Source organism: Flavobacterium sp. (assembly GCF_044341185.1).
In the GTDB taxonomy this organism is placed as follows: domain Bacteria; phylum Bacteroidota; class Bacteroidia; order Flavobacteriales; family Flavobacteriaceae; genus Flavobacterium.
In genome coordinates this window covers 1-56,906 of record NZ_JBIISE010000008.1, presented here as the reverse complement: position 1 = coordinate 56,906, position 56,906 = coordinate 1, and the positions used below count along the sequence as shown (strand labels likewise).

Below are 56,906 nucleotides of genomic sequence, written 5' to 3'. Positions count from 1 at the left end.
GAGTCTGGAAGTAAAGACTTAATATTAAAAAACAGTGTATGATTGTACTCCTCAACTTTTGATCGTTTCAGAATATTTAAAATATCACCTAAAATAAAATCATCAATTTTAAATTTTATACCAATTTCCTTAATTAAGGTAATGTCCGACAAGCCGTGCAAATTAATCCAATTGTTTTTTGTCGCATCTAAATGCTTATCCAATTGAGATAATTTTATATCCTCAAATTCAGATAATTCCTCAGAATTATATACAAATAATTGCATTTCAGGTGCAATATTTTCGTGTTTACCCGTATACTCAATTAGAGTTGGTATAACTTTTCGACCTTTTTTGTATAATAGTTTTCGCACTTTATATTAAATAAGTATTTTTACCTTTTACAAATATAACTAATTCTTATGCAAACCATAATTATAAATATAAAACAATTACTCCAAGTTAGAGAAACTTCTATTAAAAAAGTTTCAGGTTCGGAAATGGCGCATTTACCTATTTTAGAGAATGCCTTTTTAGTTTTGGAAAATGATCTTATTTCCGATTTTGGTTTAATGGAAAATTGTCCAAATTTAGAAAAAGCAACAGTAATTGATGCTACTGGAAAAATTGTGATGCCAAGTTTTTGCGACAGTCATACCCATATTGTATATGCTGGAAATAGAAGTGGCGAGTTTGTAGATAGAATAAATGGTTTATCGTATGAGGAAATTGCTAATCGCGGTGGCGGAATTTTAAATTCGGCAAAGAAATTAAATGAAACGTCCGAAGACGAAATATATAATCAATCGAAAAAACGTTTAGAAGAAGTCATTTCTCAAGGGACAGGAGCGGTTGAAATTAAATCGGGTTACGGTTTAACTGTAGAAGGCGAATTGAAAATGCTTCGAGTGATAAAAAAATTAAAAGAAAACTATCCTATTGCGATAAAATCAACTTTCCTTGGTGCACACGCTTTTCCAACGGAATACAAAGAAAATCATCAAGCGTATATCGATTTGATTATCAATGAAATGTTACCCAAAATCGCAGCAGAACATTTAGCCGATTATATAGATGCCTTTTTGGAAACGGGTTATTTTAGTGTTTCAGAAACCATCCAAATTATGGAAGCAGGTAAAAAATATGGCCTAAAACCAAAAATTCACGTAAATCAGTTTACAGCAATTAACGGAATAAAAGCGTGTGTAGAAAATGGAGCTTTAAGTGTTGACCATTTGGAAATTGTAACTGATGAAGACATCGCAGCATTAAAAAATTCTGATTGTATGCCAGTGGCGTTACCAAGTTGTTCGTATTTTATTTCGATTCCGTACACGCCAGCTCGACAAATGTTGAATGCTGGTTTACCTTTAGCATTAGCCTCTGACTTTAACCCAGGAACTACGCCTTCAGGAAATATGCATTTTGTGGTTGCAACGGCTTGTATCAAAATGAAAATGACACCAGAAGAAGCGATAAATGCCGCCACAATTAACGGCGCTTATGCAATGGATTTAAGCGATTCTCACGGAAGTATTACAAAAGGCAAAAAAGCCAATTTGATTATTACCAAGCCGTTACATAGTTTTTATGAAATTCCGTATTGTTTTGCTACGAATTTGATTGATAGTGTTTGGTTGGATGGGAAGAAATTTTAAAACTTAGTAACTAAGAAACTAAGCTACTTAGTAACTGAGATTTTAAAACCCAGCTTCCACAAAAATCTCCATAACTTCCTTTGAAATCGGATGTTCAAACTGAATATATTCGGCGTGAAGATGCAATCTATTGGCTTTCGTACCATATAAATCATCACCTGTTATTGGTGTGTGTAATCCTAAACTATGAGAAGCGTGCACTCGTAATTGGTGCGTTCTTCCGGTAATGGGATAAAAATGAACTTTCGTTTTACCATTTTTAACTTCAATAGTTTTCCACTTGGTTTGTGCCGATTTTCCATGTTCATAACAAACCAATTGCCTTGGTCTATCCTCTAAATCTACTCGCAAAGGCAAATCTATATATCCGTGAGATTGTTCCAATAAACCATCCAATAAAGCGACATAGCGTTTCTTAATGGTTCGATTGATAAACTGACTTTGCAATTGTACGGCTGCAGCTTCATTTTTTGCGATAAGCATAATTCCAGAAGTGGACATATCCAACCGATGCACTATTAAAGGACCTGTGGCTTCCGGATATTTCTCCTTAATTCGTGAATAAACAGAATCTGAAATGGTTTTTCCAGGAACGGAAAAAAACTCGGTAGGTTTATTTATGGCAAGCATAACCTCATCTTCATATATAATTTCAATGTCTTTTCCTGCTGCGTGATTCATAATAAATGGATTTTCTTCCATTTCTAAACCTTTAAGCATATGTCCCATCAAAATGGGTTCGCATTTACTTTTACAAGATGGGTAAAATTGCTTGTGTTGGCGTACTTCGGAATTTGGCGATTGTCCCCACCAAAATTCGGCCATACAAATAGGTTTTAACTGATGTTGGAAAGCATAATGCAATAACTTTGGTGCAGCACATTCTCCAGCACCAGCAGGCGGATTATTATTAAAAATTTCAGCTAAACTTTTCTTCTCTTGGTACTGATTGTAAAAAGAATATTCTGAAAATATTTTTTGTTGTAATTGTGACGATTTGGCTTTTCGATCTTCTTTTAGTCGATGTATTTCATTAGTAAAAACTGCTACTTTTTCTTCTAAAGATTGCAACGTCAATTTCCAATATTTTGTCATTTTTTTTAACAAAATGCTTTCTTGCTTACTAGCTTCGGATAATTCTAAATTAAGAAGTTCTAATTCTTCTTTACTTAAGGTAGTCTCTAGTCGATTTCTCTTTTCGTCGCGAAGAATTTTCTGCTCTTTTATTCTTGTTTTTTGTTGCTGTAATTCGGTTTCTGCTTGAATTTTAGCTTGGTTAAACGACGCTAAAGTCTGTAAGTAATTGACATCATTTTCTAAATTTTCAAGTGTTCGATTTAAAGCATTTAGTACTTCTTCTTCTTTACGAAAAAAGCTATCTTCTGTTAACATATCAAAAACCGTAGGAACAAAATACTGATGATGATTTTCATTCGCTAATTTTCCTGAAAACGCCCATAAATAGCCTAATTCACCTTTCTCATTTTGGCAAACCAAAACACCAAACATTTTTCCAATAACCAAACCTTTCTGAGTAGCATCTAATCCAAAATTATGATCAAAATTAGTTTGAGTTGCTAAATAATCTTGCAAAGAGGCAGCCGCAATTTCACTCAATTTATGTGGTTGATAATAAAATGGAAATGTAAACTTTTCAGGTAACGTAATTCCTGAAATATCGGTTTTAAAAAGTTGAAAAAATTGGTTTTGCATTTCGCAAAGATAACATTTAAAAATTCCAAAAGTGAAATATCAAAATCCAAAAAATTACGTACATATCAATTAAATTTTAATAAACTCAAAAAAAAAGCGCAAACATTTTTTTTTACTACTTGCTTATTTTATTTTTGCAGTTATATATAAAAACCAAAACGAGAAATGGGAAGAGCGTTTGAATTCAGAAAAGGAAGAAAAATGAAGCGTTGGTCGGCAATGGCTAAAGCATTTACCAGAATAGGTAAAGATATTGTAATGGCGGTTAAAGAAGGAGGTCCAAACCCAGATGCCAACTCACGATTAAGAGCTATCATACAAAACTCTAAGGCGGTAAATATGCCTAAAGAGAACGTAGAACGTGCCATTAAAAAAGCTACAGATAAAGACACTGCAAACTATAAAGAAATTTTATTTGAAGGCTATGCGCCACACGGAATTGCCATTTTAATTGAAACCGCCTCTGATAATAACAATAGAACCGTAGCGAATATTAGAAGTTATTTTAATAAATGTAACGGAACAATGGGAACACAAGGTTCGGTTGAATTTATGTTTGACCATACTTGTAATTTCAGAATTCCTGCTGCCGGACAAGATATAGACGAATTAGAATTAGAAATGATTGATTTTGGTGTAGAAGAAATTTTCGCTGATGATGAAGATGGCATTTTAATGTATGCACCTTTTGAAAGTTTCGGAGCCATTCAGAAAGAATTAGAATCTAGAGGTTTAGAAATTTTATCTTCTGGATTTGATAGAATTCCTCAAGTAACCAAAGAATTAACACCAGAGCAAGTAGCTGATGTAGAAAAATTATTAGAAAAAATTGAAGAAGACGATGATGTAATGAACGTGTTTCACACTATGTTAGAAAATTAGTATTCAATTTAAAGTTAGCATTACAAAACTTCAGAGTAATCTGGAGTTTTTTGTTTAAAAAAACAACTCGAAATGAACATAAAACTTATCGCCATAGGCAAAACAGATAATAAAAATCTAAACGCTTTAATTGAAGAATATACCAAGCGATTGGGATTTTATATTAAGTTCGATTTAGAAGTAATACCGGATATAAAAAACGTAAAAAACTTATCGGAATCGGAACAAAAAATAAAAGAAGGACAACTCATTTTAGGAAAATTAGCACCAACTGACCAATTAATTTTATTAGACGAAAACGGAAAGGAATATACTAGTGTTGGATTTTCTGATTTTTTACAAAAGAAAATGAACTCTGGAATTAAAACGTTGGTGTTTGTAATTGGAGGACCTTACGGATTTTCAGAAGAAGTGTATCAAAAAGCACAAGGAAAAGTCGCTTTATCTCAAATGACTTTTTCACATCAAATGGTACGTTTATTTGTAATTGAACAAATTTACAGAGGGTTTACTATCTTGAATAACGAACCGTATCACCATCAATAAATTTTTGATTTACGAATTTAGATTTACGAATTCTTACAATCTAAAATCGTAAATACAGGTTCACGCATTCCACTGCTTCTTTTACATCGTGAACTCTTAAAATATTTGCGCCTTTTTGTAAACAGAATGCGTGTAAAAAAGTCGTTCCGTTTAACGCTTCTTCTGGCGAAGTTTCCAAAGCTTTATAAATCATTGATTTTCTTGAAATTCCTGCTAAAATAGGTAAATCGTGAAATTGTAATAGTTCTAAATTCTGAAGTAACTCGTAATTATGTTCTAAGGTTTTCGCAAATCCAAAGCCAGGATCGATGATGATGTCGTTTAAACCAAAACGTCTCGCTTTCGCAATTCGTTCCGAAAAATAATAATTCATTTCTTTAAGTAAATCGTCATAATTCGCTAAGCTTTGCATAGTTTGTGGCGTGCCTTTCATATGCATCATAATATACGGAACTTGTAATTTAGCTACCGTTTCTAACATTTTTTCATCTAACAGACCAGCAGAAATATCATTAATTAGAGCCGCTCCATTTTCGATGGCTTGTTTGGCTACTTCGCTTCTAAAAGTATCAATAGAAAGTAAAATATCGGGAAAATTCTCAACTAATAACTTTACAATTGGTATCACGCGATTTAATTCTTCTGTTTCGGATACAAATTCGGCTGAAGGTTTACTCGAATAGCCACCTAAATCAATAAAAGTAGCGCCATCAACTAACATTTTTTCTACCTGAAAAAGAATTTCATTAGAATTTGTAAGTTTTCCACCATCAAAAAATGAATCTGGTGTCACATTAACAATACCCATTACTTTGGGTGTTGATAAGTTGATGAGCGTTCCTTTACAGTTTATTGTTGACATAGTATTTTTTACTTATATTTGAACTTTGATACAAATATAAAATAATAATGAGCAATACCTCACAAGAATACGACAAAGTTATAGCTGTTTGCAGAGAATTATTTACAAAAAAAGCCCACGATTATGGTACGGCTTGGCGGGTTTTACGTTTGCCTTCATTAACCGATCAAATATTTATTAAAGCACAACGCATAAGAAGTTTACAAGAAAACGACGTAAGAAAAGTAGATGAAGATGAAACGTCAGAATTTATTGGGATTATCAATTATTGCGTAATGGCTTTAATTCAAATGGATAAAGGAATTGCTTCTCAACCGGATTTATCAGCTGATGAAGCAATAAAATTATTCAATCACAAAATTGAAATCACGAAAGAATTAATGGAAGATAAAAATCACGATTATGGGGAAGCTTGGCGCGATATGCGTGTGAGCTCACTAACAGATTTGATTATTCAAAAGTTATTACGCGTGAAACAAATTGAAGACAACCAAGGAAAAACATTAGTTTCTGAAGGTATTGATGCCAATTATCAAGATATGATAAACTATTCGGTTTTTGCTTTGATTTTGATGGAAAAATTTTAATAACATCTTATTAACACAAATTATCAAAAAGCCTGTTTATATTTGTTAAAACACATTAAAATGAACAAAAAAAATATATCTTGGACGTTAAGAATAGTTATTGCTTTACTTTTTATAGTTTCAGCAATTGCGAAAATATCTAAAGGATGGATTTCTGATTTTCCATTTATCGATTTTTCTCCCTATTTTGCTATTTCTACTTTTGAAGTCAAACAACTTTTAACTTTAGGATTTTCAGATACACTTGCGCCCTATTTTTCAAGAATTTTAATTGGAATCGAGTTTGCTCTAGGCTTTTTATTACTTAGCAATAATTTCTTAAAACGCATTACTATTCCCGCTACAGTTGGCTTGTTGAGTGTTTTTATCATTCATTTGAGTTATGTTACTTTTTTAAGTGGAGGAAATTCAGGAAATTGTGGTTGTTTTGGCGAATTAATTCCAATGACTCCTATTGAAGCCATTATTAAAAATATCATCGCAGTTGGATTATTAATTTGGTTATGGAAAATTTCAGAAAACGATAAAAAATCAAATATTTGGATGTTAACCAGTATCACTTTAGCTTGTATATTAGGTTTGTTTATGTTGGCACCAATGAAAGCGAGTTCAACATCACTATCAAATAGCACTGACAATATCAATATTTCAACTGATTCGATATCAAAATTAACGGATTCGGTAAAAATCGAGGAAATTAAAACCATCGATTCATCGAAAATTAAAGTTGAAGAAGCGGTTGAAGAAGTAAAAAAAGAAGTAGGACCAAAACAAGCGATTTCAGGTTATGCTGACTTATATTCAGATATAGACAAAGGTCAAAAAATATTGTGTTTTTTCGTTCCAGGTTGCGAACATTGTAGAGATGCTGCAAAAGATATAAACGCTTTACAAAAAAAACATAAAGATTTCCCTGAAGTTCAAATTGTATTTATGGACGAAGAAGCGGAAAAAATTCCAGATTTCTTTAAATACGCTGGAAAACAATTCCCACATAAAGTAATTGATATCATTCCGTTTTGGACAAAATTAGGCACAGGAAAAGACACCCCTGGTGTAGTATATTTACACAACGGAAACGTAATTAAATTTTTTGATGGTATTTCCGAAAAAGCATTTAACAGTAAAGCATTAGAGAAAGTTATATACAAAAAATAAAATTCCAAATAACAAATTCCAAATAACAAATTCCAAATAACAAATTCGAATTTAAATAAAAATATTTTTATGAAAAAAATCTTAGCTACATTAGCATTAGGACTTGGGTTAACATCTTGCCAAGCACAAACTGAATTTTCTAAAGAAAGTTTAACTGCAAAATTAATCAATTCTGAAAATCAAGAGATTTCTTTTGATGAAATTTTAAAGCAAAACCACGGCAAAACTGTGGTAATTGAAGTTTGGGCATCGTGGTGTTCGGACTGTATAAAAAGTATGCCTCAGGTTAAAGAATTAAAAGAAAAATTTCCAGAAGTTGCTTTTGTAAATTTATCTTGTGATAAAACCTTTGATGCATGGAAAAGTGGCATTGAAAAACACGAGGTAACGGGCGAAAATTATTTGATTACAGACGGAATGAAAGGCGAATTTGGAACTTCAATAAAATTGGATTGGATTCCACGTTTTATGGTAATTAACAAAGAAGGAAAAATAGTTTTGTTTCGCGCCATCGAAAAAGACTTCGATAAAATCATTGAAAGTATAGAAACATCTAAATAAAATAAAATATCATAACCAAAATAAGCATTTTTTATTCTTTCAACACAGATTGGAGAAATTTTAATAATTTTAATAATTTTTCCAATCTGTGTTCAAAAAAAATGTTATAACTAAATTAAAAAATGAGAAAAAACATCGTAGCCGGTAACTGGAAAATGAATAAAACCTTACCGCAAGCCATTGAATTAATCAATGAAATTAAAAACAATAAGCCAAACAATTCAGCTGAAGTTATTTTAGCTACTCCTTTTCCTTATTTAGCAAAAGCTATTGAATTAGTAGCGGGTTCAGATATTAAAATCGCGGCGCAAAATATGCACCAAGCGGAAGGTGGTGCGTTTACAGGTGAAGTTTCTGCATCAATGTTAACCAGTATTGGCGTTAACACTGTAATTTTAGGACACAGTGAAAGAAGAGCTTATTTTCACGAAAATGATGCCTTATTAGCTAACAAAGTAGCTACCGCATTGGCTCACGATATGACTGTTATTTTTTGCTTTGGCGAAGAATTAAAAGACAGACAAAGCGACAATCATTTTAACGTTGTGGAATACCAATTACGTGATGGTTTGTTTCATATTTCAAAAGAAAACTGGAAAAATATTGTATTGGCTTACGAACCTGTTTGGGCAATTGGAACTGGCGAAACGGCCTCTCCAGAACAAGCGCAAGAAATGCATTTATTTATTAGAAATTTAGTAGATAAAGTTTTCGGAAGAGACATTTCAGAAAATGTTTCCATCCTTTACGGTGGAAGTGTAAAACCAGACAACGCCAAAGAAATTTTTTCTAAACCAGATGTTGACGGCGGATTAATCGGTGGAGCGGCATTAAACGCTAACGATTTTTTCGGAATTATTTCTGGAATATAATTTTTGTTTCAAGTTTAAGGTTTCGAGTTAATTAAAACAACCTGAAACTTTAAACTTTAAACTTTAAACTCAAAAATGGAATACCTCTTAATCCCAATTGTAGCATTGCTTGCTTCTGCCCTAACCTTTTTCTCTGGTTTTGGATTAGGAACATTGTTATTACCTGCTTTTGCCTTATTTTTTCCTATAGATGTGGCGATTGCTTTAACTGCCATAGTTCATTTTTTGAACAATGCATTTAAATTTGTTTTGGTTAAAAAACATATTGATTGGAAAATTGCAATACAATTTGGAATTCCCGCATTGATTTTTTCTTTTCTTGGTGCACTGCTTTTAGATAAGATTACTTATGCTACTATTATAGCTGAATATACAATTAATAATACCGTTTTTCAAATTACAATAATGAAAAGCATTGTGGCTATTTTACTAATTTTCTTCGCTTTATTTGAGTTATTTCCGAAATTAAAAAACTTACAATTTCCAGAAAAATATTTGCCTCTTGGTGGTATATTAAGTGGCTTTTTTGGCGGACTTTCAGGGCATCAAGGCGCATTACGAAGTGCGTTTTTAACGAAAGTTGGTTTGTCTAAAGAAGCGTTTATTGCCACTGGTGTACTTATCGCTTGTATGATAGACATAAGTAGAATGTCGGTGTATTTTACCAACATTTCAAAAGTGAAGGACAATTTAAATATCAATTTAGTAATTATTGCAACCCTTGCTGCGTTTATAGGTGTGTATTATGGAAACAAATTGGTAAAAAAAATAACCATAAACACCGTTCAGAAAATCGTGGCATTTATGATTATTGTATTTGCGATTGCTTTGGGGTTTGGGATTGTTTAGATGGGTACACGGATTCAACGGATGAAAGGGATTTTCACAGATTAAATTCAAAACCTTGTCAATCTGAACTTGTTTCAGATTCTATTTCTATACTCTATTTTCTATACTCTATCTTCTGTTTTCCCTTTTCACATATTTATGTAAAAAATCTCCTTTTGGTTTTCCTAAATCGAAAGAACTGAATTTGGTTAAAAAACGGGTTTCTGTTCTCGCTTCGTCTCTGTCCCAATTTTCATATTCTATACGATAAATGGCGGAATACATTTCGGCTCTTCCCACACCGTGAAAACAATGAATTAATACTGGATAATTTGCTTTATTGTCCATTACATTAAAAAAAGCGTCTAAATTTTCAGGTTTTGGCACTTGATCTGAGCCAATATTGAAATAATTCAATCCTTCAATTTTAGCAGCTGCTTCTTTTTCTGCAATAAGTTCTACCGGAATTTCTGGATTATTTACATCATCACCGGTTCCTGGAAAACGCAAATCGATAATGCTTTTAATATTATACTCTTTTACAAAATCGGCAATATCTTCTGGTGGAATGACGCCACTTTTATATACTTTACCTTCGGAAATTACTTTTAAATTATGGTTTATTTTATAATCATAAAAATAGCTCTTTGCCCAAAAAAGTGCCGCAATTACTATAACTGAAACTAATATTTTCTTTTTCATTTTACTACTCTAAAATTACTTTTTATTTTTGACTTAATTACTCAACTTTTTATCAATAATTCTATTAAAATAATCTTGAATAAAAGCTTTACAAGCCATTTCAATATCATTCATTTCTTTGTTTCTTTTTCCAATTAAATTGTGCAATTGTTCTTTATCCTCTTTACTGTAAAAACCAACGGCAACTTTACCGTCAAAAGCACAAACATAATTTCCTTTAGCAAAGTTATACATTCCTGTATTATAATTAATTACAAAAGGTTGAATTCCTTGTTTTTTATCCAGTAAACTTCTTCCCCAACTTCTAAATGGTTTATTATACCCAATAATATCCATAACTGTAGGAAAAATATCAATATGTTGAGCCAACTCATTACTTTCACCTTTTAGTTTATATTTAGGTGAATAAAAAAGTATAGGAACCGCTAATCTATTCATTATTTTATGATAGTATTCTTCATTATAATTCACTAAATTACAATGATCTGCGGTGATAATAAATATAGTATTTTCAAACCAAGGTTGTTTTTTAGCGGATTCAAAAAACTTTTTAAAAGCATAATCTGTATACCCTACAGGCTGATGCATAGGGTTGGTTCCTTTTGGTAGTTTATTTTTAAACTCTGTAGGCACCACGTATGGTTCGTGCGAAGTTACCGTAAAAATGGTACTAAAAAATGGTGCTTTCTTTTGACTTATTGTTTTATTCATAAATTGCATAAAAGGCACATCCCAAATTCCCCACGAACCATCAAAATCGGCATCATTTCCGTATTCTGTCATACCATAATAATGGTCAAAACCTAAAATATTTCCAAATCCTAAAAATCCCATTGAACCATTTGGTGCACCGTGAAAAAATGAAGTATCATACCCTTTACTTTTTAAACAAGAAACCATAGAGCCAATTTTTTGTTTGGCATACGGAGAAGACGTAAAGGCATCTTTAAATGAAGGAATTCCTGATAATATAGACGACATTCCGTGTATGGATTTATACCCATTTGCATACGCATTGGTGAAAATTAAACTTTCGGTAGCCAAGGAATCAATAAAAGGCGTATAACTCACATAATCCTTAATTTTTGTGTTTTTATTAAATGCACCAATATATTCTCTACCCATACTTTCGGTGATAATCAATACAATATTTGGTGAAGTTGGAGTATTAGAATCATACAACTTTATAGGTTGAAAATTTGCATTAACAACGTCTTCTGGTATGTTAAAATCGGTTTTTTTAAAAGTCTGTACACCCAATGTTCTTAAAAACGAAAAAGTAGAATTTAAAACCAAATCGGCTTGTTGTGATTTTTTTACAAATCTGTTGGCGTCTACTAAATTAATTGGTCGAGTACTTTTCTTGAAATCGCCACGAATCCCACCAATACATAAAGTGGCTATTACTAAAACACCAAAAATAGATTTTGCAACATATTTTATCTTAGCATTTTCTACTAAATTGTGTTTCACTTTTACTTTTTGATACAATAAAACCCATAAAGCAGATACTACTATAAACAACAAAAACACATGCCAATAGGTAATTAAAAATCGAAATAACATACCGCCTTTTGATTCTTCATTTTTTACCAAATCCCAAGCGGCAAGTGTTAATCGAGAAAAATTGTATTTGTAATAGATTAAATCAACAAAATTAAAGGCGTAAAAAAATAAATTTGATATGAAATACAAATAAAATAATCCTTTTTGATACTTCGGTTTTGTATTTATAAAAAATGGTAAAGTAGACAATAAAATAAATAGCCCATTTACATATAAAATGGCCGTGGTATCAAAAACCAAACCATGGTACGAAATCTGTAAAAACTCAGTTACTGAATTTACATCCAAAATATCGTTATTATATGTAAAGAATAAAATTCGAGCTATAAAATAAAACAAATACGCCAATGCTATTCTGTAAAACAACACGCTGTATTCGTTTAATCTGAAAAATGATTTCATTTAATTATAATTTAATTGATGCAAAATTAACAATAATCAAAGTTTTTCAGTGAAATATTTTTATAAAGTTCTATTTTTTTATAAATTGCAGTTTAAAATAACTTTTATATGAAAAATGTAACACGACTTTTTGATTTTCCTTATTTTCAATTAGAAAATTACAACTTACCAGATGCTTTGGTAACTAAAAATGGTACTGATTGGATTAAAACTTCTACACAAGAATACATCAATAAAGCCAATGCTTTATCCAGAGCCTTATTACATTTAGGGGTTGAAAAAAATGATAAAATTGCTATCATTTCATCAAACAATAGAACAGAATGGCATATTTCAGATATTGGAATTTTGCAAACTGGAGCACAAAATGTTCCTATTTATCCAACCATATCTTCTGAAGATTACGAATATATTTTAAATCATTCTGAAGCAAAATACTGTTTCGTATCTGACCAAGAAGTATATGAAAAATTAAAAGCGGTACACGCTAATATTCCATTATTAAAAGATATTTATTCGTTTAACGAAATTTCTGGTTGTAAAAAATGGAGTGATTTATTAGAAACCGGTAAAGATGACGCCAATCAAAATGAGGTAGAAGCTCGTAAAGATGCGGTTTTACCTTCCGATTTAGCAACTATAATTTATACTTCAGGAACTACAGGTCGACCAAAAGGGGTAATGCTTACACATGATAACATTGTTTCTGATGTGTTAAATTCAGATAAAAGAATGCCGTTACGAAAAGGAAGTACGCGTGCGTTGAGTTTCTTGCCTATTTGCCATATTTTCGAAAGAATGCTAACGTATTTGTATCAATATGGTGGAATATCCATTTATTTTGCGGAAAGCATTGAAAAAATATCTGACAATTTAAAAGAAGTACATCCGCACGTAATGTCAGTTGTACCAAGACTTTTAGAAAAAGTGTACGATAAAATTTACGCAAAAGGAGCCGATTTAACAGGAATTAAAAAACGATTATTCTTTTGGGCATTAGATTTAGGTATGGCTTACAAACCTTATAATGAAAATGGTGCCTTTTATAACTTCAAATTGGCCATTGCCAGAAAATTAATTTTCTCTAAATGGCAAGAAGGTTTGGGTGGCGAATTGGAAATGTTAGTTTCTGGTAGTGCGGCTTTACAAACACGTTTAACCAAAGTATTTACAGCCGCTGGAATTCCAGTAATGGAAGGATACGGATTAACGGAAACGTCTCCAGTAATTTCTGTAAACGATATGCGAAATGGCGGTTTCAGAATTGGAACTGTTGGTAGAGTAATTGAAAACGTTGAAGTTAAAATAGCTGAAGACGGTGAAATTCTTTGTAAAGGACCAAACGTAATGATTGGGTATTATAAAGACGAAGCACAAACTGCTGAAGTAATTAAAAACGGCTATTTCCACACAGGAGATATTGGTGAAATTGATGCCGATGGCTTCTTAAAAATCACCGATCGTAAAAAAGAAATGTTTAAAACTTCTGGTGGTAAGTATGTTGCGCCACAAGTATTAGAAAATTCATTCAAACAATCTCGTTTTATCGAGCAAATTATGGTTATTGGCGATGGCGAAAAAATGCCAGCTGCTTTCATTCAACCGGCATTTGATTTCGTAAAAGAATGGGCAATCAGACATAATATAGATTTAGGAAATTCTAATGAAGACCTTTGTAACAATCCAAAAGTTATTGCACGAATTCAAGAAGATATTGATGAAGCCAACAAAAAATTTGGGAATTGGGAACAAGTAAAACGTTTTGAATTAACACCAGATTTGTGGTCAATTGATGCTGGGCATTTAACGCCAACTATGAAATTGAAACGTAAAATAATCAAAGAGAAATACCAAACCCTTTACGATAAAATTTATCAATCATAAATATGAAAAAATATATTTTTATATCGTTAGTCTTCGCTTTTTTTTCTTGTAAAAAGAGCGAAGATTTTTCGTTACAGCGCTACCATACTTATGACTCAAAAGAAGATCAATACACCGGCGGTATTAAAATGATTCCAATAAAAACACCAAAAGGCACTTTTAAGGTTTGGACAAAACGATTTGGTAACAACCCGAAAATAAAGGTATTGCTTTTACACGGCGGACCTGGCTTAACGCACGAATTATACGAATCATTTGAAAGCTATTTTCCAAAAGAAGGCATTGAATTTATTTATTATGACCAATTGGGTTCGTATTATTCCGACCAACCAAAAGACAAATCGCTTTGGACGAATGAACGCTTTGTAGAAGAAGTAGAACAAGTACGGATAGCACTTGGTTTAAACAGAGATAATTTTTACGTTTTAGGACAATCGTGGGGTGGGATTTTAGCGATGGATTATGCGTTAAAATATCAGAAAAATTTAAAAGGATTGATTATTTCTAATATGGTTTCGAGTATTCCGTTGTATAATAAATATGCACAAGAAGTGTTGGGTCCGCAGATGAAAAAGGAAGTGTACCAAGAAATTATGGAATTAGAAAAAAACAACGATTTTACCAATCCAAGATATACCGAATTGCTTTTTGAACATTATTACACACAACACATTTTAAGAAAACCGCAAAGTGAATGGCCTGAATCTATTACAAGAAGTTTTAAGCACATTAATTCTGAAGTATATATTTCTATGCAAGGGTATAGTGAATTTGGCATAACCGGTGACGCTTATATTAAAAACTGGGATGTTTCCAAACGATTAAAAGAATTGACCGTTCCAACCTTAACCATAGGCGCAAAATACGACACTATGGATCCTGAACATATGAAATGGATGGCGACACAAGTACAAAACGGACGCTTTTTATTTTGTAAAAACGGAAGCCACTTATCACAATACGACGACCAAAAAACCTATTTTACAGGTGTGATACAGTTTTTAAAGGATGTGGATGAGAAGAAATTTTAACTGTAACAGAAAATAATAAGTTCTAAAGTTCGCAACCACACCAAGCGTCGGAACTTGAGCAATAACCTCAACAAAATGCATATAATATTTTATTTAGCGATTTCAAGTATCCTTTTAATGAGTTGTAAAGATGTAAAACTTACTGCAACAGATATTAAATATACTGACCTACCGAAGGAAGTCAAAACTCATATTTTCAAAAATGAATTTTATGATTTGAATAAACCTGTGAGATTCAAAGTAGAAAATCACAAAACATTTTTACCTTGGGTAAAAAAAACAAAACTTATTAGATTAGAAGATAACAAATCTTATGAGATTGATTTTGAGAAAGAATTTAGCATATCTACATTAATAATTTTTGAAGATTATCTTTATACAACAAACAACTATAACATTTATATAAAAGATAGTTTGAAATATACATTTTCTAAATATAAACTTAATTAAAAAAGGCTACTGATAAGAGCTGTTTGGCAAGATTAAATATTTTGTATAAAAGCAATCTAACTTGAAATAAATTCAGATACTGAAACAAGTTCAGTATGACAAAACGAATAAAATAATTATTCTGTAGAAGGCACCTTTTACCCTAAACCCTAAACCTTATACCCAAAACCCTAATGCTCTTCGTCTTTTCCTAAAACTTTGGTGTCTACAGGAATGGCAGGTTGAAACATAAGTGTTTGTTTGTAGTACAAATAAAAACCTTTATTGGTTCGGAATTCGAAGTCTTTATATTTGAAGTTTTGGTCTTCACTTTCTCTTTTAAAAACGATAGATTCTTTAGAATCTGGCAAGAAAACTTCCGCAATTAAGCTGTCTTCTTCCACAAAGAAAAAGGCGTTTTTTCTTCTGGCTAATGAATCTCTTTCAATAGAAGTTAAGCGGTAGCCTTCTTCAAAAACACGTACACATTTTTTGTACATATTTGACCATTTATAGCCGGCTTTTAAATCGCAACCATTTTCGTTTTTATCATCATTTACCTGATTTTTTACGATAGAATCCATTTCTGTGGTATCTTTTGGTGGATTCTTTAGAATATAATCACAAGAAAATAGCGATGTCAGTACTAAAATATATACAAGTTTTTTCATTTTTAATTTAGCGTTTCTTGATAAATTAAGGTTTCTACGGTTTCAAATTCGGTAGGTTTATCTGCATTATGAAAGTATTTAATCAGCACTTCGCCCCAAACTTTACCATCAGAAAAATTAGCAATAATCCATCTATGATTTAAAATTTTTATGTTGTTTATCAAAAACGGATTGTCGCCAATTTGATCGTATGAAACGTATTTATTTCCTTTTTTATCGGCATTAAAAGCAGTTAAATCTTCTTTTACTTTCGTTTGTAACGCTTTTATATCGTACTCAAAATAATACTCTTGCGCATTTTCATTCGTAGCCAAGGAAAACGTATCATTGTCGCGTAATTTCGCAATGGTATCTTGTGCTTTTTTTAATTCCTTTTTACTAATTGTAGATACTTCTTCGCTTCTTTTCAAGATATTTGAAGAATTTACAAATTGAAAAATATTAATTAATACTGAAAATACGATTCCGTAAAGCAATAAACTTCTTTTCATTTTTATATTTATTTTATTTCTATTTCTAAATTATCATAAGCCAAAAATACGTTTTCTGGCAATTGTTTTTGTACCTCTTCGTGCAATCCTAAAATATGACTAATGTGTGTTAAATACGCTTTTTTAGGTTGCACCAAATTTATAAAATGTATCGCTTCTTCAATGTTAAAATGCGTAGCATGTGGCTCAAATCGTAAGGCATTGATAACCAACACCTCAACGTTTTTAAGTTTTTCTAATTCAGAATCTTCGATGGTTTTTACGTCCGTTAAATATACAACATCTTTTATTCTGTATCCAAAAACTTGTAAATTTCCGTGCCTCGCATTGATTGGAATTACAGTCTGATTTTTAATCGTAATATTCTGATTATTTACTACTTCAATGGGCGACACAGAAGGCGCACCTGGATATTTATTTTCTTTTTCAAAAATATAATCAAATCGCCTAGCTAAATTTTGCAACACGCGCGTATGTCCGTAAACCGGAATGTCGCCTTGTTTAAAATAAAACGGACGAATATCATCCAAACCAGCTGTATGGTCTGCGTGTTCGTGCGTAAAAAGCAAGGCATCAATATGCGAACAAGTACTGGTAAGCATTTGTTGTCGAAAATCGGGACCGCAATCAATTACTATAGAAAAATCTTCGTCGTGTATCCAAACAGAAACGCGCAAACGTTTGTCTTTTGCATCATCACTTAAACACACAAAATGCGTACTTCCAATTACTGGAATGCCTTGAGATGTACCCGTTCCTAAGAAGTATAATTTCATATTTATGTGATTGACACGCTAAAAAAGTTACCCGCTACTTTTAGTAGAAAAGTGCTACTATATTGTAATGGTAGTAATTTCTTTTTTACAAAAATAACAAAATACTCTTGTTAAAACCTATAATTTATTAACTTTGCATAGTAATTTAATTTGCCAAAAAAACACATTTGAATAAATGACGACTGAAATCACATTAAGAGGAGACAAAGCAATTGAACAAATTCCTTCTACAAAGGATAAAGCACTCCGTATTAATTTAAACGAAAATATTTACGGAACCTTTGCTGAAATTGGTGCCGGACAAGAAACGGTGAGACATTTTTTCAGAGCTGGAGCTTCTTCTGGTACGATTGCCAAAGCGATGTCTGCCTACGATAAAGATTTTAGTGATGCCATTTACGGAATTGAGGAAGATGGAAGATATGTGACGGAAAGCCGATTAAGAAAAATGCTTACACACGAAACGAAACTTATTGAAGATCGTTTAAAAAGAGACAAGCACCCAAATAAAATGTTTTTTAGTTATGCGAATACCGTAGCCACTATTGATTTTGCAAAACAATTTAAAGGACACGGTTGGGTTGGAATTAAATTTCAAGTAGAACCTGACCAAGCATATAATGAAATTTTAATTCACATTCGTTTTAAAGAAAATGATGCGCGTTTGCAACAAGAAACGTTAGGTATCTTAGGTGTAAACTTAATTTATGGCGCGTTTTACAAACACAATGATGCTAAAAAATTATTGCGTTATTTATACGACCATTTAGAAAAAGACCAACTTGAAATTGATACTATAAATTTCTCAGGTCCAAGTTTTGCAGATGTAGACAACAGATTAATGAGTTTGCAATTGGTAAAATATGGCTTTACAGATGCCGTAATGTTTAATCCGGAAGGAAAGAATATTTTGCCAGCAGCAGTTTTATATAAAAAGAATATTTTAGCGTTACGTGGTAGTTTCCGACCTGTAACCAAAGTAAATATGGATATGTATAAACAGTCTTATGAGATGTTTATACAAGAAAATAAAGTAAGTAAGGAAAATACGTTTGTAGTTTTCGAAATCACGCTTTCTAACCTAAAAGCAGAAGGGGAAATTGACGAAAGAGATTTCTTAGACAGAGCAGAACTTTTATGTGCTTTAGGTCAAACCGTAATGATTTCTAACTTTCAAGAATATTATAAAGTATTAGAATATTTTTCATCTTTTACAAAATCACGTACTGCGTTAGCGATGGGTGTGAGTAATTTGGTAGAAATTTTTGATGAGAAATACTACCGTCATATGTCGGGTGGAATTTTAGAAGCCTTTGGAAAATTATTTTACAGAGATTTAAAAGTATATTTATATCCGATGAAAGATCCAGAAACGGGTGAAATTATTACTTCAGAAAACTTAAAAGTGCATCCTAGAATGAAAGAATTGTATAAGTTCTTTAAATACAACGGAAAAGTTACGGATATAGAAACTTACGATGCCAAAACTTTAGATATTTTCTCAAGAAAAATATTAAAAATGATTGCTAAAGGCGAATCTGGCTGGGAAGATATGTTACCAGATGGCACTGCGGAAATCATTAAAAAAGACCATTTATTTGGCTATCAAAAAGAAAAAGAATTAGCTAAGATATAAAGTAAAAAAAAATCCCAAACTCATAAGAATTTGGGATTTTTTTTATAATTTTTTCACTACAAAAGTGACAATTCCCCAAATGATAAAATCATTTTCTTGAGTGATTTCAATTGGTTCAAAGAGTTTGTTTTCTGGGAGTAAGAGTAAACTATTTTCTTGTACTTTAATTCGTTTCACGGTAAATTCTCCATCGATAAAACAAACGGCAATTTTTCCGTCTTGAGGTTCGATACTTTTATCGATTACTAAAATATCACCATCATCAATTCCGGCACCCGTCATAGAATTTCCATTCGCTTTAGCATAAAAAGTAGCCAACGCATTTTTAACCACTATTTGATCAATACTTACACGTGTGCCATCAAAATCTGCTGCTGGAGAAGGAAACCCTGCTTTAATTCCGCTGGAAATATAAGGCATTTCTAAATTGCTTTCCGTATTTGGAATAAAAAACGATAATTTATTTTGTGCTAACATTTTATATCTAATAATTCTGTTATATCTGTAGTGTATTTTTTGGATAAAAAATTTTGTTTCATTTTCCAAGTGCGTTGCAAATCTTGATTCCCGAGTCGGATTTTTCGTTCGCCGGTTTTCAATCGGATGTCATCCATTACTTTCATTAATTTTTCGTGTTTCGGATTTTCTTCTACAAATAAATTAAACTGTTTTTGGTGTTGCGGAATAATATCAGAAATAATAATTCCCGCTTTTGTATAAGTTTCGCCAGGCTGAAACAATTTTTCTAACATTTTAATAGCCGTTGTACTTATTGTTAAACTTGATTGTGTTGCAAAAGGCATCGTTTCGTAAAGGGTAAAATTATAACGTTCATTACCTACTTTATACTTGTCTTTTCTGAGATACAGCACCATTCCATAACAACACGATTTTTGCATACGTAATTTTTCGGAAGCTACTGTTGCAAAAGTAGAAACGCGTTCTTTCAATTCATTTAAATTGGTAATTGATTTTTCAAAAGTTCGCGTAACCGCTATGTTTTTTTTAGCTTCTGGTTGTTGATCCAATTCTAATACGGATTGCCCTAAAAGTTCCGCACGAAGACGTTTTCCTACCACACCCATAGTTCTTTTGATAAAATCTTCATTATGAGGTGCTGTAAAGTCATAAGCCGTAACCATTCCAAAGGCCTTCATTTTTTTAGACAACCGGAAACCTATACCCCAAATATCTTCAACTTTTGTCCATTTTAAAGCTTTGATTCGTTTTTCTTCGGAATCAATAACATAAACACCGCCCGTTCTATCTTGAAACTTTTTAGCAATTCTGTTGGCCACTTTACTCAGAGCTTTCGTTTCGGCAAAACCTACACAAACTGGAATGCCAATCCATTTTTGCACCCGTTGTTTCATTTGCAAACCACAAGTTTCAAAATTAGTTGTATTGGTATTTTTAAAATTAAGAAAAGCTTCGTCGATACTATAATTTTCAATATCTGGTGTAAAATCTGCAAGCACATCCATTACACGTTTACTTAAATCGCCATACAGCGCATAATTGGATGAAAAAACAGCAATTTGATGTTGTTTGATCTCGTTTCTAATTTTAAATTCGGGTACACCCATAGGAATGCCAAGCGCTTTTGCTTCATCACTTCTGGAAATCACACAACCATCGTTATTAGATAAAACGACAACCGGTTTTTTCTTGAATTGAGGTTGAAAAACACGCTCACAAGACACATAAAAATTATTACAATCGACCAATGCAAACATACTGTAAAGGTACAATTTTGACTTGGAAAATAGATTGAAAATTTATTAACAATCGAAATATTTTAAAACAAAAAACCCCAAATTCCTTAATAAATTTGGGGTTTTTATTATCTAAAATTTATTCAATTACACGTGTAATGCTCTGTTTGCAGTTGCTGCTAAAGCGGCTTCTTTGATGGCTTCTGCGAAAGTTGGGTGTGCATGAGACATTCTTGAAATATCTTCTGCAGATGCTCTAAATTCCATTGCGGTAACGGCTTCTGCAATTAAATCCGCACAACGAGCACCAATCATATGAACCCCTAACACCTCATCTGTTTTGGCATCGGCTAAGATTTTTACAAATCCGTCAGTGTCGCCACCAGCTCTTGCTCTTCCTAGTGCTTTGAATGGGAAACTTCCTGCTTTAAACTCAATGCCTTCTGCTTTTAATTGCTCTTCTGTTTTTCCTACAGCTGCAACTTCTGGCCAAGTATATACTACGCCAGGAATTAAATTATAATCGATATGTGGTTTTTGTCCGGCTAAAATTTCTGCTACCATTACGCCTTCTTCTTCCGCTTTGTGTGCTAACATTGCACCACGAACTACATCGCCAATTGCGTAAATATTTGCTGCTGAAGTTTGTAAATGATTGTTTACTTCAATTTGTCCTCTATCTGTAACTTTTACTCCTGCTTTTTCTGCATGTAAACCATCCGTATAAGGACGACGACCTACAGAAACTAAAGAATAATCACCTTCTAATGTAACGATTTCTCCTTTTGCATTTTCAGCTTTTACAGTAACTACATCCCCTGCTCTATCTACAGATTGTACTTTATGTGAGGTATAAAATTTCATACCTTGTTTTTTCAAGACTTTTGTTAATTCTTTAGATAAAGAAGCATCCATTCCTGGAATAATTCTATCCATAAATTCTACTACAGAAACTTGAGCACCTAAACGAAGATATACTTGTCCTAATTCGATACCGATAACACCTCCACCAATAATAACTAAATGTTTTGGAACTTCTTTTAATTTTAAAGCTTCCGTTGAAGTAATAATTCTGTCTTTATCTAATTTGATAAAAGGCAATGAGGAAGGTTTAGAACCAGTAGCAATAATGATATTTTTAGATTCAATGATTTCTGAAGTACCATCTGCTTTAGTTACCTTAACAGAAGTCGCAGTTTCAAAAGAACCCAATCCTTCAAAAACAGTAACTTTATTTTTATCCATTAAGTATTTTACACCACCAGAAGTTTGGTCTACAACCGCTTGTTTTCTGGCAATCATTTTTTCTAAATTAACTTTTACTTCACCAGAAACTTCAATTCCGTGGTCTGCAAAATGTTGTAATTCTTCGTAATGATGTGATGATGCTAATAATGCTTTTGATGGAATACATCCTACATTCAAACACGTTCCACCAAGTGTAGCGTATTTTTCAATAATTGCTGTTTTAAATCCTAATTGGGCGCAACGAATAGCTGCTACATATCCTCCAGGTCCAGAACCAATAATGGTTACATCAAATTGACTCATAAATATATTTTATAAAATGTTATAGTATGTTTTTAAAGTACAAAAGTAAAGTTTTTATATAAATATGTATCGCTATTTAGCGAAAAAACTTTACTATTTTTAATTCAACACAAATGAAGTAGAATTTTTTACTTCTCCTATCATAAAAGTACTGTGCGTACTACCAATATGTTGTAAAGTGGTTAACTTAGTAACCATAAATTCTCGATATTCTTCCATATCTTTTACGCAAATTTTTAAAATGTAATCGTAATCGCCACTTACGTGAAAACATTCTAAAACTTCGGTTAACGTTACTACTTCTTTTTCAAATTCGGAAATTAAGTCTCTTGAATGTTTAATTAATTTAACATGACAAAACACTACAAAACCTTTATTAATTTTTGTTTTATCTAAAATAGTAACATACTTACGTATAATCCCTTCTCGTTCTAATTTTTTTATCCGTTCATAAACAGCAGTTACGGATAAATTTAATTTACTTGATAGTTCTTTTGTTGTTTTTTTTGAATCGATTTGCATCAATTCTAATAGCTTTTTATCGATTGCATCCATAGGTATCGTAATTTATTTGGTAAATATACGTAAAAAAGTAATAATATAGATAAATAAACCATTAATTAATATATTATTAGATAAATAAACTAAATATTACAGGTATTATTGAAATATTAATTTATTATTTTCAATTTTGATAGATAAAAACAAACAACTATGAGCACATTTAATCCAGCCGATAACATACAAGATTTACAGTATTTTGGCGAATTTGGAGGAGTAAATCCTTCTATTTCAGATTCATCTACCTATACATTTCTTTCTGCTAAAACGATGTTTGATACTTTTGAAGGTAACGCAGAAGGGTGTTATTTATATTCCAGACATTCTTCACCTAGTAATTTGTATTTAGATAAAGCGTTAGCAGCAATGGAAGGCACTGAAACTGCCAATGTATCTGCTTCTGGTATGGGCGCCATTACACCAACAATTTTACAACTCTGCGGACAAGGCGACCACGTGGTTTCAAGTAGAACTATATACGGCGGAACGTACGCCTTTTTGAAAAATTTCGCACCGAGATTTGGTGTAAAAACTACTTTTGTTGACATTACTAAATTAGACCTTGTAGAAGCTGCCATAACGCCATCCACTAAAGTTTTATATTGCGAAACAGTGAGTAATCCCTTGTTAGAAGTAGCAGACATTGCTTCTTTAGCTAAGATTGCGAAAAAGCACAACCTAAAATTGGTAGTTGACAATACGTTTTCGCCTTTATCGGTATCGCCAGCAAAATTAGGTGCTGATATTGTAATTCATTCTTTAACAAAATACATCAACGGAAGTTCAGATACAGTAGGTGGTGTAACGTGTGCTAGTCAAGAATTTATTAACGATTTAAAAAACGTAAATTCTGGTGCGAGTATGTTGTTAGGCCCTACAATGGATAGTTTGCGTTCGGCATCAGTAATGAAAAACTTAAGAACGCTTCACATCCGAATGAAGCAACACAGTCATAATGCGATGTATTTGGCACATAAATTTGAAGCAGACGGCATAAAAACCGTTTATCCAGGATTGGCAAGTCATCCAAGTCATACTATATATAAAAATATGATTAACCCAGAATATGGATTTGGAGGTATGATGACCATTGATGTAGGAAGTTTAGAAAAAGCCAATGCCTTAATGGAATTAATGCAAGAAAGAAATTTAGGTTATTTGGCTGTGAGTTTAGGATTTTACAAAACCCTTTTTAGCGCACCAGGCACATCCACTTCTTCTGAAATACCATTAGATGAACAAGCAGAAATGGGTTTAACAGATGGATTAATTCGTTTTTCTATAGGTTTAGATAACGATATTGATAGAACGTATCAAAGTATGCAAGCTTGCATGAAAGAATTACAAATTTTGTAAAAAATATTTTTATTTAAAATACGTCCCGAATACTTCGAGACGTATTTTTTTGTAACAAATGCTTATCTTAGCCAACTAATTAAAAACTAAATTCAGAATAATGAAAAACTATATTTTAAGTTTTCTTTTAGTTGGATGTGTGTCTTTTGCACAAAAACTAGCTATTGAAGAAACCGTAACAGGAGCAAGAAAATATGCTCCCACTTCATTGGTAGGACAACAATGGAGAAAAGATTCAAAATCCATTACCTATTTAAGTACAGATTTTACAAATTTATTGGAAAAAAGCGCTACAAATGGCTGGAAAGAAACTGTTTTAGCTACAAAATCAGAATTTGAAGCGGCTTTAAAAGTAGCATTTACTGAAGAAGAATTTGCTTTACGCACTTTTCCTTTTTCTATTAAATGGCAAACCAACGCTACTTTTGAAACAGAAATTGCTTCAAAAACAAATCAATATAAAATAGTTTATGATGTAACTACAAAAAAAATCACATCAAAAATTGGGTATTCTATTGAAGGAAGTCAAGCTTGTTTCTCGGCTAATAATGCTGTGGCTTGGTTAAAAGACAATAACATTAGAATTACATCAAACAATACAACCATTGAAGTTACAAACGATGAAAATCCAGCTATCGTAAACGGTTCAGATTATGTACATCGTCAAGAATTTGGTATTGATAGAGGAATGTGGTGGAATGCTACAGGGACGCAATTGGCCTATTATAGAAAAGATGAAACTATGGTGGGTAATTATCCGATTATCAACTGGAACGAACGTGAAGCGGTTAACAAAGACCTAAAATACCCAATGGCTGGTATGACCAGTGAGCAGGTTACTTTAATACTATACGATGTAGCTTCAGGAAAAAAAATAACAATTCAAACTGGTGAACCAAAAGACCAATATTTAACGATGGTGTCTTGGGAACCTTCAGGAAAATATATTTTTGTTGGAATCTTAAATCGTGACCAAAATCATTTAAAATTCAATAAATATGATGCCATAACAGGTGCTTTTGTAAAAACGTTATTTGAGGAAAAAGCTACTACATGGGTTGAACCACAACACGCTTTGACATTCGTTCCAAACAATCCGAATCAATTCATTTATCAATCAGATTTTAATGGATACAATCAAATGTATTTGTACACTACCGATGGGAAATTACTTAAAAACCTAGGTTTTAAAGACGTTGTGGTAACCAATTTATTAGGTTTTGATGGTACCAACACAAAAATTAATTACATCGGAACGGCAAATAATGGATTAGACAGACAACTTTATCAGGTTGACATTAAATCCGGAAAAACAATTCAGTTAACCACAATTTCTGGAACACATAATGCTTCTGTTTCTTCTGATGGTACGATGGTATTAGACCAATACAGTAATGCAACCACACCAAATGAAATTTCGATTTTAAATATCAAAACAAAAATAGCAACTACTACTTTGGTTAAAGCCGATAATCCGTTTACAGGAAAAATCGATATGCCTAGAATTGAAATGGTTACACTAACGGCTGCAGATGGTATAACACCATTGAACGGAAGAATAATTTATCCAGTCAATTTTGATGCGACTAAAAAATACCCGGTAATGGTATATGTTTATGGTGGTTCGCACGCACAATTGGTAACTAACAAATGGTTAGGAGGCGCTGGTTATTTTGATATGTATATGGCACAACAAGGGTATGTAGTGTTTACGTTAGATAATAGAGGAAGTGATGCACGGGGAAAAAAATTCTGTGAAGTAACACACCGAAATTTAGGCGTAAACGAAATGGCAGACCAAATGAAAGGTGTGGATTTCTTAAAATCAAAATCATTTGTAGATACTAATAAAATTGGAGTTTTCGGATGGAGTTTTGGTGGTTTTATGACGACTTCCCTTCTTACTTCGCAACCAGATACTTTTAAAGTAGGTGTAGCTGGCGGACCTGTAATTGATTGGAAATACTATGAAATTATGTATGGAGAGCGTTATATGGATACCCCACAAGACAATCCAGAAGGCTATGCAAAAACATCATTGTTAGATAAAGTTAAGAATTTAAAAGGACGTCTTTTGTTAATTCATGGTGCACAAGATCCAGTTGTTGTACAACAACATAGTATGAATTTCATTGAATCGTCAATTAAAGCAGGAAAACAAGTGGATTATTTTTTATACCCAAATCATGAACATAATGTGAGTGGTAGAGATAGAATTCATATGTATGCCAAAATAGCGGATTACTTTGATGTGCATTTGAAAAAGTAATACGTCAATTCAACAATATGTCGATTAGTTAATAAAATTAAAAATCCGTCCCGAAGTAATCGAGACGGATTTTTTTTGTAAATTTGAATACAATATATATAACATAAATTATGATAAGATCTATTTATCTGTTAAGTATCCTTTATGCATTTTCTGGATTTTCGCAAAACTCGGAAACCACAATTTATGAAATAATAGATAAAATTTCAGAAAAAAGAATTCAAAAAGACGTGGTTAAATTGGCCAATTTTGGAACAAGAAACACTTTTAGTGACACGGTTTCAAATACCCGAGGAATTGGTGCAGCTAGGCGTTGGATAAAATCTGAATTCGATTTAATTTCTAAAGACTGTAAAAACTGCTTAGACGTTTTTTATCAAAAAGATTTTGTTACTACAAACGATGGAGAACGTGTACCAAAAGATACATGGATAGTAAATGTTGCGGCGGTACAAAAAGGAACCAAATATCCAAATAGGTATATTATTATGACAGGCGACATTGATAGTAGAAATTCTGATACTATGGATTTTACTACAGATGCACCTGGAGCAAATGACAATGCATCTGGAATGGCAGGAACGATAGAGGCGGCTAGAGTTTTATCACAATATAAATTTGAAAATAGCATTGTTTATTTAGGCCTTTCAGGAGAAGAACAAGGCTTGTTTGGAGGAAAAGGATTTGCAGAATATGCCAAGAAAAACAATTGGGAAATTATTGGTGTGCTAAATAACGATATGATTGGTAATATTGAAGGAATAGATGGTGTGATTGACAATAGAACGTTTCGAATTTTCTCTGAACCTACTTCTACTACAGATACTGAAAAAGAAGTGAACAACCGAAGATTTTATGGCGGTGAAGTAGATGGCATATCGCGTCAATTAGCCCGATACATTCACAAACAAACACTTGCTTTTCTTCCAGAAATGAATCCTATGTTGATTTATCGTTTAGATAGATTTGGTCGTGGTGGCCATCACAGACCTTTCAATGATTTAGGATTTGCAGGAGTGCGAATTATGGAAGCGCACGAAAACTACAATAGACAACATCAAAACTTAAGAACCGAAAATGGGATTAAATATGGTGATGTTATAGAAGGCGTTAATTTTGAATATGTAAAAAAACTAACTGCTGTAAATTCAGTAGCATTAGCAACTTTGGCTAGTGCTCCTCCTGAACCTAAAAACGTGCTTATTGGCGGAGCAGTTGAAGCCAGTGTAAAATTGAAATGGGATAAAATTGAAAATAACGATCAAATCTTAGGATATAAAATATATTGGAGATTAACTACCGATTTTCAATGGAACTACTCCAGATTTGTTGGAAATGTTGACACGTATACGTTACAGAACTTTGTAATTGACAACCATTATTTTGGTGTGGCAACTGTTTATAAAAACGGATTTGAAAGCATGGTGGTGTTTCCTAAAGATATTATTAGAACTTCTTTTAAAAGAAAGTAATTTGTCAATTTGTCCAAAAAATAAAAATCCGTCTCAAAGTTATCGAGACGGATTTTTGTATTTATATTATGAAATTTAAGACAACTTACTAATAAACTTTGAATAGGGATCTTTAAACTGAAAGCCATCTTCGGTTCTTTCCTTTGAAAGTTTTTTATATTCAACTAAAGCCCAAAGTATAAATTCTTTAAGGAAATACTTATCTGAAATTGGAATTTCTGGTTGGTATTTTTGAATTAATTTTTCTAAAGGCTGTACCTCATCTAGGATGTTTTTATAGACTTCATCGGAGCAATCATCCGTCAATTCAAAACCAGATTCATTGAAAAACCATTCCGTAATTTCGGTATAAGGTGTAGTTACATCTTGTTTCTCCAGTTTTTCAATTTTAGGAAAATAACCTGGGAAAAAAGTATGGATCGCATTGGCAATTAAATATTGCGCTACTACTCCAGCACCTTCTTGTTCGCCTTCGTAAACCAATTCTACTTTTCCAGTAATGGCTGGGATAATTCCTAAGAAATCAGACAAACGAACCGTTGTTTTTTCTTCTCCATTCATTAAGGCTCTGCGTTCGGCGGTACTAATCAAATTTTCATAAGCGGTAATGCTCATACGCGCTGAAACCCCACTTTTCGCATCAATATATTCGGATTCTCTTGCTTCAAAACCTACTTGCTCCAATAAATCTTTTGCTAAATTTGGAACGTGTACTAAAGACGTTTGATTTTCATCTAACTTTGCTTCTTGTGTAGTTATAATTTTAGCAATTTCAATAGTTTCTGGATAATGCGTTAAAATTTGAGATCCAATTCTGTCTTTTAATGGGGTTACTATACTTCCACGATTGGTATAATCTTCTGGATTTGCAGTAAAAATAAATTGCAAATCTAAAGGCATTCTTAATTTAAATCCACGGATTTGAATGTCGCCTTCTTGTAAAATATTGAATAACGCTACTTGAATACGCGCTTGTAAATCAGGTAATTCGTTAATAACAAAAATACATCTATTCGCACGAGGAATCATTCCAAAATGAATTACACGTTCGTCTGCATAGGATAATTTTAAATTGGCCGCTTTTATTGGATCTACATCACCAATTAAATCCGCCACAGTTACATCAGGAGTCGCTAATTTTTCGAAAAAGCGTTCGCTTCTGTGTAACCAAGAAATAGGGGTATCGTTTCCTTTTTCAGCAATTACATCTATTGCAAAACGAGAAATTGGGTGTAACGGATCGTCATTAATTTCAGAACCAGTAACAAACGGAATGTATTCGTCTAAAAGTTCGACCATTTTTCGAGCCAAACGAGTTTTTGCTTGTCCGCGTAATCCCAATAAATTAATATTATGACGTGATAAAATAGCACGCTCCAATTCTGGAATTACAGAATTTTCAAAACCATGAACTCCAGTAAATGTTGGTTGTTTGGCTAATAGCTTATTTCTTAAATTGGTACGCAACTCCTCTTTTATATTTTTAGATTGATATCCTGATTGTATCAATTCCCCTAATGTTTTTATGTGTATCATAGTAGTATTTTTTACCGCTAATTAGCAGGTGCTGTTTTTATGTAAGTTCTTTAATTTGATATTACTTATTTCAGTTTCTTTTTTCTGTTAGCTTCATAATCTTGAAAAATCATTTCTCCTAAACCACTTAAACCAGTGTAGAACGCTTTTCCTTGATTGGCTTCAGTGAATTTATCTACAAATTTTTGCAAATAGGGATCGTTGGCAATCATAAAAGTAGTAATTGGAATATGTAATTTTCTGGCTTGAGCGGCTTGCGTGTAGCATTTTTCAACAATATACTCATCTAAACCATTACTATTCATGTAATACGAGCCATCTTTTTCTCGAACACAGCTAGGTTTTCCATCAGTAATCATAAATATTTGTTTGTTGGTATTGCGTTTTCTTCGCAGCATATCCATTGCTAATTGCAAACCTGCAACGGTGTTGGTGTGATAGGGTCCTACTTTTAAAAAAGGTAATTCTTTTATAGAAATAGGCCAAGCATCGTTACCAAAAACTAAAATATCAATGGTGTCTTTCGGATAACGAGTAGTGATAAGTTCCGCTAGTGCCATTGCTACTTTTTTGGCAGGAGTAATTCGGTCTTCGCCATACAAAATCATACTGTGCGAAATGTCTATCATTAAAACGGTACTCATTTGCGATTTATAGTGCGTATCTTCAATTACCAAATCATTTTCAGTAAGTTGAAAGTCGCCTATTCCATTATTAATTTGTGCGTTTTTTAGACTTTCCGTTAATGAAATTCTATCTAAAGCATCCCCAAAATTATAACTTCTAAGTTCGCCCGTAAGTTCATCGCCACCGCCAAGTTGTTTCGATTTGTGATTGCCACTACCCGATTTATTTAAATTCCCAAATATTTGATCCAAAGCGGCTTGACGAATAAGACGTTCCGTTTTTGAAGTAATAGTAACCTCTCCTGTTCCATCGTCTGTTATTTCTTCACGGATGAATCCTTTTTTCTTTAAATCTTCAATAAAATCTTCAATAGAATAGTCTGGAGTGGTCAATTTATATTCGGCATCAAGTTCACGAAGCCAATCTATAGCTTCGTCAAAATCGCCAGATGTATGAACAATTAACTCTTTAAAAACACCAAAAAGTATTTCAAACGGTGTCTTAAATGGCTTTTCATACGATTTAAAATAAAACCCTTTTTTCATGTCTTAAAATTACAAGGATACTTTTAAATGACAAGAAAACGAATGCTAATTTTTAGTTAAAACTAATAAAACTTACCGTCCACATAAAACCAATTGTTTTGGAAAAATATAAACGTTGATTTTTCGTGATGAATTTGAGGTGTTTTGTTTTCATCTAAAAAGTAGGCTTTAAATTCTACTGTATTTTCAGTACTGTTTAGAATTTCTAATTTTTGCCAAGTATTTTGTTGTGCCCAAGCTAAAATATCTGATTTATTCGTATATTTTTTTTGAGAAATATGTGTGGTATTGTATAAATATTCGGCATTATGAATACAAAATGCTGTAAATCTGGATCGCATTAACTTTTCAGCATTGGGAACAATTAAGTGGTCCTGAATATAAGGCAAACAACATTCTTGGATGTTAATTTGGCTGCCACAAGGGCAAAGTTTAGGGTCTTCCATTTTGGATTTTAAGTACTAAATGTTTCAGTAAAACCTGATATTTACTTAATTCAATTAAATGGTCATCTGACACCACTTCATCTATTAAATTCTCCACTTCCTCACTCACTTCAAGCAATAAAAGTTGGGCGGTATCCCAATCTTTATTCGCTAAAAAATCAATAATTGTTTGAACTTTTGGCTTTAAATTAACTAGTTGTTGAGAATGCATTATTGGTTTTTAAGCGATTGCTTGTATTGTTCTAATATAGATGCTTTTTTAGCTGCAGACGTTTGTTTTGTTTTTTGTATTTTCTTTAAATGATTGTCCAATTGCTTTTTGTGCTTGTCTTTATTTATGGCGTTATTTCTTCCCATGTTGCAAAATTTTCTTCAAATTTACGAAACTTTCATTGGTATTGCTCAATTCGCATAGCATTTTCCTCTTTATTTCTTCGAAATCATCAAAAATTAAGTATTTCGCCCAAGAAGAATCATTTAATACAATTTTGATTTCTTTAATCCTTTTCGCTGTATCCGATGCGTTTCTTAGTAATTGATGGGCATAATCCGGATGGTCTTTATGATTAAAATGGACGTCGTTTTTTTCTACATTTATTTCAATAAAAAACAATTTTTCAGTTTCATTATTTGGATAAAAATCAGTCCATCTAGCAAATCCAACAATTTCTATTTGATTTTTATAGTCCGAATTAGTTATCAATCGCCAACGGCAATTGGCGGCTCTTCCCCAATGATTGGATTTTCGATAAACACCTATTTCTGTAAAATAATAAGCACTACCAGAAGCACTTTTATAACCCAATTTCAAATCTGCCACAGCAGTATCTTCTACTTGTTTAAACATGCAAAACGTATGTTTGTGAAAATTAGTACGATTGTACATTAAAATTCTCCTAATTTTAGTTCCCAGACTGTTTTTTTGTTAGAACCAAACGACTTTTGAACTGGAAAAAAGTATACTTTTTGAGTAAAATTATACGTTTTAGTTACTGATTTGCTTGTAACTAACAATTGATATTTAACATTGAAACTATTTTCGTTTACAGCAATGTTTTGAATGTCATTAACACTAACTACTAACTTATACTCTTTACAAAATCGCAAGGCTTGCACAAGTGTTATTTTCTGATTTGAACCTGTAATAAAATCTTCAACTAAAACGTTATCTGATAAAAATAGTTGCGTAATAGTTGTGTCTAATTCCTTATGTAAATCGATAGCGTCCGATTGACTATACATCGCTAAATAAGTATAAAAATCTGTTATTAGCTGCTCGCTTTGACTCGCGTAAGCTAAAATAACTTTAGTATTAAAATTAACAGCAATTGAATTGGAATTGATTGTTTTTTTGGAAACCTCTTGAGTTAATGAAACCGCCTCTTTCTGAGATTGATTTCTATCGGAACTTTGTCCAAATAAAAATATTGGAAAAATTAATAAACTATAATAAATAATTTGTTTCATTTTATTCTGTTGTTAATCTTAAAAAAGATATTTTATTGTCATTTTCTTGTTTCAACTCTACAATTTTTAATTTTTTCAATGACGCAGTAGGTAAAATTACTTTTTGAGAAAATTCTTGTTTATTAAAATATTCAGCTCCTAAATTATTTTGTAACATCACCATTACTTCTAAATTATCAGATAATATTTTGTTTAGTTGTTCTTTTCTTGTTTGCCAATCTTTAATGTCGCTTTTCATAAAAGCTTTTAGCATCATAGCGTAATCATTTGGGTTTAGTTCTACTTTAGCTATTGGTTCATTCGGCAAAATAGTAATTACTTTTGGCTTGTAAAATGGACTTTTTAGGACTACTTTAGTAGCTTTATCTATATTAAAAGTTGAAGAATTTATGTCAATTTGTTTTTCAACTGTATCCTCAACAAAATAAGCTTTTACTTCTTCTTTTGCAATAGAATCTTTTGTGAAACTATTTTGAAATTCTAATTTTTGTTCCTCTTTTGATAAGAATTTCCAGATAAAGAAACCAGCAATTAAAACACCAAAAACCAATACCAAAATTCCAATTTTATTGCTAAATCCTAATTTAAAATTATTATTATTTTCTTTGATATTACCATTAAACACAAATTCATCCCAACCCGATTTTCCAACATACACACTTAAAATATCTAACATATCCTTTCGTGGTAGTTTTTGGTTTGTTTCAGGTTTCAAATGAGTATATATCCACTTTTCGCTAATCGATTGTTTTGTTATAAATTGAATATCGTCAATTAAATTTAAAATATCTTGAGCACTAAAACTTTTCCAACTTCCATTAAAATAGGGATAGCTATTTTGGTATTGCTCCAAAACGCTTTTTTTAAGTTGATAAAAAAATTCTAAATCGGTCATAAATTGCTTTTCAAAAGTAGTATTCTATTATTTTTTTACTACTGTAAAACTGCTGTAAATGTACTGAAAATACTTTACATTACTAAAACAGTGGTTTTGCAATGAAAAAATTTTGGTGTTGTTATACGTTTGCCTTGTTAAACTTTAAATAAAAATAACATGAAAAATTTAAACAACGCATTCGTAACAATTTTATTAGTAGTAAGTGCAACTTTATTTGCTCAACATTCTGGAAATGTAAATCAGGATGAACTATCAAAAAAAGAAATGAGTGGCAACTTCAATTATCAAAATCCAAATGCGTATCACAATCGGGATGTGCCTACTATTCAGACATCGTATAGTAATGACAACGAAATGGTAATTACCATAAAAGGTATTTACAATGAAAAAGCAAGTAGTCAGAAAGCTGTTTTTAGTGTGTTACAAGTTGGCAAAACCGCTGAAGAAGTTACCGATTTAATGGATGAAAGATTGGAGTCTGTGATGCAGCAATTAAAAACATTCAATGCCGAAATTGAAGTCATTACAGATATGATTTCCTTTGTACCAATGTATGATTATGAAGTAACAAAAAAACTTTTTAATCCAAAAACGTATAACGAAAAACCTAGTGGATTTGAATTGAAAAAAAACCTAATCATTAAGTTTAAGAACACCAACGATTTAAACAAGATTATGAATGTTTGTGCCAAACAAGAAATTTACGATTTAGCAAAAGTAGATTATGTTACCAGTAATTTAGATCATATTAGAGATGTATTACAGCTAAAAGCATCAGAGGAATACAAACAAATGTTGACCAATTATTCTGCCATAATGAATACCGATTTGTTTAAAAAAGAAAAAACATTAGTAGAAGGGTACACTACGTTATATCCTATGGAAAGTTATAAAGCATATACAGCTTATAGCCAAGCCGCAACCAACTTTTCCCCTGATAGTCAAGTTAACAACATTAGAAAAAATACGACACAATTTTACGATGCTTCTTTAGCAAAATCGCACACCTTTGTAGTAAATGCGGATATTACAGAGCCTACCATTCAGATATTTTATGATTTAACTATTAGAATTAAATTACGTGAAGACCAACTTCCAAAAAATACAATTATAAGAAATAATAGATATTATATAATTACTGCAACGGGTGATATTAAGCCACTCGTTTTATAATATTTTTTATCCATATATCAATCCTCAATTTTATTTATATTAAAGTTGAGGATTTTATGTTTATTCTATGATTTTATATATACTAAAAAAATACTATATTTGCGTTTAATAAAAATTAAAACTGAATTTTCAGCCTAACCAATTAGAGCAAAAACAATGAAACAAGTAGTACTATTATTTTCGGCATTAATATTAATTTCTTGCAATAAATTTAAAGTTGAAGGAATAGCAAAAGGAGTAAAAGACGGCACTAAAGTATTTTTAGAAGGCTCTGGCGAAATGGGTCCTATTGCAATGGATACTGTAGAAATTAAAGAGGGTAAATTTGAATTTGAAGGAAAAAGCGAGCTTCCAGAAATTGGAATTATTAGTATTGATGGTGTTATTGATCCACAATATCAATCAAAAAAAGCTCTTCCTTTTATTATAGAAAGTGGTACGATAGAAATTGCTTTTGATATCAAAGACATTCAGAAATCTAGAATTTCAGGAACTACTGACAATGATTTGTTCCAAAAATATACAGATGAATCGGTTATTATTAACAAACCGATTATGGATTTTCAGAAAAACAACAATGACGCTATGAAAAAAGCTATGGAAACTAATGATGTAGCGGTTCAAACGAAATTAAATCAAGAATACGGCAAATTAGCACAGTCTATTTCTGCTAAGTTGGATGCCAAATCTAAAGATTTTATGAAAAACAATCCGAGTTCAATACTTTCAATGTTGTTTTTAGAAAATTACGTTAGCAGAGGAATGATGCAAGGAAAAGATGCCAAAGATGCTTTTGATAAATTAGACAAAAAATTACACGAAACTAAAAGCGGTAAGAACGTAAAAAAAGCATTAGACGCACAATTAAAAGCTGCTGCTCCAGAAAAAAAAAAGTAACTAGAGCACCTGAATTTTCAGCAAAAACGCCAGATGGCAAAACCGTTACCTTAAAAGAATCGTTAGGAAAAGTTACTGTTATTGATTTTTGGGCTTCGTGGTGTGGACCTTGTAGAGCAGAAAATCCAAATGTAGTTGCTATTTATAATGAATTACACAATAAAGGATTAAATATTATTGGAGTTTCTTTAGATGAAGACGCTTCAAAATGGAAAGCTGCTATTGCAAAAGATAAATTAACGTGGACTCAGGTATCTAATTTAAAAGGTTGGGAAGATCCTATTGCAATGGCATATGAAGTTGATGGCATTCCAGCCACATTTATTTTAGATGCAAAAGGAAATATTATAGCTAAAAACCTAAGAGGCGAAGAATTAAAAACTAAAATAAAAGAAACTTTAGGTATAAAATAATAAATAATTTTCCCATTTTATTTGAAAGAATTAAATGGGATTTTTTTATGTTTTTAGTTTTCAGAAGGTTATAAAATAATTTACATATTACCCAAAAATAAGTTTGCAACAATAAAAAACAATTATATATTTGCAATCGAAATGGCCTGGGGAGATACTCAAGCGGCCAACGAGGGCAGACTGTAAATCTGCTGTGAAAACTTCGCAGGTTCGAATCCTGCTCTCCCCACAAAAGCACTTCTAACGAGGTGCTTTTTTTTTGTAGTTATTGGTATTATCTTTAAAAACTACTTTATACACTTTCGATACACTATCTATACACTAACTACGGATTATCTATACACCATCTACGAAGTAACTCTGTTTTTAAAGTACAAAAAAACTGATAAACTTTATATCAAGAATTTTTAAGAATTATTTTTATATTTGTTTAAGAAAGCAACTAAAATATGAAATGGAACGCCAAAATAATAAGCCACAAAGGAACGCCAAGAATTGCTATTTTTTTTGAAAAAGATGCCACATTAATAAGCCGAATAAAAACGTTTGAAAATGCGCTATGGAGTGCCTCTAAACGCTACTGGCATTTACCTGACACGGAGCAAAACCGATTGCATTTTAAACTTCCCTTAGCACCTACTTTACTACCTAACTCAGAAGGAATAGCAAGTATGGAAACTTTTAAACGCTATCTATTATCAAAAAGATATAGCCCAAATACTATAAAAACATATAGCGAAGCATTAAAATCATTTTTAACCTTTTGCAACACAAAAGCTATTAAAGAAATTAGCAATGAAGATGTTATTGCTTATAACAATGATTACATTTTAAAAAACAAATTTTCTTCTTCTTACCAAAATCAAATTGTAAACGCTATTAAGCTTTTCTTCAAAATTGTAAAAGAAACCGCAATTGAAATTGATAAAATACATCGCCCGAAAAGAGAAAAAGTATTGCCTAATGTTTTGAGTAAAGAAGAAATAAAAGCTATTTTAGAAGCACCTAAGAACCTAAAACATAAAGCAATGCTGTCAATGATTTATAGCTGTGGCTTAAGAAGAAGTGAATTATTGAATTTAAAACCAAATGATATTGATTCAAAAAGAAACGTTGTGATAATAAGACAATCAAAAGGTAAAAAAGATAGGATTACACCATTATCTCCAAAAATATTAGCATTATTGAGAGCATACTATAAAGAATACAGTCCAAAAGTTTATCTTTTTGAAGGACAAGAAAAAAATACACAATATTCTGCTAGAAGTTTAGAGGAAGTATTAAAAAAAAGTATTACATTAGCTAAAATAAACAAACCTGTTACATTGCATTGGCTGCGTCATAGCTATGCAACACACTTGTTAGAAAGTGGAACAGATTTAAGATATATACAAGAATTATTAGGACATAATAGCAGTAAAACGACTGAAATTTATACTCATGTGAGTACTAAAAACATTCAGCAAATTAAAAGTCCTTTTGATGATTTATAAAAAAATAATACGCAACAATAGTTGAGCAAAGCCATACAAAAATAGATAGATTAGCTCAACTATTAAACAAAAAACTGAGTATATAAACAAGTTAGGTGCAAGTTTTAAAAATAAAAACCCACCGCACTGGTTTACCGTTAATCTTTGTCCTCATCTTCAAAGTCGTTTACTTTCGGTTTGTTATTCCAATTTGCGATTTTACCGTTTTCATCAATATTTAAGATAATATAATCCCCATAGGAATCTCTTTCTACATCTAAAATATTTGGCACATAGCCATCTTTAGTTAGTAAAATATTGCCTTCTGCATCCGCTAAATGGTAAATTCCATCATCACAAATTTTGTAATGAACATTAGCAACTACTCCTTTTGTCCAATTGGTAATTACACCGCTTTCAATATCAATTATCGGCTTCCATCTTTCGCCATCTCTGCAAGGTATTAAATCACCCTGTTCATCTTCTGTTCCATTTACGGTTGCATCTTCCCAATAACGCACCCCTGCATCTACTAATAATGTTGTAATTTCTACTTCTTTTGTTGTTTTAATTTTCGCTTTCATTTTTATTTGTTTTTAGTTAATAATTCCTACGCTTTTTTATTTTTAAAACCAAACACCTAACAGCACATTGGCGGCATTAAAACGACCGCCAATCTGCAAAACGTTATAAAACCTAAAAAAAGCTGTTTATGGCTACTCGCCATTCTTAGATTATAAAAAGCCAGAAGTTCGTTCTGGCTTTTCTATTTTATATCTATTTTTTTTTTATTCTAAAACAAAGGAAACTGAAACGTTGGATACAATTTCAATTTCGCCAATAGCAAGTGTTTCTCTTGGTTGAGTGGCTTCGCTATCAGCCATAAACCCTTTAGCTAGAAAAACGGGTTGCGGATAATTCGTTTGCGAATTATCGGAAATTGTAATGGCTTTTCCAACTTTCTGTCCTGGTAATACTGAAACGTAATCTTCTGCTTTTTTCTTAGCATTTAAAATGGCTTTTTTTCTTGCTTCGGATTCAAACAATTCCATTTTTGAAGATTTAAATTCTACGCCATTTATTACATTTATACCTGTTTCCATAACATCCATCATAAACGAATTGTATTTAGAAATGTCTTTTAAGGTAACCGAAATAGTTTGATTGGCTTGGTACGAATGTTTCTTTTTTTCGTAATCGTAGTTTTTATACAAACTCAATTGCGTGGTTTGATAATCTGTAACCGGAATTCCATTTTTTTTGATGTGAGCAATAACTTTATCAATCGTTACATCATTTAATTGTTTGACTTCTTTTGGGTCTTTTCCGTTGTTCTGTACACCTAATTGAATAATGGCTATGTCTGGAGCAACTAAAATTTTTCCTTCACCAGAAATGGAAATTTGTGGGGTAAATTTGGTTTGTTCTTGACTCATTCCAACCATAGAGATGAATCCTGTAAGTAGTAAAATAACTTTTTTCATAATTGATAAATTTAGGATAGTATCTTGAAATCAAATAGTATGCCAATTATATTTTTTTGTTTTTTACTAAATACATTAAAACCGCAATTGGAATTAACAAAATACCAATAAAAATTAATCGGGATTGAAACAAACTTGGTACCAAAAGTAATGTTATTAGTAAACCGCCAATAGCACCACCTAGATGTGCGGTATGCCCAATATTATCATTTCTCCCTTTCATACCATAAACGGAATATCCCAAATACAGAAAAGCAAAAATATATCCCGGAATAGGAATGGCAAAAAACATTCTTAACTCAATTTCTGGATATAATAAAATGGCACAATAAATAATTCCTGTAACCGCACCCGAAGCCCCAATTGCAGAATAATAGGGTTCGTTTTTATGTATGTAATAGGTTAATACACTACCGATTAACATACTTCCAAAATAAATAATTAGAAAATTTGTGGTGCTAAATTCTTGAGTTAAAAAATTGGCAAAACTCCAAAAACTAAACATATTAAAAGCAAAATGAAACCAATCGGCATGTAAAAAACCGGATGTAATCATACGAAATTGTTCGCCTGATTTAATTTTTGAAATGCTGAATTTAAAACGATCAAAAAAAGCAACATTGGACAAACCCATAAACGTAGCCAAGGCAGTAATAGCAATAATAATGGTTGAAACAGAATACATATCTAATAATTTAATAAAGCTAAAGGTACTATAAATAATCAAAAATCAATACCAAAAACATATTATGCCATAATTTTTTAAGAAATAACAAAACATGTATATTTGTAAAAAAAACATTCATGCAATTTCTATTATATCTTTTAATTTACCCTTTCATTTGGATAATTTCTATACTACCTTTTCCTGTATTATATTTTTTATCTGATTGTGTGTACTTTCTTGTTTATCGTATTTTTAAATATCGAAAAAGAGTGGTTCGTGGAAATATCGCCTTAGCGCTTCCGCATCTATCTGAAAAAGAAAGAACGGTTATTGAAAAAAAATTCTACGCTCATTTGTGCGATTTATTCCTTGAAATGATCAAAACATTATCTATTTCAAAAAAAGAAATTGAAAAACGTTATACCTTTTCAAATATGGAAGTGTATTATGATTTAGAAAAGAGAGAAAAGAGTATTGCTTTGTTATGTGCGCACTATGCGAGTTATGAATGGGCGGTTTCTATGAATTATCATATTCATTTTAAAGGATATGGTGTGTATAAAAAATTAGCCAATCCGTATTTTGATACATTAGTACGCCAAATTCGTTCTAAATTTAAAAGTCATTTAATTGACAGCAAAGAAACTATACCTACAATGGCTTCTAATTTTAGAAATAAAACGTTTAGTTTATATGGTTTAGTTAGCGACCAATCGCCAAAATTAAGTACTACCCATCACTGGCAAAAATTTATGGGTATTGAAGTTCCTGTGCATACTGGTGGTGAAATGTTAGCTAAAAAATACGATATGAATATAATTTTCTTAAAAACTAAGAAACTAAAGCGTGGGTATTATGAAGCTAGTTTTGAAGTACTATCCGATGGAAATGCAAAAGATTTTCCAAATTACGAAATTACCGATAATTTCCTAAAATTAGTTGAACAACAAATTTATGAGGCACCAGAATTTTATTTGTGGACGCATAAACGTTGGAAGCATATGAGATAAGTGAAAAGTAAAAAGATAAAAGTAAAAAGGTAAAAGTGAAGAGTGAAGAGTAGCAAAGTAAAAAGTAAGCCAGTCTATGTTTACTATGCAAAGCGAAGCTTCTAAATTTATCAATACTTTTCCTATGTTCCTATGTGTTTACAGAAACCAACTTTTCACCATAGCTGCTTCTGGCCTAGTATCGTTTTTATGATTAAAATCGTTTTTAATTGGATTGTAAACATAATTTTCTTGCCAGGTGGTGAATTTTTCTGCTACATCAATAATCGCATCACAGACGAACTGAATTTCTTCTGATGTAGTTGTAGGATGAATGGACATTCTAATCCAACCCGGTTTGTTGGTTAAATCGCCTTCATTAATACTGCAAGTAATAGAATTTGATGTTTCTTGATTTACATTTAACAAATAATGCCCGTATGTTCCGGCACAACTACAACCACCACGAACTTGAATTCCGAATTTATCGTTTAATAATTTTACACCTAAATTAAAATGTAAATCAGTAATGTAAAATGAAATTACACCTAACCTATCCGTGTGTTCTGATGCTAAAATATGTATGTTTTCAATTGGTGCTAATCGTTCAAAAATATAATCTACCAATTCGTGTTCTCTTTCTAAAATAGATTGTACACCCATTTTTTCTTTCAACTGAATCGCAAGCGCCGTTTTCATCACTTGTAAAAAACCAGGCGTTCCACCATCTTCTCTATCTTCAATATTGTCAATATATTGGTGTTCGCCCCAAGGATTTGTCCAAGAAACCGTTCCACCACCAGGGCAATCAGGAATGTTATTTTTATAGAGTTCTTTGTTAAAAATCATCACACCACAAGAACCAGGTCCGCCTAAAAATTTATGAGGCGAAAAGAAAATCGCATCTAAATACGCTTCTTTATCTTCTGGATGCATGTTGATTTCCACGTAAGGTCCTGAACAGGCAAAATCTACAAAGCAAACGCCGTTATTTTGATGCATAATTTTAGCTACTTCATGATAAGGAGTTCTTATTCCCGTTACGTTAGAACAGGATGTAATTGAAGCGATTTTAAAACTTCTATCCTTATATTGATGTACTAATTTTGTGAAATTATTTATAGAAAACAAACCGTTTTCATCTGCAGGGATCACTACCACATCGGCAATAGTTTCTAACCAAGATGTTTGATTAGAATGGTGCTCCATGTGCGAAATAAACACTATAGGCTTAATTTCATTAGGAATAGTAGTATATTCTTTTAAATTTTCAGGAATTCGCAAACCTAAAATACGCTGTAATTTATTTACAACACCAGTCATACCCGTTCCATCAGTAATCAAAACATCATTATCGGTAGCATTTACGTGGTGTTTTATAATATGACGCGCTTCGTGATATGCCATAGTCATAGCCGTTCCTGTAATAGAAGTTTCTGTATGTGTATTAGCTACAAAAGGTCCAAAAGTATTTATTAGTTTTTCTTCAATTGGTCGATACAATCGGCCGCTTGCTGTCCAATCTGTATAAACAATGTTTTGTTCTCCAAACGGCGAAACAAACGATTGATTAATACCGATGATATCTTTTCTAAACTGCTGAAAATACGTTTCTAACTTAGATTTTGTTTCTATTGCATTCATGCTATGAAATTTGTTACAAATATACATTTTATTAAACATCTTATAAAAATTTTATTCTGTAACTTTGTGAATTATTTCAAACAAATGCCTATTCAATTTCTTCATAAGTTTACAACTAATTTACCTTCAGATCCTATTGAAGAAAACTTTACGCGTCAAGTAAATAATGCCGCTTTTTCATATGTAAAACCAAAAACACCAAGTCATCCAAAATTGATTCATCTGGCAAAAGAAGTTCAGAATTTAATTGGTTTTTCTGATGATTTTGTTGCATCAGAAACGTTTTTAAATTTGGTTTCTGGTGCTGAAATTGTAGGAAATGCCAAACCGTTTGCCATGAATTATGCTGGACATCAATTTGGAAATTGGGCAGGACAATTGGGCGATGGTAGAGCTATAGTTTTGGGCGAAATTGAACATAACAATCAGTTATTTACATTACAATTAAAAGGTGCAGGCCCTACACCTTATTCCAGACGAGCTGACGGATTGGCTGTATTGCGTTCATCAATTCGTGAACATTTGTGTAGCGAAGCTATGTTTCATTTGGGCGTTCCAACAACACGTTCTTTATCTTTAGTTTCGACTGGCGATGAAGTGGTTCGAGATGTGATGTACGACGGAAATGCAGCATTAGAAAAAGGGGCAATTGTTTGCAGAATTGCGCCAAGTTTTATTCGATTTGGAAGTTTTGAATTGTTGTCGTCTCAAAATGATATTGAAAATTTAAAATTACTTGCCGATTATACGATTACAAATTATTATCCTGAAATTAATTCACTAGGAAAAGAAAAATACCTTGCATTTTTTAAAACTGTTGCCGAAAAAACAAGAGAATTACTGCTTCATTGGCAACGTGTAGGTTTTGTACACGGCGTAATGAATACCGATAACATGAGTATTCACGGCATCACCATTGATTACGGACCTTACGGATGGCTTGAAGATTACAACCCGAATTGGACACCTAATACGACTGATGCAGCAGGCAAAAGATACCGATTTGGCAACCAATCGAATATTGCATTATGGAATTTATATCAATTGGCAAATGCGTTATATCCGTTAATTGAAGAAGCGGGACCTTTGGAAGAAATTCTAAATGATTATGCTAAAAAATACGATGAAGATTTTTTAGAAATGATGTTGAAAAAATTGGGTATTACATTAAAAAATGACGAAAACGAAAATCTGATTCAACAATTGCTATATAATTTAGAACAAACAGAAACAGATTATACCATTTTCTTTAGAAATTTAAATCAGATTGAAAAAACAGATACAAGTGAAGCCTGTGTAGCAAAAATTACTGAAGCGTTTTACAAACCCGAAGAAGTTACAGGAATTATTTTAGAAACTTGGCATTTTTGGTTTGCACATTATGTAACACTTTTAAATAAAGAACTACTTTCAGATAACGAGCGAAAAACACTACAAAATTCGGTAAATCCAAAATATGTTTTACGAAATTATATGGCGCAAATGGCGATTGAATTATCAGAAAAAGAAGATTATTCGTTACTAAATGAATTATACAAACTGCTTTTGCATCCGTATGAGGAACAACCAGAATTCGAAAAATGGTTTGCAAAAAGACCCGATTGGGCAAGACAAAAAATTGGAAGTTCTATGTTAAGTTGTAGTTCTTAGATTAGACATATTAGATTTCTTAGATTTTTAGATAATTAGATTTTCTGAAATCTGTGTTTATAAATGAATTTTAATAAATAAGATTATGATAACTGTTAGTACCACTGTCAAAAACAAAACAATCGCTGAAGTTTGGGATTTTTTCACCAATCCAATACATGTTATAAATTGGAATTTTGCTGGTGATGATTGGCATTGTCCAAAAGCAGAAAACCAATTAGAAGTTGGTAAATCGTTTACGTATAGAATGGAAGCAAAAAACGGAGAATCGGGTTTCGATTTTACTGGAATATATACAGAAATTGAACCTTTTTCTAAAATAAATTATGTTTTAGCTGATGAGAGAAAAATTTTCATCACTTTTACAGAAATTGAAAATGGGATTGAAATAATTGAAAAATTTGATCCTGAAAATGAGAATCCAGAAAACATGCAACAAGAAGGTTGGCAAATGATTTTAAATAATTTCAAAAAATATATTGAAAAAAATTAATATGGAAACATTACATTTTACAACAGAAATTAACGCCACTACAACAAAAGTTTGGCAGGTTTTATGGGATGATGTTACTTACAGAAAATGGGCATCCGCTTTTTGTGAAGGATCTTACGCAATGAGCAATTGGAATAAAGGTGATGGTGTACATTTTTTAGATTCAACAGGAAATGGTATTTATAGTATTATTGATGAAAAAATAGAAAACACATTAATGTCATTTAAACATATTGGAAACATTCATAATTTTAAAGAAATGCCTTTGGATGAAGAAACAAAATTATGGTGTAATTCTAAAGAAACCTATCATTTATATACAGAAAACAATCAAACTAAACTAACTGTCACTATTGATGCTTTAGAAAACTATGTTGGTTTTTTTAACGAAAGTATGCCGAAAGCATTGGAAATTATTAAAAAGTTAAGTGAAATTTAAACGTAAAAAAAACCGATAGATAAACTATCGGTTTTTTTATGCTTTTTCGTAACGTTCCATTTCTCGGTCATAAAATTCGCCAGCAAGCGTAATTAAATGTTCCATTTCGGCTTCTAATTCTGTTTGGTCTTCTTCTTCAACATCTTCTAAAAACTCTACAGAATCGTCTTTAAGATTGATAAAAAATCTTGGATATTCTAAATGAATGACAAAAATATCATCAGGAAAATCAGTGTTGTCCCCTATTACAAATTTTGGTAATTCCATATTTTATATTTTGTTTAGTAATTTGTATAATTAAGTTTCAAAAGTACAATTCTTTTTCAAATTTTATCTATGTAATTTTAATAGAAATCTAAATCGTAAGTAAAGCATCAATGCGGCAGCTGTTAATCCGGATAATAAACCAATCCAAACACCCTCCGCTTTTAACGATGTATATAATCCTAAATAAATAGATATTGGAAAACCAATAATCCAATACGCAATAAAGGTTAAATACATGGGGACTTTTACATCTTGTAAACCACGTAATGCACCTAAAACTACAACTTGAATTCCATCTGAAATTTGGAAAAATGCAGCAATTATTAATAATTTAGATGATACAGAAAGTACTTCTTTAATTTCTGTTGCATTTAATGCCATTTCTGAATTTACAAAAAACGAAGGAAAAATTTGACTTCCTAACATAAAAACCACTGCAAAAATAATTTCTAAAATAATAGCCATTAGAAATATAGAATGGGCTACCGTATTTAGTTTTTTATAATCATTCAATCCTTTCTGATTGGCTACTCGTATCATAGCCGTAACACTTAATCCCATCGCAAACATAAAGGTTAGCGAAGCCAAACTTAAAGCAATTTGATTGGCTGCCTGACTAGTAGTTCCAATCATACCACACAACCAAATGGCGCCTGTAAATAAGGCTACCTCAAAAAACATTTGTAATGATGAAGGAATACCCAGCTTAATAATTTTATCCGAAACACTTTTTTGAAAAGATTGCCATCCAAAATTCTTGAAAAAGGATTTGAATTTTTCGTTTTTAGACAATATATAGTGCATGTAAATGACCATAAATATACGCGCAATTAAGGTTCCAATAGCGGATCCTACAATTCCCATTTTTGGAAACATAAACAATCCAAAAACCAATAAAGCGTTAATAACTACATTAATAATATTCCCGTAAATTGTGGCATACATAGAATATTTGGTTTCACTCATTCCGTCTGCAAACTGCTTATATGCTTGAAAAATTACAAGAGGCACCAATGAGAAACCAACAATATCCAAGAAAGGTTTGGCTAATTTTACTACATCGGCTGGTTGGTTCATATATGACAACAAAGGTTTTGCAAAAAGCAATAAAAAGAACAATCCAAAACCTAAAATGGTACATAAAATTAATCCGTTTTGAAAAGCAGTTCTTCCGCCTTCTCTATCTTTTGTACTATCAAATTCCGCTATAATTGGTGTGATGGCTGTAGAAAATCCAATTCCAATTGACATTCCAATAAACACGAAACTATTTCCTAAAGAAACCGCCGCTAATTCTGTAGAACCTAATTGTCCTACAAAAATATTATCTACTACTCCAACTAACGTATGACCTACCATACCTAAAATTACAGGTAACGCTAAATTGAAATTGTATTTGAATTCTTGGAAGTATTTCTTCATTCTATTTTATTTTACACAGATTTTCACAAATTGACACAAATTAAAATCCGTGTTAATCTTTGAAATCTATGTTCCTATCTAATATCTTATTTTAATTTTTCTTTTAATTGATCTAACGAAACCGTTTCTTGTTCACCAGAAACCAAATCTTTAATTTTATATTGATTTTGTTTGATTTCTTCTTCACCTACTAAAATCGCAAATTGAATCCCTTTTTTCTCAGCAAATTGAAACTGTTTTGCCATTTTTGCGGCATCAGGATACATTTCTACCTTAATATTATTTTGTCGTAATTGCGAAATGGCCTTTAAAGAAAATAACGTTTCGGCTTCACCAAAATTTATAAATAACGCTTTTGAAGTAGTGGTTACTGTTTCTGGAAACAAACCTAATTCTTCTAAAACCAAATAAATTCGATCTAATCCGAATGAAATTCCTACCCCACTCATGTTTTTTAATCCAAAAATCCCAGTTAAATCATCGTAACGACCACCACCACCAATGGAACCCATAGCAACAACCGTTGGAGCGCCTACTTCGTAAATGGCACCAGTGTAGTAGTTTAAACCACGAGCTAACGTAACATCTACATCTAAATTTGCCGATTTTAAACCTAATTCGTTAATAGCATTACAGATGAATTTCAATTCTTCAACACCTTTCAAACCTTCATTTGAAGAAGCTAAAAGCGTGGCTAATTTTTCTATTTTTTCTGGAATGGTTCCTGTAAAATTGAAAAGCGGCTGCACTTTTTCAATGGCTGCTTCGGAAATACCTTTTTCAAGCATTTCTTTTTTCACACCGTCTTCGCCAATTTTATCTAATTTATCTAAAGCAACTGTAAAATCAATTAATTTATCTGAAGCGCCAATTACGTCTGCAATTCCAGATAATATTTTACGATTATTAATTTTAATGTGTACGCCTTTTAAACCTAAAGCTGTAAAAATAGTATCGTACAATTGTACAAACTCCACTTCTTGCCAAAGTGAATTGCTGCCTACTACATCGGCATCGCATTGAAAAAATTCTCTAAAACGTCCTTTTTGTGGTCTATCTGCACGCCAAACAGGTTGGATTTGATATCTTTTAAATGGAAACTCTAATTCGTTTTGGTGTTGCACAACATAACGTGCGAAAGGCACTGTTAAGTCATAACGTAAGGCTTTTTCTGAGATTTGACTTGTAATTTTTTTAGTGTTTTTTACAGATAAATCTTCTTCCGAAACTTTTTCTAAATATTCACCTGAATTCAATATCTTAAAAATCAATCTATCGCCTTCTTCTCCATATTTCCCCATTAAAGTATCCGAATTTTCAAAAGAAGGTGTTTCAATAGGTTGAAAACCAAACTGTTCAAAATTAGATTTTATAATAGAAAATATATAATTCCGTTTAGCTACTTCTGTAGATGAAAAATCGCGAGTTCCTTTAGGAATACTTGGTTTTGATGCCATTTTTATGATTGTATATTGAAAAATTGTATAATGTATATCTAATAAGGTACAAATATCTGACTTTTAAATGGATTCGCAAAAATCAATGGCAAAAATCAATGGCAAAAATCAATGACAATATTGAATTATGAATTGTTACAACACAGATTTGAGAAATTTTAATAATTTATTAAATCTGTTTAATCTGTGTTCCAAAAAAGTCCAAATCTATTTTCTGCATTCTATTTTCTATATTCTTTTCAAAAATCATGTAACATTTAAAACAAAAGGTAGTCAAATAGTCATGGTTGGATTATTTAAAGAAAATACAAAAATTGCTATCGACTCTATTAGAAGTCAAGCTTTACGCACCTTTTTAACAGTGTTTATAATTGTTATTGGGATTACTTTTTTGGTAGGTATTTTAACTTTAACCAAAGCTTTAGAAAATAATTTATTTGGGAATTTTGCCTCTATGGGTGCCAATACATTTTCAATAAGTCAGTATGATTTTTCTGGACAAATTAACCGAAATGACGAAGGTCAAAAAATAAACCCAATCATTAGCTATCCACAAGCTAAAGCATTTAAAGATAAATTTGAATTTCCTTTTACAGCTACATCACTTTCATTTACAGCATCAACGAATGCAGAAGTAAAATTTGACAACAAAAAAACGGATCCAGAAATTACTGTGTTAGGTGCTGATGAAAATTTTATTCCAAATAATGGTTTCGATTTAGAATCAGGTAGAAATTTTAATTCATTTGATGTAGATAACAATAATTATGTATGCATAGTTGGCGCCAACTTTAAAGATGGGTTGTTTGAAGGTGTAAATCCTATTGACAAAACTGTTTCTGTAAGAGGTGCCAAATTTAAAGTTATTGGATTATTGAAAGAAAAAGGCGCTACTTTCGGTAATAATCAAGATTTACGAATTATCGTTCCAATACAAATTGCACGTTCAATATTTTCGCAACCAAATATAAATTATGATATAGCCGTAAAAATTAACAACAAGCAATTATTAAACGAATCTGTTGATAATGCAACGTTAACAATGCGTCGTGTAAGAAAATTAAATCCGGTTGAGAAAGAAAACTTCGGTATCAAACGCAGTGACGATTTAATTCAAAAATTAGGAGAAAACATTGCGATAATTAACATTGCTGCTGTAGCAATTGGTGCTATTACCATATTTGGATCAACAATTGCATTGATGAATATTATGTTGGTTTCCGTTTCCGAAAGAACACGAGAAATTGGCATAAGAAAATCGTTAGGTGCAAAAAGAGGTACAATTGCTTGGCAATTTTTTACTGAAACCTTTATTATTAGTCAGATTGGCGGAATTATTGGAATAATTTTAGGATTATTACTCGGTACATTAATTGCTTCTGTTGCTGGTTTTGAGTTTGTTACTCCTTGGGCTGCTATTATTGCGGCATTTGCAACCACGTTTATAGTAACCATTATTTCTGGATTGTATCCTGCAATTAAAGCGTCTAAGTTAGATCCCGTTGAAGCGTTGCGTTATGAATAAACTTCTAAATTCGATATTCCAAGTTCGTTAATCAAAATTTTGAACAATGAATTTTCAATATTGAATATTGAAATTATAAGCAGCAACAAATCATTCTGTCGTTTCCTACAAAATCTTTACGCAGTTCAATGTTTTTGAAACCTAATTTCGTTAATAATTCCACCGTTTCTTCTCCTAAATATTGATTGATTTCGAAAAACAATTTTCCGTTTGGCGATAAACTTTTCAAAGCCAATTGAGCAATTTTTCTGTAAAATAATAACGCGTCATAATCATCTACAAATAAGGCTAAATGTGGTTCGAAATCTAACACATTTTTTTTTATTTCTTGTTTTTCTAAATTACGAACATAGGGTGGATTTGAAACAATGACATCATATTTTTCATCTAATGATTCCGTTTCTAAAATATTTTGATGTGTGAAATTAATTTCTACATCATTGTTTATAGCATTTTTACGAGCCAATTCCAATGCTTTTTCCGAAACGTCAATTGCTGAAACCTGGGCACTTGGAATTTCTTTTTTTAATGCAATTGGGATACAACCCGAACCTGTTCCTATATCTAAAATTCTTTGTCCCTTACCTTTTATCTTTAACCCATCAACAATCCATTCTACTAATTCTTCCGTTTCTGGTCTTGGAATTAAAGTATTTTCATTCACTTCAAATCGTAAGCCATAAAACCAGGCTTCTCCTGTTATATATTGAATTGGTTTTTCGTTTTTAAGTTCTGAAATTATGGTATTCCATTTTTCTAAATCTGACTCAGAAACTTCAAAATCAGGATGTAGAGAAACATCAATTCTTTTTAAATTATGAAGAAATTCCGTGAAAATAAAAAAGAAACTTTCTATTTCTGAATCTTCCTGAATGGTTTGCAATTCAGTAAAAAAAATCGTTTTTAAACTTTTAATATTCATTTTATATTTTTTTAATCACAAAAAACCACAAATTAATCCGTGAAAATTTGAGAGAAACTGTGTTAACTATTTTACAAATTTTTAATCATAAACACATCACAAGCATTATGTCCTGTAGCACCCATTGGTCCGTCTATATAACTAAAGCCTGATTTTACATATAATTTCTGCGCATCTTTCATAAATGGTAAGGTTTCTATATAGCATTTATCATAACCTGCTTGTTTGGCAAATGCTAAACACTTTTGCATTAATGCATTAGCAATTCCTTTTCCACGAGCCTCTTTTGCTAAATACATTTTTTGCAATTCGCAGATTTTAATTTCGGTATCAATTAATTTTCCTATACCACAACCTCCTAAAATAATTTTGTCTTTTTCTACTACAAAATAAATTTCATTGTCATCTTGATACACTTCAAATAAAGTATTTAAATGCGGATCAGCATAAGCGGTTCCAGCTTTTGGGGCGTCTAATTCTTCAAAGACATTTCGAATCACAGTAGCGATTTTTAAATTGTCTTTCAATTCAATTTCTCTTATTATATAATTCATTTGTAAATATAAAATGTAAAAGTACTAAATTTGTAAGATGATTGAGCATGAAATATACATGAAACGCTGTTTGCAATTGGCTAAAAATGGTTTAGGCACCACATATCCTAATCCGTTAGTAGGAAGCGTGATTGTATACAATGGAAAAATTATTGGTGAAGGTTGGCACAAAAAAGCCGGTGAACCACATGCGGAAGTTCATGCAATTAATTCTGTGAAAAACAAAGAATTACTCTCCAAAAGCACCATTTATGTGAGTTTGGAACCGTGTAGTCATTTTGGAAAAACACCTCCGTGCGCTAATTTGATTATCGAACATAAAATTCCGAAAGTAGTAATTGGTTGTATCGATAGTTTTTCAGAAGTAGCCGGAAAAGGTGTTGAAAAATTAAAACAAGCCGGCTGCGAAGTTATACTAAATGTTTTAGAATCAGAATGTTTAACAATTAATAAGCGATTTTTTACCTTTTACAATAAAAAGCGACCTTATATTATACTGAAATGGGCAGAAACAGCTGATGGATTTATTGCGCCTTTTTTAACTAATTCCAAAACCTCTTTTGCTATCTCAAACGACTATTCAAGGCAATTGGTACACAAATATCGAACGGAAGAACAAGCCATTTTAGTTGGAACGACAACTGTTTTAAATGACAATCCAAGTTTAGATGCTAGAGATTGGTTTGGACAGCATCCCACTCGGATTATTATTGATAAATTAAATAAAATTCCGGATGGATTTCATGTAAAAAACAAAAAAAATTCGACAATAATTTTTACAGAACAAGAAAATTGTGTACATTCGATAAATATCGCTTTTGAATGTATACAGTTTGATACTCATTTGATTTCTAATATCTTAACTCATTTATTTAAAAAAAACATTCAATCTGTTATTATCGAAGGCGGCACATTTACCTTGCAACAATTTATAAATAACCATTTATGGGATGAAGCAAGGGTTTTTATAGCTGAGACTAAAATTTTCGAAGGCGTAAATCGTCCTGAATTTGATTTTATTCCTGAAAAAACTATAAAAATTAAAAATAACCAACTAAAAACATACATAAATTATGATTGAAGCTATAATTTTTGATTTAGGAGATGTATTTTTAAACTTGAATCATCAAGCAAGTACTGATGCATTTAAAAAATTAGGATTAAACGCTTGGACTGACGATTTAAAATCCGCTGCTATCTTATTTGAAACAGGTAAAATAGATGAAATGCAATTTATGGAAACCATTCAGAAACACCTACCAAATGCCAATCTTGTAGAAATTAGAGAGGCTTGGAATGCTATTATAGGTGATTTCCCTTTAGAAAGATTAGAATTTTTAGAAAAACTACAAAACAAGTACAATATATTTTTATTAAGCAATACAAATCCTACACATATTGATAAATTTGAACATCGAGTAGGTTTAACTTTTGCAAGAGAATTTTATGCTCATTTTAATAAAATTTATTTTTCCTACGAAATCAAAGTAAGAAAACCAGATGAAGCTGTTTTCAACTTAATATTAAAACAAAATAATTTATCTCCAAAAAAGACGCTTTTTGTAGATGATACAACTGAACACATAGAAGCTGCGAAGGCATTAGGCATAAATACTTGGCAAATACTTGTAGGACAAGATGATGTGACCAATTTATTCGATAAAAAAATACTATAAAATTGCAAGATCTCCAAATTAAAGATACTTATAAAACCATTGAAATTTCGGTTGAAAATATTTTATTTAAAGAAAAAAACAGCAAGTTTTTTGGTTTTGCTTTTCCAGTAACTTCTGAAATTGAAGTAAAAACACATTTAGAAAATTTAAAAGCGGAACATTTTTCAGCACGTCATTGGTGTTATGCCTATCAGATTGGTACAGAAAATATTAAGTTTAGAGCCAATGATGACGGTGAACCAAGTAATTCAGCTGGAATGCCCATTTATGGTCAAATTCAATCATTTGAAATTACGAATGTGTTAGTGGTAGTAATTCGTTATTTTGGGGGCGTAAAATTAGGTGTTGGTGGATTAATTTCAGCTTATAAAACTTCGGCTCAACTTACTTTAAATGAAGCAAATATTATTGAGAAAACCATTGACAAAAAGTTTAAAATTACTTTCGATTATAAAAACATGAATAAAGTAATGCGAATTATTAAAGAAAAAAATATTCAGATTGTTCATCAGAAAATGGAACTGAATTGCGAAATTGAAATCACAACGAGAAAAAAAAATGCCGAAGAAATCGTTGCCATTTTTACTGCATTATTTGAAATTGAGATTGAAGAGCTATAACTGCTATTTTTTACAAATACAATAACACGATAATCCATATATTTTAATTCCAATTTTTTGTAACACTTGTGTAAAAGCAAAATCGAGTTGCAGAACAGCTACAATTAACTTTGATTTAAAAGTAGTACCTGTCCAATTATCAATGGACGCTTTTTTGTTTTTATTAAAAATACTTTCAATCCACCTAACTAATAATAGTGATGAAAAATAATATCCTTTGTCTGATATTTGAAATTGATTATTAGTCAATATCTTTTCTAATTGTTTTAAATTATATCTTCTGTAATGTCCTAATAATACATCATGCTGCGAGAAAACAGTCTGAAAAGCGGGAACAGCAAATAAAAAATAATTATTTTTAAAAGTCAGATGTTTTAAAATTTCATCTTCCTTTTCTAAATGTTCCAAAACATCCATACATAAGAAAAGTACGTTTTCTTCGGCAGGAAACATATTGAAATAATCAGTAAGATTTTGTACATAATGAATTGCGTTTTCTCCATAATTCATCTTCAATTGCGATATAATTTCAGGAGAGTAAGCCGTATCAATTGTAAAATATTCATCAGCTAAATTATGTTTAAAAATTTCATTAATAATATATGCATCACCGCCACCAATATCGACAATTCGTTTGATAGGAAATTTAATTTCTGAAGCAGATAATAATTTAAAAAGCACCTTTTTTCTGGATATTTCCCATGGATGTCTTTTATAATTTTCCTTATCAAATAAGCGTTCAAATTCAGTTAAATCCATTATAAAATATTTTTTATTTTATCGGAAACATATGAAGGAGGTACAATTGGCCTACCTGATTTCATATCTACAAAAACAAGCATCGAATAGCCGGTTGTTAACAATTGATTTTGTTCATTGTAAATTTCATAGTCAAATTCTATTTTCACAGAGGTTTGACTTTTTAATATTGTTTTTACACGTAATTCATCGTCATAACGTGCTGGTTTTTTATAATTCATTTCTAAAGAAACTACAGGTAACATTACGCCATTTTCTTCCATCCATTTATAGGAAACACCTAAATTCCTTAACCATTCTACTCTACCCATTTCAAAATACTGTGCGTAATTTCCATGATAAACAACACCCATTTGATCAGTCTCTGCGTACCTAACTCGTACCGTAAATTCGTATTCTTTCATTATTTATTTTTTATATTTAAGGGTTTAGAATTTTATGTTAAATGGTTATTAAAAAAAATTTAAAACTACATACAACAATATTTTTTAAATTACAATAGCATTTCATTTTTTTTTAAATAAATTTGTTCACATATTTGCTCTCCCAATAACAATCTACATAAAAAAAAGTTAAACCTTTCTTTTTCTCAAAATTTAGATTAAAAACTTTTTTAAAATTACAACAAATGATGACTAATGCAGCAAAATCTGTTTGGAATAATTGCTTGTCCTTCATTAAGGACAACATACAGGAACAAGCCTATAAAACTTGGTTTGAACCTATTGTAGCAATTAGTCTGTCAGAAGACAATGCTTTGCATATTCAAGTTCCTAGTAAATTTTTTTACGAGTGGCTTGAAGAACATTATGTTGTAATATTAAAAACCGCTTTAACTAAAGAACTTGGAAACCAAGCAAAGCTAGTGTATAAAATTAAAATGGAAAACACTTCTGGCAATAAACTTCCATTTACAGAGCAAATTCCAAGTACATATCGTAGTTCTGTTAAAACACAAGAAATTGATGTGCCTATTGTGAATAAAAATCCGGAATTGAAAAATCCGTTTATTATTCCAGGTATCAGAAATGTTAAAATAGAATCTCAATTAAATGCCAATTATAGTTTTGATAATTTTTTAGAAGGAGATTCTAACCGATTATCGAGAAGTGCAGGTATGGCAGTTGCCAATAAGCCTGGTGGTACTTCATTTAATCCATTATTAATTTTTGGTGGAGTTGGATTAGGAAAAACGCACCTAGCACATGCTATTGGTGTTGAAATCAAAGATAAATTCCCTGAGAAAACCGTTTTATATATTTCTGCTGAAATTTTCACGCAACAATATATCGAATCGGTAAAGAAAAATACTAGAAATGATTTTATTCACTTCTATCAACTTATTGATGTATTAATTATTGACGATGTTCAATTCTTATCTGGAAAAGCTGGAACACAAGATGTGTTTTTCCATATTTTCAATTATTTACATCAAAATGGCAAACAAGTTATTTTAACTTCAGATAAAGCACCAGTTGATATGCAAGATATCGAACAACGTTTGTTGTCTCGTTTCAAATGGGGATTGTCAGCTGAATTACACCAACCGGATTACGAAACAAGAATTTCTATCTTAAGAAATATTTTATACAGAGATGGTGTTGAAATGCCAGATGAAATTTTAGAATACGTAGCGAAACATATAAAATCAAACGTTAGAGAATTAGAAGGAGCCATTATTTCATTAATTGCACAGTCATCATTTAACAAACGTGAGATTAACATAGAACTAGCTAAGCAAGTTGTAGAGAAGTTTGTGAAAAATATCAAACGTGAAATTTCTATTGACTATATCCAAAAAGTGGTTTCTGATTATTTCCAATTAGATACAGAAACTTTAAAATCAAAAACCAGAAAGCGTCACATTGTTCAAGCGCGTCAATTAGCTATGTATTTTTCTAAAAAATTCACTAAAGCATCATTGGCAAATATTGGTTCGCAAATTGGCGATAGAGACCATGCAACGGTATTACACGCTGTAAAAACGGTTGACAATTTAGTGGCTACTGACAAACAATTTAAAAAGTTTGTGGAAGATATTAACAAAAAGCTGAGTATCTAAAATGCCCACCAAGGTTTTAATGGTTTGCCTAGGCAATATATGTCGCTCACCATTAGCAGAAGGCATTTTACAATCAAAACTCCCAAAAAAAGATTATATTATTGATAGTGCTGGAACAGCTAATTACCATATTGGAGCAGCGCCAGATAAACGTTCTGTTTTAATAGCAAAAAAATTCGGGATCGATATTAGTCAACAAAAGTGTAGACAAATTACGAAATCTGATATTGAATATTTTGATTATATTTATGTAATGGACACTTCTAATTACAAAAATGTGATTGCTATAGCTCCTGATGAAAAATCAAAACAAAAAGTAAAAGTAATTTTAAAAGAATTACATACAACTGATGGTTTTGAAGTACCTGATCCTTATTATGGTGAAATGGAAGATTTTGAACATGTTTTTCATCTGTTAGATGAAGCATGTACAATAATCGCAAGCAAAATTCATTCAAAACATAAACATTAAGTTATTTTCTCTTTATTAAAAAAATAAAAGATGAGCACAAACACAAAATTTGGTAAATTATATTTGATTCCATGTACCTTATCAAATCCCGGTGAAGTTACTGTAAATCCAAATGATGTTTTACCAGAAACCATCAAAAGATGTGTGACACTTTTGGATCATTACATTGTTG

Annotated in this window: 60 protein-coding genes and 1 tRNA gene (1 of these 61 running past the window's edge); 30 read left to right on the top strand and 31 right to left on the bottom strand. The window is 31.5% G+C overall.

Translation table 11 applies throughout. The features are described 5' to 3' along the window. Nucleotides 1–353: the start of a magnesium/cobalt transporter CorA gene (corA, locus tag ACIQZ1_RS03255; protein WP_396159020.1), read on the bottom strand. Its footprint begins 712 nt before the window's first position; 353 of the gene's 1,065 nt are visible here — the first part of the coding sequence; the start codon lies at nt 351–353; its stop codon lies off the left edge, out of view. 48 nt (nt 354–401) lie between these two features. On the opposite strand from corA, the gene hutI reads away from it, so the two are divergent. Beyond that, nucleotides 402–1,637, top strand: coding sequence for an imidazolonepropionase (gene hutI, locus ACIQZ1_RS03250; protein WP_396159018.1), 1,236 nt, complete (start codon nt 402–404; stop codon nt 1,635–1,637). 42 nt (nt 1,638–1,679) lie between these two features. Here the strand turns inward: hutI and ACIQZ1_RS03245 are convergent, their stop codons facing one another. Further along, on the bottom strand, nt 1,680–3,350 hold the full coding sequence (locus ACIQZ1_RS03245; protein ID WP_396159016.1) for a pseudouridine synthase: 1,671 nt from the start codon (nt 3,348–3,350) through the stop codon (nt 1,680–1,682). Nucleotides 3,351–3,515: 165 nt separating this feature from the next. Here ACIQZ1_RS03245 and ACIQZ1_RS03240 point away from each other — a divergent pair, with 165 nt between their 5' ends. Both ACIQZ1_RS03240 and rlmH read left to right on the top strand, forming a co-directional pair. Next, complete coding sequence (locus ACIQZ1_RS03240; RefSeq protein ID WP_353076555.1) at nt 3,516–4,232, top strand: YebC/PmpR family DNA-binding transcriptional regulator; 717 nt, start codon at nt 3,516–3,518, stop codon at nt 4,230–4,232. Nucleotides 4,233–4,304: 72 nt separating this feature from the next. After that, nucleotides 4,305–4,778, top strand: a complete 474-nt coding sequence (gene rlmH, locus ACIQZ1_RS03235; protein ID WP_396159015.1) for a 23S rRNA (pseudouridine(1915)-N(3))-methyltransferase RlmH — start codon at nt 4,305–4,307, stop codon at nt 4,776–4,778. A 40-nt stretch (nt 4,779–4,818) separates the two neighbouring features. Here rlmH and folP read toward each other — a convergent pair whose 3' ends face one another. Next, a complete protein-coding gene (gene folP, locus ACIQZ1_RS03230) occupies nt 4,819–5,640 on the bottom strand; it encodes a dihydropteroate synthase (protein WP_396159013.1) in 822 nt (273 codons plus the stop codon). A 47-nt stretch (nt 5,641–5,687) separates the two neighbouring features. On the opposite strand from folP, the gene ACIQZ1_RS03225 reads away from it, so the two are divergent. The 5 genes from ACIQZ1_RS03225 (at nt 5,688) to ACIQZ1_RS03205 (ending at nt 9,667) form a co-directional block, all read left to right on the top strand. Then, nucleotides 5,688–6,227, top strand: a complete 540-nt coding sequence (locus tag ACIQZ1_RS03225) for a DUF1599 domain-containing protein (protein WP_396159011.1) — start codon at nt 5,688–5,690, stop codon at nt 6,225–6,227. Between the two features lie 60 nt (nt 6,228–6,287). Next, nucleotides 6,288–7,385: a MauE/DoxX family redox-associated membrane protein gene (locus ACIQZ1_RS03220; RefSeq protein WP_396159009.1), complete on the top strand. Its 1,098-nt coding sequence runs from the start codon at nt 6,288–6,290 to the stop codon at nt 7,383–7,385. A 69-nt stretch (nt 7,386–7,454) separates the two neighbouring features. Next, on the top strand, nt 7,455–7,946 hold the full coding sequence (locus ACIQZ1_RS03215; RefSeq protein WP_396159007.1) for a TlpA family protein disulfide reductase: 492 nt from the start codon (nt 7,455–7,457) through the stop codon (nt 7,944–7,946). Between the two features lie 122 nt (nt 7,947–8,068). Beyond that, complete coding sequence (gene tpiA, locus ACIQZ1_RS03210) at nt 8,069–8,818, top strand: triose-phosphate isomerase (RefSeq protein WP_396159005.1); 750 nt, start codon at nt 8,069–8,071, stop codon at nt 8,816–8,818. Nucleotides 8,819–8,893: 75 nt separating this feature from the next. Beyond that, a complete protein-coding gene (locus tag ACIQZ1_RS03205) occupies nt 8,894–9,667 on the top strand; it encodes a sulfite exporter TauE/SafE family protein (protein ID WP_396159003.1) in 774 nt (257 codons plus the stop codon). A 108-nt stretch (nt 9,668–9,775) separates the two neighbouring features. On the opposite strand, the gene ACIQZ1_RS03200 is transcribed toward ACIQZ1_RS03205, so the two are convergent. Both ACIQZ1_RS03200 and ACIQZ1_RS03195 read right to left on the bottom strand, forming a co-directional pair. After that, a complete protein-coding gene (locus ACIQZ1_RS03200; protein ID WP_396159001.1) occupies nt 9,776–10,348 on the bottom strand; it encodes a dual specificity protein phosphatase family protein in 573 nt (190 codons plus the stop codon). A gap of 33 nt (nt 10,349–10,381) precedes the next feature. Next, nucleotides 10,382–12,316: an LTA synthase family protein gene (locus ACIQZ1_RS03195; RefSeq protein WP_396158999.1), complete on the bottom strand. Its 1,935-nt coding sequence runs from the start codon at nt 12,314–12,316 to the stop codon at nt 10,382–10,384. Between the two features lie 108 nt (nt 12,317–12,424). On the opposite strand from ACIQZ1_RS03195, the gene ACIQZ1_RS03190 reads away from it, so the two are divergent. From ACIQZ1_RS03190 to ACIQZ1_RS03180, 3 genes are all read left to right on the top strand, one after another. Then, on the top strand, nt 12,425–14,200 hold the full coding sequence (locus tag ACIQZ1_RS03190) for an AMP-dependent synthetase/ligase (protein WP_396158997.1): 1,776 nt from the start codon (nt 12,425–12,427) through the stop codon (nt 14,198–14,200). Between the two features lie 2 nt (nt 14,201–14,202). Next, nucleotides 14,203–15,231, top strand: a complete 1,029-nt coding sequence (locus tag ACIQZ1_RS03185) for a proline iminopeptidase-family hydrolase (protein WP_396158995.1) — start codon at nt 14,203–14,205, stop codon at nt 15,229–15,231. 75 nt (nt 15,232–15,306) lie between these two features. After that, a complete protein-coding gene (locus ACIQZ1_RS03180; protein WP_396158992.1) occupies nt 15,307–15,681 on the top strand; it encodes a hypothetical protein in 375 nt (124 codons plus the stop codon). Nucleotides 15,682–15,851: 170 nt separating this feature from the next. Here ACIQZ1_RS03180 and ACIQZ1_RS03175 read toward each other — a convergent pair whose 3' ends face one another. Genes ACIQZ1_RS03175 through ACIQZ1_RS03165 form a run of 3 tightly spaced genes read right to left on the bottom strand, consistent with a single transcriptional unit; the run spans nt 15,852 to nt 17,598 of the window. After that, nucleotides 15,852–16,331: a hypothetical protein gene (locus ACIQZ1_RS03175; protein ID WP_396158990.1), complete on the bottom strand. Its 480-nt coding sequence runs from the start codon at nt 16,329–16,331 to the stop codon at nt 15,852–15,854. 2 nt (nt 16,332–16,333) lie between these two features. Continuing rightward, complete coding sequence (locus ACIQZ1_RS03170) at nt 16,334–16,822, bottom strand: hypothetical protein (protein WP_396158988.1); 489 nt, start codon at nt 16,820–16,822, stop codon at nt 16,334–16,336. Between the two features lie 8 nt (nt 16,823–16,830). Next, nucleotides 16,831–17,598 carry an MBL fold metallo-hydrolase gene (locus ACIQZ1_RS03165; protein WP_396158986.1) on the bottom strand — a complete coding sequence of 256 codons (768 nt, stop codon included), beginning with the start codon at nt 17,596–17,598 and terminating at the stop codon, nt 16,831–16,833. Nucleotides 17,599–17,773: 175 nt separating this feature from the next. Here ACIQZ1_RS03165 and ACIQZ1_RS03160 point away from each other — a divergent pair, with 175 nt between their 5' ends. After that, nucleotides 17,774–19,234, top strand: coding sequence for a TonB-dependent receptor (locus ACIQZ1_RS03160; protein ID WP_396158984.1), 1,461 nt, complete (start codon nt 17,774–17,776; stop codon nt 19,232–19,234). A gap of 42 nt (nt 19,235–19,276) precedes the next feature. Here the strand turns inward: ACIQZ1_RS03160 and ACIQZ1_RS03155 are convergent, their stop codons facing one another. From ACIQZ1_RS03155 to ACIQZ1_RS03140, 4 genes are all read right to left on the bottom strand, one after another. Further along, nucleotides 19,277–19,711 carry a LexA family protein gene (locus ACIQZ1_RS03155; RefSeq protein ID WP_396148410.1) on the bottom strand — a complete coding sequence of 145 codons (435 nt, stop codon included), beginning with the start codon at nt 19,709–19,711 and terminating at the stop codon, nt 19,277–19,279. Beyond that, nucleotides 19,705–20,970: a Y-family DNA polymerase gene (locus ACIQZ1_RS03150; protein WP_396158982.1), complete on the bottom strand. Its 1,266-nt coding sequence runs from the start codon at nt 20,968–20,970 to the stop codon at nt 19,705–19,707. Before ACIQZ1_RS03150 ends, ACIQZ1_RS03155 begins: the two co-directional genes overlap by 7 nt. 126 nt (nt 20,971–21,096) lie before the next feature. After that, nucleotides 21,097–22,500, bottom strand: a complete 1,404-nt coding sequence (gene lpdA, locus ACIQZ1_RS03145; protein ID WP_396158980.1) for a dihydrolipoyl dehydrogenase — start codon at nt 22,498–22,500, stop codon at nt 21,097–21,099. 99 nt (nt 22,501–22,599) lie between these two features. Next, nucleotides 22,600–23,055: an Lrp/AsnC family transcriptional regulator gene (locus ACIQZ1_RS03140; RefSeq protein ID WP_291241352.1), complete on the bottom strand. Its 456-nt coding sequence runs from the start codon at nt 23,053–23,055 to the stop codon at nt 22,600–22,602. 159 nt (nt 23,056–23,214) lie between these two features. Here ACIQZ1_RS03140 and ACIQZ1_RS03135 point away from each other — a divergent pair, with 159 nt between their 5' ends. The 3 genes from ACIQZ1_RS03135 to ACIQZ1_RS03125 all read left to right on the top strand — a co-directional run bounded on the left by ACIQZ1_RS03135 (nt 23,215) and on the right by ACIQZ1_RS03125 (nt 28,158). After that, a complete protein-coding gene (locus tag ACIQZ1_RS03135) occupies nt 23,215–24,417 on the top strand; it encodes an aminotransferase class I/II-fold pyridoxal phosphate-dependent enzyme (RefSeq protein ID WP_396158977.1) in 1,203 nt (400 codons plus the stop codon). A gap of 100 nt (nt 24,418–24,517) precedes the next feature. Beyond that, entirely contained in the window at nt 24,518–26,686 is a 2,169-nt protein-coding gene (locus ACIQZ1_RS03130) for a DPP IV N-terminal domain-containing protein (protein WP_396158975.1), read from the top strand. Between the two features lie 110 nt (nt 26,687–26,796). After that, nucleotides 26,797–28,158 (top strand): M28 family metallopeptidase, encoded by a 1,362-nt coding sequence (locus ACIQZ1_RS03125; protein WP_396158973.1) that lies wholly within the window; start codon nt 26,797–26,799, stop codon nt 28,156–28,158. Nucleotides 28,159–28,233: 75 nt separating this feature from the next. Here ACIQZ1_RS03125 and ACIQZ1_RS03120 read toward each other — a convergent pair whose 3' ends face one another. From ACIQZ1_RS03120 to ACIQZ1_RS03085, 8 genes are all read right to left on the bottom strand, one after another. Then, on the bottom strand, nt 28,234–29,694 hold the full coding sequence (locus ACIQZ1_RS03120; RefSeq protein ID WP_396158971.1) for an AAA family ATPase: 1,461 nt from the start codon (nt 29,692–29,694) through the stop codon (nt 28,234–28,236). Between the two features lie 65 nt (nt 29,695–29,759). Then, entirely contained in the window at nt 29,760–30,866 is a 1,107-nt protein-coding gene (locus tag ACIQZ1_RS03115) for a VWA domain-containing protein (protein ID WP_396158969.1), read from the bottom strand. Between the two features lie 62 nt (nt 30,867–30,928). Continuing rightward, the gene (locus tag ACIQZ1_RS03110) at nt 30,929–31,312 is read right to left on the bottom strand and encodes a YchJ family protein (protein ID WP_396158967.1); all 384 of its coding nucleotides are present in this window, start codon (nt 31,310–31,312) and stop codon (nt 30,929–30,931) included. Beyond that, a complete protein-coding gene (locus ACIQZ1_RS03105; protein ID WP_396158965.1) occupies nt 31,299–31,523 on the bottom strand; it encodes a hypothetical protein in 225 nt (74 codons plus the stop codon). Before ACIQZ1_RS03105 ends, ACIQZ1_RS03110 begins: the two co-directional genes overlap by 14 nt. Then, nucleotides 31,523–31,669: a hypothetical protein gene (locus ACIQZ1_RS03100; RefSeq protein ID WP_291242906.1), complete on the bottom strand. Its 147-nt coding sequence runs from the start codon at nt 31,667–31,669 to the stop codon at nt 31,523–31,525. The genes ACIQZ1_RS03105 and ACIQZ1_RS03100 overlap by 1 nt, the downstream gene beginning before the upstream one ends. Then, nucleotides 31,656–32,159, bottom strand: coding sequence for a hypothetical protein (locus ACIQZ1_RS03095; RefSeq protein ID WP_396158963.1), 504 nt, complete (start codon nt 32,157–32,159; stop codon nt 31,656–31,658). Before ACIQZ1_RS03095 ends, ACIQZ1_RS03100 begins: the two co-directional genes overlap by 14 nt. Before the next feature lie 38 nt (nt 32,160–32,197). Beyond that, a complete protein-coding gene (locus tag ACIQZ1_RS03090; RefSeq protein ID WP_396158961.1) occupies nt 32,198–32,779 on the bottom strand; it encodes a hypothetical protein in 582 nt (193 codons plus the stop codon). Nucleotide 32,780: 1 nt separating this feature from the next. Next, nucleotides 32,781–33,674, bottom strand: coding sequence for a hypothetical protein (locus ACIQZ1_RS03085; RefSeq protein WP_396158959.1), 894 nt, complete (start codon nt 33,672–33,674; stop codon nt 32,781–32,783). Nucleotides 33,675–33,833: 159 nt separating this feature from the next. Between ACIQZ1_RS03085 and ACIQZ1_RS03080 the strand changes: the two genes are divergently transcribed. From ACIQZ1_RS03080 to xerA, 5 genes are all read left to right on the top strand, one after another. Continuing rightward, nucleotides 33,834–34,850 carry an SIMPL domain-containing protein gene (locus ACIQZ1_RS03080; RefSeq protein WP_396158957.1) on the top strand — a complete coding sequence of 339 codons (1,017 nt, stop codon included), beginning with the start codon at nt 33,834–33,836 and terminating at the stop codon, nt 34,848–34,850. A 156-nt stretch (nt 34,851–35,006) separates the two neighbouring features. After that, entirely contained in the window at nt 35,007–35,747 is a 741-nt protein-coding gene (locus ACIQZ1_RS03075) for a DUF4369 domain-containing protein (protein WP_396158955.1), read from the top strand. Then, entirely contained in the window at nt 35,702–36,160 is a 459-nt protein-coding gene (locus ACIQZ1_RS03070; RefSeq protein ID WP_396159031.1) for a peroxiredoxin family protein, read from the top strand. The genes ACIQZ1_RS03075 and ACIQZ1_RS03070 overlap by 46 nt, the downstream gene beginning before the upstream one ends. 148 nt (nt 36,161–36,308) lie before the next feature. Further along, a tRNA-Tyr gene (locus tag ACIQZ1_RS03065) sits at nt 36,309–36,389 on the top strand. A gap of 220 nt (nt 36,390–36,609) precedes the next feature. After that, the gene (xerA, locus tag ACIQZ1_RS03060; RefSeq protein WP_396158953.1) at nt 36,610–37,653 is read left to right on the top strand and encodes a site-specific tyrosine recombinase/integron integrase; all 1,044 of its coding nucleotides are present in this window, start codon (nt 36,610–36,612) and stop codon (nt 37,651–37,653) included. A gap of 137 nt (nt 37,654–37,790) precedes the next feature. Here the strand turns inward: xerA and ACIQZ1_RS03055 are convergent, their stop codons facing one another. The 3 genes from ACIQZ1_RS03055 to ACIQZ1_RS03045 all read right to left on the bottom strand — a co-directional run bounded on the left by ACIQZ1_RS03055 (nt 37,791) and on the right by ACIQZ1_RS03045 (nt 39,801). Further along, nucleotides 37,791–38,216: a hypothetical protein gene (locus tag ACIQZ1_RS03055; RefSeq protein ID WP_396158951.1), complete on the bottom strand. Its 426-nt coding sequence runs from the start codon at nt 38,214–38,216 to the stop codon at nt 37,791–37,793. 204 nt (nt 38,217–38,420) lie between these two features. Beyond that, a complete protein-coding gene (locus ACIQZ1_RS03050; protein WP_396158949.1) occupies nt 38,421–39,116 on the bottom strand; it encodes an SIMPL domain-containing protein in 696 nt (231 codons plus the stop codon). A 46-nt stretch (nt 39,117–39,162) separates the two neighbouring features. After that, entirely contained in the window at nt 39,163–39,801 is a 639-nt protein-coding gene (locus tag ACIQZ1_RS03045; protein WP_396158947.1) for a rhomboid family intramembrane serine protease, read from the bottom strand. 119 nt (nt 39,802–39,920) lie between these two features. Here ACIQZ1_RS03045 and ACIQZ1_RS03040 point away from each other — a divergent pair, with 119 nt between their 5' ends. Further along, the gene (locus ACIQZ1_RS03040; RefSeq protein WP_396158945.1) at nt 39,921–40,793 is read left to right on the top strand and encodes a lysophospholipid acyltransferase family protein; all 873 of its coding nucleotides are present in this window, start codon (nt 39,921–39,923) and stop codon (nt 40,791–40,793) included. A gap of 138 nt (nt 40,794–40,931) precedes the next feature. On the opposite strand, the gene ACIQZ1_RS03035 is transcribed toward ACIQZ1_RS03040, so the two are convergent. Beyond that, nucleotides 40,932–42,416 carry an aminotransferase class V-fold PLP-dependent enzyme gene (locus ACIQZ1_RS03035; RefSeq protein WP_396158943.1) on the bottom strand — a complete coding sequence of 495 codons (1,485 nt, stop codon included), beginning with the start codon at nt 42,414–42,416 and terminating at the stop codon, nt 40,932–40,934. Nucleotides 42,417–42,500: 84 nt separating this feature from the next. Between ACIQZ1_RS03035 and ACIQZ1_RS03030 the strand changes: the two genes are divergently transcribed. The 3 genes from ACIQZ1_RS03030 (at nt 42,501) to ACIQZ1_RS03020 (ending at nt 44,998) form a co-directional block, all read left to right on the top strand. Next, complete coding sequence (locus ACIQZ1_RS03030; protein ID WP_396158941.1) at nt 42,501–44,066, top strand: YdiU family protein; 1,566 nt, start codon at nt 42,501–42,503, stop codon at nt 44,064–44,066. Between the two features lie 85 nt (nt 44,067–44,151). Further along, on the top strand, nt 44,152–44,559 hold the full coding sequence (locus ACIQZ1_RS03025) for an SRPBCC domain-containing protein (RefSeq protein WP_396158939.1): 408 nt from the start codon (nt 44,152–44,154) through the stop codon (nt 44,557–44,559). 1 nt (nt 44,560) lies between these two features. Continuing rightward, entirely contained in the window at nt 44,561–44,998 is a 438-nt protein-coding gene (locus tag ACIQZ1_RS03020; RefSeq protein ID WP_396158937.1) for an SRPBCC domain-containing protein, read from the top strand. 36 nt (nt 44,999–45,034) lie between these two features. Here the strand turns inward: ACIQZ1_RS03020 and ACIQZ1_RS03015 are convergent, their stop codons facing one another. From ACIQZ1_RS03015 to hisS, 3 genes are all read right to left on the bottom strand, one after another. Next, nucleotides 45,035–45,265: a hypothetical protein gene (locus tag ACIQZ1_RS03015; RefSeq protein WP_291241916.1), complete on the bottom strand. Its 231-nt coding sequence runs from the start codon at nt 45,263–45,265 to the stop codon at nt 45,035–45,037. Between the two features lie 63 nt (nt 45,266–45,328). Further along, a complete protein-coding gene (locus ACIQZ1_RS03010; protein ID WP_396158935.1) occupies nt 45,329–46,687 on the bottom strand; it encodes an MATE family efflux transporter in 1,359 nt (452 codons plus the stop codon). 86 nt (nt 46,688–46,773) lie between these two features. After that, entirely contained in the window at nt 46,774–48,144 is a 1,371-nt protein-coding gene (hisS, locus tag ACIQZ1_RS03005; RefSeq protein ID WP_396158933.1) for a histidine--tRNA ligase, read from the bottom strand. A 283-nt stretch (nt 48,145–48,427) separates the two neighbouring features. On the opposite strand from hisS, the gene ACIQZ1_RS03000 reads away from it, so the two are divergent. Then, nucleotides 48,428–49,669 carry an ABC transporter permease gene (locus ACIQZ1_RS03000; protein ID WP_396158931.1) on the top strand — a complete coding sequence of 414 codons (1,242 nt, stop codon included), beginning with the start codon at nt 48,428–48,430 and terminating at the stop codon, nt 49,667–49,669. Between the two features lie 73 nt (nt 49,670–49,742). On the opposite strand, the gene prmC is transcribed toward ACIQZ1_RS03000, so the two are convergent. Together prmC and ACIQZ1_RS02990 are read right to left on the bottom strand one after the other, a co-directional pair. Continuing rightward, the gene (gene prmC / locus ACIQZ1_RS02995) at nt 49,743–50,591 is read right to left on the bottom strand and encodes a peptide chain release factor N(5)-glutamine methyltransferase (RefSeq protein WP_396158929.1); all 849 of its coding nucleotides are present in this window, start codon (nt 50,589–50,591) and stop codon (nt 49,743–49,745) included. A 71-nt stretch (nt 50,592–50,662) separates the two neighbouring features. Next, nucleotides 50,663–51,145 carry a GNAT family N-acetyltransferase gene (locus tag ACIQZ1_RS02990; protein ID WP_396158927.1) on the bottom strand — a complete coding sequence of 161 codons (483 nt, stop codon included), beginning with the start codon at nt 51,143–51,145 and terminating at the stop codon, nt 50,663–50,665. 37 nt (nt 51,146–51,182) lie between these two features. Here ACIQZ1_RS02990 and ribD point away from each other — a divergent pair, with 37 nt between their 5' ends. From ribD to ACIQZ1_RS02975, 3 genes are read left to right on the top strand one after another with little or no spacing between them, the layout of a single operon-like run. Then, a complete protein-coding gene (gene ribD / locus ACIQZ1_RS02985; protein ID WP_396158925.1) occupies nt 51,183–52,226 on the top strand; it encodes a bifunctional diaminohydroxyphosphoribosylaminopyrimidine deaminase/5-amino-6-(5-phosphoribosylamino)uracil reductase RibD in 1,044 nt (347 codons plus the stop codon). Then, nucleotides 52,219–52,821, top strand: coding sequence for an HAD family hydrolase (locus tag ACIQZ1_RS02980; protein WP_396158923.1), 603 nt, complete (start codon nt 52,219–52,221; stop codon nt 52,819–52,821). Before ribD ends, ACIQZ1_RS02980 begins: the two co-directional genes overlap by 8 nt. A 2-nt stretch (nt 52,822–52,823) precedes the next feature. Then, nucleotides 52,824–53,441: an IMPACT family protein gene (locus tag ACIQZ1_RS02975; RefSeq protein ID WP_396158921.1), complete on the top strand. Its 618-nt coding sequence runs from the start codon at nt 52,824–52,826 to the stop codon at nt 53,439–53,441. A gap of 3 nt (nt 53,442–53,444) precedes the next feature. On the opposite strand, the gene ACIQZ1_RS02970 is transcribed toward ACIQZ1_RS02975, so the two are convergent. Further along, on the bottom strand, nt 53,445–54,200 hold the full coding sequence (locus ACIQZ1_RS02970) for a hypothetical protein (protein ID WP_396158919.1): 756 nt from the start codon (nt 54,198–54,200) through the stop codon (nt 53,445–53,447). After that, entirely contained in the window at nt 54,200–54,604 is a 405-nt protein-coding gene (locus ACIQZ1_RS02965) for an acyl-CoA thioesterase (protein WP_396158917.1), read from the bottom strand. Before ACIQZ1_RS02965 ends, ACIQZ1_RS02970 begins: the two co-directional genes overlap by 1 nt. 227 nt (nt 54,605–54,831) lie before the next feature. Between ACIQZ1_RS02965 and dnaA the strand changes: the two genes are divergently transcribed. Together dnaA and ACIQZ1_RS02955 are read left to right on the top strand one after the other, a co-directional pair. Next, a complete protein-coding gene (gene dnaA / locus ACIQZ1_RS02960; RefSeq protein ID WP_396159029.1) occupies nt 54,832–56,262 on the top strand; it encodes a chromosomal replication initiator protein DnaA in 1,431 nt (476 codons plus the stop codon). A gap of 1 nt (nt 56,263) precedes the next feature. Then, a complete protein-coding gene (locus ACIQZ1_RS02955; RefSeq protein ID WP_396158915.1) occupies nt 56,264–56,734 on the top strand; it encodes a low molecular weight protein-tyrosine-phosphatase in 471 nt (156 codons plus the stop codon). Nucleotides 56,735–56,906 lie beyond the last annotated feature (172 nt).

What these genes read in the sequence shown, in the direction of transcription:
- ACIQZ1_RS03100 (WP_291242906.1), bottom strand. Translation starts at nt 31,669, where the DNA reads ATGGGAAGAAATAACGCCATAAATAAAGACAAGCACAAAAAGCAATTG.
- dnaA (WP_396159029.1), top strand. Translation starts at nt 54,832, where the DNA reads ATGACTAATGCAGCAAAATCTGTTTGGAATAATTGCTTGTCCTTCATT.
- ACIQZ1_RS03035 (WP_396158943.1), bottom strand. Translation starts at nt 42,416, where the DNA reads ATGAATGCAATAGAAACAAAATCTAAGTTAGAAACGTATTTTCAGCAG.
- ACIQZ1_RS03055 (WP_396158951.1), bottom strand. Translation starts at nt 38,216, where the DNA reads ATGAAAGCGAAAATTAAAACAACAAAAGAAGTAGAAATTACAACATTA.
- ACIQZ1_RS03030 (WP_396158941.1), top strand. Translation starts at nt 42,501, where the DNA reads ATGCCTATTCAATTTCTTCATAAGTTTACAACTAATTTACCTTCAGAT.
- ACIQZ1_RS03075 (WP_396158955.1), top strand. Translation starts at nt 35,007, where the DNA reads ATGAAACAAGTAGTACTATTATTTTCGGCATTAATATTAATTTCTTGC.
- hisS (WP_396158933.1), bottom strand. Translation starts at nt 48,144, where the DNA reads ATGGCATCAAAACCAAGTATTCCTAAAGGAACTCGCGATTTTTCATCT.
- ACIQZ1_RS03245 (WP_396159016.1), bottom strand. Translation starts at nt 3,350, where the DNA reads ATGCAAAACCAATTTTTTCAACTTTTTAAAACCGATATTTCAGGAATT.
- prmC (WP_396158929.1), bottom strand. Translation starts at nt 50,591, where the DNA reads ATGAATATTAAAAGTTTAAAAACGATTTTTTTTACTGAATTGCAAACC.
- ACIQZ1_RS03225 (WP_396159011.1), top strand. Translation starts at nt 5,688, where the DNA reads ATGAGCAATACCTCACAAGAATACGACAAAGTTATAGCTGTTTGCAGA.
- ACIQZ1_RS03080 (WP_396158957.1), top strand. Translation starts at nt 33,834, where the DNA reads ATGAAAAATTTAAACAACGCATTCGTAACAATTTTATTAGTAGTAAGT.
- ACIQZ1_RS03195 (WP_396158999.1), bottom strand. Translation starts at nt 12,316, where the DNA reads ATGAAATCATTTTTCAGATTAAACGAATACAGCGTGTTGTTTTACAGA.
- ACIQZ1_RS03105 (WP_396158965.1), bottom strand. Translation starts at nt 31,523, where the DNA reads ATGCATTCTCAACAACTAGTTAATTTAAAGCCAAAAGTTCAAACAATT.
- ACIQZ1_RS03185 (WP_396158995.1), top strand. Translation starts at nt 14,203, where the DNA reads ATGAAAAAATATATTTTTATATCGTTAGTCTTCGCTTTTTTTTCTTGT.
- ACIQZ1_RS03175 (WP_396158990.1), bottom strand. Translation starts at nt 16,331, where the DNA reads ATGAAAAAACTTGTATATATTTTAGTACTGACATCGCTATTTTCTTGT.
- ACIQZ1_RS03170 (WP_396158988.1), bottom strand. Translation starts at nt 16,822, where the DNA reads ATGAAAAGAAGTTTATTGCTTTACGGAATCGTATTTTCAGTATTAATT.
- ACIQZ1_RS03155 (WP_396148410.1), bottom strand. Translation starts at nt 19,711, where the DNA reads ATGTTAGCACAAAATAAATTATCGTTTTTTATTCCAAATACGGAAAGC.
- ACIQZ1_RS03150 (WP_396158982.1), bottom strand. Translation starts at nt 20,970, where the DNA reads ATGTTTGCATTGGTCGATTGTAATAATTTTTATGTGTCTTGTGAGCGT.
- ACIQZ1_RS03015 (WP_291241916.1), bottom strand. Translation starts at nt 45,265, where the DNA reads ATGGAATTACCAAAATTTGTAATAGGGGACAACACTGATTTTCCTGAT.
- ACIQZ1_RS03045 (WP_396158947.1), bottom strand. Translation starts at nt 39,801, where the DNA reads ATGTATTCTGTTTCAACCATTATTATTGCTATTACTGCCTTGGCTACG.
- ACIQZ1_RS03025 (WP_396158939.1), top strand. Translation starts at nt 44,152, where the DNA reads ATGATAACTGTTAGTACCACTGTCAAAAACAAAACAATCGCTGAAGTT.
- ACIQZ1_RS03190 (WP_396158997.1), top strand. Translation starts at nt 12,425, where the DNA reads ATGAAAAATGTAACACGACTTTTTGATTTTCCTTATTTTCAATTAGAA.
- tpiA (WP_396159005.1), top strand. Translation starts at nt 8,069, where the DNA reads ATGAGAAAAAACATCGTAGCCGGTAACTGGAAAATGAATAAAACCTTA.
- ACIQZ1_RS03220 (WP_396159009.1), top strand. Translation starts at nt 6,288, where the DNA reads ATGAACAAAAAAAATATATCTTGGACGTTAAGAATAGTTATTGCTTTA.
- ACIQZ1_RS02955 (WP_396158915.1), top strand. Translation starts at nt 56,264, where the DNA reads ATGCCCACCAAGGTTTTAATGGTTTGCCTAGGCAATATATGTCGCTCA.
- rlmH (WP_396159015.1), top strand. Translation starts at nt 4,305, where the DNA reads ATGAACATAAAACTTATCGCCATAGGCAAAACAGATAATAAAAATCTA.
- xerA (WP_396158953.1), top strand. Translation starts at nt 36,610, where the DNA reads ATGAAATGGAACGCCAAAATAATAAGCCACAAAGGAACGCCAAGAATT.
- ACIQZ1_RS03090 (WP_396158961.1), bottom strand. Translation starts at nt 32,779, where the DNA reads ATGAAACAAATTATTTATTATAGTTTATTAATTTTTCCAATATTTTTA.
- ACIQZ1_RS03180 (WP_396158992.1), top strand. Translation starts at nt 15,307, where the DNA reads ATGCATATAATATTTTATTTAGCGATTTCAAGTATCCTTTTAATGAGT.
- ACIQZ1_RS03160 (WP_396158984.1), top strand. Translation starts at nt 17,774, where the DNA reads ATGACGACTGAAATCACATTAAGAGGAGACAAAGCAATTGAACAAATT.
- ACIQZ1_RS03125 (WP_396158973.1), top strand. Translation starts at nt 26,797, where the DNA reads ATGATAAGATCTATTTATCTGTTAAGTATCCTTTATGCATTTTCTGGA.
- ACIQZ1_RS03115 (WP_396158969.1), bottom strand. Translation starts at nt 30,866, where the DNA reads ATGAAAAAAGGGTTTTATTTTAAATCGTATGAAAAGCCATTTAAGACA.
- lpdA (WP_396158980.1), bottom strand. Translation starts at nt 22,500, where the DNA reads ATGAGTCAATTTGATGTAACCATTATTGGTTCTGGACCTGGAGGATAT.
- ACIQZ1_RS02965 (WP_396158917.1), bottom strand. Translation starts at nt 54,604, where the DNA reads ATGAAAGAATACGAATTTACGGTACGAGTTAGGTACGCAGAGACTGAT.
- ACIQZ1_RS03205 (WP_396159003.1), top strand. Translation starts at nt 8,894, where the DNA reads ATGGAATACCTCTTAATCCCAATTGTAGCATTGCTTGCTTCTGCCCTA.
- ACIQZ1_RS03120 (WP_396158971.1), bottom strand. Translation starts at nt 29,694, where the DNA reads ATGATACACATAAAAACATTAGGGGAATTGATACAATCAGGATATCAA.
- ACIQZ1_RS03020 (WP_396158937.1), top strand. Translation starts at nt 44,561, where the DNA reads ATGGAAACATTACATTTTACAACAGAAATTAACGCCACTACAACAAAA.
- hutI (WP_396159018.1), top strand. Translation starts at nt 402, where the DNA reads ATGCAAACCATAATTATAAATATAAAACAATTACTCCAAGTTAGAGAA.
- ACIQZ1_RS03240 (WP_353076555.1), top strand. Translation starts at nt 3,516, where the DNA reads ATGGGAAGAGCGTTTGAATTCAGAAAAGGAAGAAAAATGAAGCGTTGG.
- ACIQZ1_RS03010 (WP_396158935.1), bottom strand. Translation starts at nt 46,687, where the DNA reads ATGAAGAAATACTTCCAAGAATTCAAATACAATTTCAATTTAGCGTTA.
- ACIQZ1_RS03200 (WP_396159001.1), bottom strand. Translation starts at nt 10,348, where the DNA reads ATGAAAAAGAAAATATTAGTTTCAGTTATAGTAATTGCGGCACTTTTT.
- ACIQZ1_RS03215 (WP_396159007.1), top strand. Translation starts at nt 7,455, where the DNA reads ATGAAAAAAATCTTAGCTACATTAGCATTAGGACTTGGGTTAACATCT.
- ACIQZ1_RS03050 (WP_396158949.1), bottom strand. Translation starts at nt 39,116, where the DNA reads ATGAAAAAAGTTATTTTACTACTTACAGGATTCATCTCTATGGTTGGA.
- ribD (WP_396158925.1), top strand. Translation starts at nt 51,183, where the DNA reads ATGATTGAGCATGAAATATACATGAAACGCTGTTTGCAATTGGCTAAA.
- ACIQZ1_RS03135 (WP_396158977.1), top strand. Translation starts at nt 23,215, where the DNA reads ATGAGCACATTTAATCCAGCCGATAACATACAAGATTTACAGTATTTT.
- ACIQZ1_RS03165 (WP_396158986.1), bottom strand. Translation starts at nt 17,598, where the DNA reads ATGAAATTATACTTCTTAGGAACGGGTACATCTCAAGGCATTCCAGTA.
- ACIQZ1_RS03110 (WP_396158967.1), bottom strand. Translation starts at nt 31,312, where the DNA reads ATGGAAGACCCTAAACTTTGCCCTTGTGGCAGCCAAATTAACATCCAA.
- ACIQZ1_RS03085 (WP_396158959.1), bottom strand. Translation starts at nt 33,674, where the DNA reads ATGACCGATTTAGAATTTTTTTATCAACTTAAAAAAAGCGTTTTGGAG.
- ACIQZ1_RS02990 (WP_396158927.1), bottom strand. Translation starts at nt 51,145, where the DNA reads ATGAATTATATAATAAGAGAAATTGAATTGAAAGACAATTTAAAAATC.
- ACIQZ1_RS02980 (WP_396158923.1), top strand. Translation starts at nt 52,219, where the DNA reads ATGATTGAAGCTATAATTTTTGATTTAGGAGATGTATTTTTAAACTTG.
- ACIQZ1_RS03140 (WP_291241352.1), bottom strand. Translation starts at nt 23,055, where the DNA reads ATGGATGCAATCGATAAAAAGCTATTAGAATTGATGCAAATCGATTCA.
- ACIQZ1_RS02970 (WP_396158919.1), bottom strand. Translation starts at nt 54,200, where the DNA reads ATGGATTTAACTGAATTTGAACGCTTATTTGATAAGGAAAATTATAAA.
- ACIQZ1_RS03130 (WP_396158975.1), top strand. Translation starts at nt 24,518, where the DNA reads ATGAAAAACTATATTTTAAGTTTTCTTTTAGTTGGATGTGTGTCTTTT.
- ACIQZ1_RS03095 (WP_396158963.1), bottom strand. Translation starts at nt 32,159, where the DNA reads ATGTTTAAACAAGTAGAAGATACTGCTGTGGCAGATTTGAAATTGGGT.
- ACIQZ1_RS03040 (WP_396158945.1), top strand. Translation starts at nt 39,921, where the DNA reads ATGCAATTTCTATTATATCTTTTAATTTACCCTTTCATTTGGATAATT.
- ACIQZ1_RS03000 (WP_396158931.1), top strand. Translation starts at nt 48,428, where the DNA reads ATGGTTGGATTATTTAAAGAAAATACAAAAATTGCTATCGACTCTATT.
- folP (WP_396159013.1), bottom strand. Translation starts at nt 5,640, where the DNA reads ATGTCAACAATAAACTGTAAAGGAACGCTCATCAACTTATCAACACCC.